This window comes from Bacteroidota bacterium (assembly GCA_018698135.1).
Lineage (GTDB): Bacteria > Bacteroidota > Bacteroidia > CAILMK01 > JAAYUY01 > JABINZ01.
This window is the reverse complement of record JABINZ010000011.1, coordinates 1-44,040: the sequence shown is the minus strand read 5'-3', so window position 1 is coordinate 44,040 and position 44,040 is coordinate 1. Positions and strand designations below refer to the sequence as shown.

At 34.3% G+C, this 44,040-nt stretch carries 35 protein-coding genes, 1 tRNA gene and 1 pseudogene; 12 read left to right on the top strand and 25 right to left on the bottom strand.

Annotation, left to right across the window (positions count from 1 at the left end; translation table 11 throughout):
* The 5 genes from HOG71_01150 to HOG71_01130 all read right to left on the bottom strand — a co-directional run.
* The coding region (locus tag HOG71_01150; GenBank protein MBT5989436.1) for a class I SAM-dependent RNA methyltransferase at positions 1 to 947 on the bottom strand (947 nt) is incomplete at its 3' end.
* A gap of 59 nt (positions 948 to 1,006) precedes the next feature.
* A complete protein-coding gene (locus tag HOG71_01145; protein ID MBT5989435.1) occupies positions 1,007 to 1,972 on the bottom strand; it encodes a hypothetical protein in 966 nt (321 codons plus the stop codon).
* 142 nt (positions 1,973 to 2,114) lie between these two features.
* The gene (locus HOG71_01140) at positions 2,115 to 2,312 is read right to left on the bottom strand and encodes a hypothetical protein (protein ID MBT5989434.1); all 198 of its coding nucleotides are present in this window, start codon (positions 2,310 to 2,312) and stop codon (positions 2,115 to 2,117) included.
* A gap of 17 nt (positions 2,313 to 2,329) precedes the next feature.
* Positions 2,330 to 2,929, bottom strand: coding sequence for a class I SAM-dependent methyltransferase (locus tag HOG71_01135; GenBank protein MBT5989433.1), 600 nt, complete (start codon positions 2,927 to 2,929; stop codon positions 2,330 to 2,332).
* A 12-nt stretch (positions 2,930 to 2,941) separates the two neighbouring features.
* Positions 2,942 to 3,796 carry a 4Fe-4S dicluster domain-containing protein gene (locus HOG71_01130; protein MBT5989432.1) on the bottom strand — a complete coding sequence of 285 codons (855 nt, stop codon included), beginning with the start codon at positions 3,794 to 3,796 and terminating at the stop codon, positions 2,942 to 2,944.
* 204 nt (positions 3,797 to 4,000) lie between these two features.
* Between HOG71_01130 and HOG71_01125 the strand changes: the two genes are divergently transcribed.
* The 3 genes from HOG71_01125 (at position 4,001) to HOG71_01115 (ending at position 7,163) form a co-directional block, all read left to right on the top strand.
* Entirely contained in the window at positions 4,001 to 4,906 is a 906-nt protein-coding gene (locus HOG71_01125; GenBank protein MBT5989431.1) for an EamA family transporter, read from the top strand.
* Positions 4,907 to 5,047: 141 nt separating this feature from the next.
* Positions 5,048 to 6,193 carry a hypothetical protein gene (locus HOG71_01120; protein ID MBT5989430.1) on the top strand — a complete coding sequence of 382 codons (1,146 nt, stop codon included), beginning with the start codon at positions 5,048 to 5,050 and terminating at the stop codon, positions 6,191 to 6,193.
* A gap of 4 nt (positions 6,194 to 6,197) precedes the next feature.
* Positions 6,198 to 7,163, top strand: a complete 966-nt coding sequence (locus HOG71_01115) for a hypothetical protein (protein MBT5989429.1) — start codon at positions 6,198 to 6,200, stop codon at positions 7,161 to 7,163.
* Positions 7,164 to 7,365: 202 nt separating this feature from the next.
* Here HOG71_01115 and HOG71_01110 read toward each other — a convergent pair whose 3' ends face one another.
* Together HOG71_01110 and HOG71_01105 are read right to left on the bottom strand one after the other, a co-directional pair.
* Positions 7,366 to 7,878, bottom strand: coding sequence for a hypothetical protein (locus tag HOG71_01110; GenBank protein ID MBT5989428.1), 513 nt, complete (start codon positions 7,876 to 7,878; stop codon positions 7,366 to 7,368).
* 206 nt (positions 7,879 to 8,084) lie between these two features.
* Positions 8,085 to 9,857, bottom strand: a pseudogene (locus HOG71_01105) (hypothetical protein).
* Positions 9,858 to 10,286: 429 nt separating this feature from the next.
* On the opposite strand from HOG71_01105, the gene HOG71_01100 reads away from it, so the two are divergent.
* Positions 10,287 to 11,003, top strand: a complete 717-nt coding sequence (locus HOG71_01100) for a hypothetical protein (protein ID MBT5989427.1) — start codon at positions 10,287 to 10,289, stop codon at positions 11,001 to 11,003.
* A 92-nt stretch (positions 11,004 to 11,095) separates the two neighbouring features.
* On the opposite strand, the gene HOG71_01095 is transcribed toward HOG71_01100, so the two are convergent.
* From HOG71_01095 to HOG71_01080, 4 genes are all read right to left on the bottom strand, one after another.
* Positions 11,096 to 11,833 carry a hypothetical protein gene (locus HOG71_01095; GenBank protein ID MBT5989426.1) on the bottom strand — a complete coding sequence of 246 codons (738 nt, stop codon included), beginning with the start codon at positions 11,831 to 11,833 and terminating at the stop codon, positions 11,096 to 11,098.
* Between the two features lie 495 nt (positions 11,834 to 12,328).
* Positions 12,329 to 12,979: an isoprenoid biosynthesis glyoxalase ElbB gene (elbB, locus tag HOG71_01090; GenBank protein MBT5989425.1), complete on the bottom strand. Its 651-nt coding sequence runs from the start codon at positions 12,977 to 12,979 to the stop codon at positions 12,329 to 12,331.
* A gap of 10 nt (positions 12,980 to 12,989) precedes the next feature.
* Positions 12,990 to 16,220: a T9SS type A sorting domain-containing protein gene (locus HOG71_01085; protein ID MBT5989424.1), complete on the bottom strand. Its 3,231-nt coding sequence runs from the start codon at positions 16,218 to 16,220 to the stop codon at positions 12,990 to 12,992.
* A gap of 386 nt (positions 16,221 to 16,606) precedes the next feature.
* The gene (locus tag HOG71_01080; GenBank protein MBT5989423.1) at positions 16,607 to 17,611 is read right to left on the bottom strand and encodes a N(4)-(beta-N-acetylglucosaminyl)-L-asparaginase; all 1,005 of its coding nucleotides are present in this window, start codon (positions 17,609 to 17,611) and stop codon (positions 16,607 to 16,609) included.
* A gap of 137 nt (positions 17,612 to 17,748) precedes the next feature.
* On the opposite strand from HOG71_01080, the gene HOG71_01075 reads away from it, so the two are divergent.
* Complete coding sequence (locus HOG71_01075) at positions 17,749 to 20,154, top strand: PKD domain-containing protein (protein ID MBT5989422.1); 2,406 nt, start codon at positions 17,749 to 17,751, stop codon at positions 20,152 to 20,154.
* On the opposite strand, the gene HOG71_01070 is transcribed toward HOG71_01075, so the two are convergent.
* Positions 20,147 to 21,889 (bottom strand): Na/Pi cotransporter family protein, encoded by a 1,743-nt coding sequence (locus HOG71_01070; GenBank protein MBT5989421.1) that lies wholly within the window; start codon positions 21,887 to 21,889, stop codon positions 20,147 to 20,149. The genes HOG71_01075 and HOG71_01070 overlap by 8 nt on opposite strands.
* A gap of 152 nt (positions 21,890 to 22,041) precedes the next feature.
* On the bottom strand, positions 22,042 to 24,303 hold the full coding sequence (locus HOG71_01065) for a phosphate permease (protein ID MBT5989420.1): 2,262 nt from the start codon (positions 24,301 to 24,303) through the stop codon (positions 22,042 to 22,044).
* Between the two features lie 545 nt (positions 24,304 to 24,848).
* Between HOG71_01065 and HOG71_01060 the strand changes: the two genes are divergently transcribed.
* On the top strand, positions 24,849 to 25,847 hold the full coding sequence (locus HOG71_01060; GenBank protein ID MBT5989419.1) for a hypothetical protein: 999 nt from the start codon (positions 24,849 to 24,851) through the stop codon (positions 25,845 to 25,847).
* Positions 25,848 to 26,083: 236 nt separating this feature from the next.
* Positions 26,084 to 27,448 (top strand): sodium:proton exchanger, encoded by a 1,365-nt coding sequence (locus HOG71_01055; protein MBT5989418.1) that lies wholly within the window; start codon positions 26,084 to 26,086, stop codon positions 27,446 to 27,448.
* Between the two features lie 195 nt (positions 27,449 to 27,643).
* Here HOG71_01055 and HOG71_01050 read toward each other — a convergent pair whose 3' ends face one another.
* From HOG71_01050 to HOG71_01030, 5 genes are all read right to left on the bottom strand, one after another.
* The gene (locus HOG71_01050; protein ID MBT5989417.1) at positions 27,644 to 30,376 is read right to left on the bottom strand and encodes a T9SS type B sorting domain-containing protein; all 2,733 of its coding nucleotides are present in this window, start codon (positions 30,374 to 30,376) and stop codon (positions 27,644 to 27,646) included.
* On the bottom strand, positions 30,360 to 30,671 hold the full coding sequence (locus HOG71_01045; GenBank protein MBT5989416.1) for a hypothetical protein: 312 nt from the start codon (positions 30,669 to 30,671) through the stop codon (positions 30,360 to 30,362). The genes HOG71_01050 and HOG71_01045 overlap by 17 nt, the downstream gene beginning before the upstream one ends.
* Before the next feature lie 45 nt (positions 30,672 to 30,716).
* Positions 30,717 to 31,103: a transposase gene (locus tag HOG71_01040; GenBank protein ID MBT5989415.1), complete on the bottom strand. Its 387-nt coding sequence runs from the start codon at positions 31,101 to 31,103 to the stop codon at positions 30,717 to 30,719.
* A gap of 323 nt (positions 31,104 to 31,426) precedes the next feature.
* A complete protein-coding gene (gene panB, locus HOG71_01035; protein ID MBT5989414.1) occupies positions 31,427 to 32,245 on the bottom strand; it encodes a 3-methyl-2-oxobutanoate hydroxymethyltransferase in 819 nt (272 codons plus the stop codon).
* 77 nt (positions 32,246 to 32,322) lie between these two features.
* A complete protein-coding gene (locus HOG71_01030) occupies positions 32,323 to 33,603 on the bottom strand; it encodes a hypothetical protein (GenBank protein ID MBT5989413.1) in 1,281 nt (426 codons plus the stop codon).
* Between the two features lie 186 nt (positions 33,604 to 33,789).
* Here HOG71_01030 and HOG71_01025 point away from each other — a divergent pair, with 186 nt between their 5' ends.
* The gene (locus HOG71_01025) at positions 33,790 to 34,800 is read left to right on the top strand and encodes a DUF4249 family protein (GenBank protein MBT5989412.1); all 1,011 of its coding nucleotides are present in this window, start codon (positions 33,790 to 33,792) and stop codon (positions 34,798 to 34,800) included.
* Positions 34,801 to 34,943: 143 nt separating this feature from the next.
* Positions 34,944 to 36,857, top strand: coding sequence for a molecular chaperone DnaK (dnaK, locus tag HOG71_01020; protein MBT5989411.1), 1,914 nt, complete (start codon positions 34,944 to 34,946; stop codon positions 36,855 to 36,857).
* Between the two features lie 151 nt (positions 36,858 to 37,008).
* Here dnaK and HOG71_01015 read toward each other — a convergent pair whose 3' ends face one another.
* The 3 genes from HOG71_01015 to HOG71_01005 are packed head-to-tail and all read right to left on the bottom strand — an operon-like array spanning position 37,009 to position 39,712.
* Entirely contained in the window at positions 37,009 to 37,680 is a 672-nt protein-coding gene (locus tag HOG71_01015; GenBank protein MBT5989410.1) for a hypothetical protein, read from the bottom strand.
* Positions 37,681 to 37,688: 8 nt separating this feature from the next.
* On the bottom strand, positions 37,689 to 38,600 hold the full coding sequence (locus HOG71_01010; GenBank protein ID MBT5989409.1) for a DUF2279 domain-containing protein: 912 nt from the start codon (positions 38,598 to 38,600) through the stop codon (positions 37,689 to 37,691).
* Positions 38,600 to 39,712 carry a hypothetical protein gene (locus HOG71_01005; GenBank protein MBT5989408.1) on the bottom strand — a complete coding sequence of 371 codons (1,113 nt, stop codon included), beginning with the start codon at positions 39,710 to 39,712 and terminating at the stop codon, positions 38,600 to 38,602. The genes HOG71_01010 and HOG71_01005 overlap by 1 nt, the downstream gene beginning before the upstream one ends.
* Positions 39,713 to 39,795: 83 nt before the next feature.
* Here HOG71_01005 and HOG71_01000 point away from each other — a divergent pair, with 83 nt between their 5' ends.
* The 3 genes from HOG71_01000 (at position 39,796) to HOG71_00990 (ending at position 41,638) form a co-directional block, all read left to right on the top strand.
* Positions 39,796 to 40,155 (top strand): dihydroneopterin aldolase, encoded by a 360-nt coding sequence (locus HOG71_01000; protein MBT5989407.1) that lies wholly within the window; start codon positions 39,796 to 39,798, stop codon positions 40,153 to 40,155.
* Between the two features lie 29 nt (positions 40,156 to 40,184).
* Positions 40,185 to 40,255: transfer RNA gene (locus tag HOG71_00995), tRNA-Cys, on the top strand.
* A 195-nt stretch (positions 40,256 to 40,450) separates the two neighbouring features.
* Positions 40,451 to 41,638, top strand: a complete 1,188-nt coding sequence (locus HOG71_00990) for a site-specific integrase (GenBank protein MBT5989406.1) — start codon at positions 40,451 to 40,453, stop codon at positions 41,636 to 41,638.
* Positions 41,639 to 41,641: 3 nt separating this feature from the next.
* On the opposite strand, the gene HOG71_00985 is transcribed toward HOG71_00990, so the two are convergent.
* From HOG71_00985 to HOG71_00970, 4 genes are all read right to left on the bottom strand, one after another.
* Complete coding sequence (locus HOG71_00985) at positions 41,642 to 41,923, bottom strand: helix-turn-helix domain-containing protein (protein ID MBT5989405.1); 282 nt, start codon at positions 41,921 to 41,923, stop codon at positions 41,642 to 41,644.
* 5 nt (positions 41,924 to 41,928) lie between these two features.
* The gene (locus HOG71_00980) at positions 41,929 to 42,213 is read right to left on the bottom strand and encodes a hypothetical protein (GenBank protein ID MBT5989404.1); all 285 of its coding nucleotides are present in this window, start codon (positions 42,211 to 42,213) and stop codon (positions 41,929 to 41,931) included.
* Positions 42,185 to 42,541, bottom strand: coding sequence for a hypothetical protein (locus HOG71_00975; GenBank protein ID MBT5989403.1), 357 nt, complete (start codon positions 42,539 to 42,541; stop codon positions 42,185 to 42,187). The genes HOG71_00980 and HOG71_00975 overlap by 29 nt, the downstream gene beginning before the upstream one ends.
* 90 nt (positions 42,542 to 42,631) lie before the next feature.
* On the bottom strand, positions 42,632 to 43,408 hold the full coding sequence (locus HOG71_00970; GenBank protein MBT5989402.1) for a hypothetical protein: 777 nt from the start codon (positions 43,406 to 43,408) through the stop codon (positions 42,632 to 42,634).
* Positions 43,409 to 44,040: the final 632 nt, after the last annotated feature.

Below are 44,040 nucleotides of genomic sequence, written 5' to 3'. Positions count from 1 at the left end.
GTATTGATTTCTTCGTTTTCACCAATGCGCTCACCATAGGGTGGATTCATCACAACGATCCCATCATCAAAAGCTGGTTTATATTTATCAAAGGAATGTTTACGCAACTGAATATATTCTGAGAAACCATACTCTCTTATCGAATCTTGGCAAATATCAATGGACTTTGCTGAATTATCAATACCTACGATTTTAACTTTGGGTTTAACAATTTTTTGGTTTCTTTCGGTGCGAATTTGCTGAAATAATTCTTTGTTATAGTCAGGCCAATTTTGGAAGCTATAGCCACGCCTTTTATAACCCGGTGGTGTATTCGTAGCAATCAGGCATGCTTCCATTAGCAAGGTTCCTGTGCCACACATTAAATCAATAAAAGGGACATCTCCTTTCCAATCGGTGAGCATAATCATTCCTGCTGCAAGAACCTCATTCAAAGGTGCCATGTGTCCCTGAATACGGTAGTTCCTTCGGTGTAATGAAACGCCCGAACTATCCAAGTAGAGAGAGAATTCCTTTTGATTAGCAAAAACACTGAAACGAATATCGGGTTCTTCAATATCAACGGATGGTCTTTTGCCTGACTTATTTCTAAACTGATCGACTATGGCATCTTTTGATTTAAGGGAAACAAATTTTGAGTGGTTGAAGTAGTCGGAATTAACTACACTATCGATAGCAAATGTTTGTTCAAGTTTTAAGTGCTGGCTCCAATCGTACTTATAAATCTGCTGATACAATTGATTGTCGTTGGCAGCGATAAATGTATGAATCTGAACTAAAACTCTCAATGCGGTTCGTAATTCATAATTGGCCCGATACAAAACACGTTGATCACCTTCGCACATCACTGCACGGTTTAGCTTTAATATATCTTGTGCTCCAATAGCTTCCAATTCTGCAACCAATAGGTCTTCAAATCCAAAAGATGTTTTTACGAGTATTTTCAAAATCCTGGGTTTAGCACACAAAGGTAGGGAGAAAGAGAATTTTGACTAATAATAATTTGTTAAGGTGATTTCACAAAGCGCTTCTTTCTGATTTTCTCTATTTCAAGATAAATGCAAGGATCATTGTAAGTGATTTTTTTATCACTATTTGATTCTTTAAAATAGGAGGTTAATGATTTTTGCCATACAAAGCCCAGATTATATCTTCCCCTTCGATAGTAATCCTGTTCATTACTGCTAAAGCCAAGTGTTGCTCCATAAGCTTGATTTTCCTGAAATTTTGGAGTAAAGTAGTGCTGATCGCCTGTCCAAATCCATTCCATAAAAACAATTACACCTGAATCGGGCAGTTTAATATTATATTTTGAAATATCAGCTGTAACCCATTTATTAGGTTTTTGTGCTTTTGCAATTACATTGGATGTCAGTAAGTCGTTCTTTGGAAAAAAGCTATCATTCACTGAAAATATTCTAACTCTGAAAGGAGCCTGATATTTTCCCCAATTGGTGATATAATAGGAAACTGATTTAATATATGGATTAGATTCAGTAGTATTTGGAATATATCTGCCAATTATCCAACCCACTGTTCCATAATTACTTATTGGAAAAATCCGTAGCAAATAATCTGTTTTTGTGTTTCCTAGTTTGCTTGTTTTTACCTTTTTTCGAGAGCTAATAGTTATCTCTTCTAATTGTATTGCTTGTGGAATTAGTTCAATGTAATTAAGCTGATTTAGTTTTAAATCGCTGAATTTTATAATCTGCCTTTTATAGGAGAGAGCTTGGATGACTAAACTGTCATCTTTAAGTTGTCGGCATTTATCCTGTGTAAGTACAAGCTTTCCCTGTCCATATTCATTGGAACACAAGCCATCTTCATGATTAATAAACCAAGCCTGAACAAAGGGAATTGATTCTTTGTTATCGGTATTTGCAATTTTAAATTCATAAACAGCATCCTGTGCACTAGAATGATAAAAGGAAAAAAGGAAGCAAACAATGAGTAATTTCTTGTTAATCATCTTGTGTCATTTTTTATATGACGAAATGTAAAATGGTTTTGTTACTGTGACTTATGAAAAAATATTTTTTTGTGAAATTTAGATATAGTCTTTAATCATTTTAAGTTCAGAATTAGTAGAGATTAAATCATGATGAGATGATTTATGATGAGCTATCTTTATCCATTTTTCTCAGCAAAAATGTAAGTATTAAGAAAACTATCAAAGCGTATATAAGCGTAAAATTAGTGCCCATGGGTCTGTTAGGATCACCAATTGCAATGTGAATAATTTCAGTAGTTAATGCACCAAAAAGCATGCTTATAATTGCGCGAACCCATATTTTTCTTAGATATTTCATTAATATTTCAAATTGAATTATTTCTCACATTGTATAAAATAGCCATCTTCTTTTTGGTATGCTACATGTTGAAAGCCTGCCTGTTTTAATTGCTCAATTACATGCTCAACGGAATGCATGCAAAAGACATCACCTTTTGTAAATCCTTGTCTTGTTAATTCTACATCATCATCCATAAACAGATGAAAACAGCCATTTTCTTTTAATAAATTCCTGATTTTTACAAAAGGAATTTCAAGACTGGTCCAGAAATAGGTCACATTCAATACGTATATTTTATCATAGAAATTGGATTCAAATGTATGTTCTAAAAAGTTCCCATACAAAAGCTTGACTTTGTTGTTATCTATTTGTTTTTTAAATCGTTTAATTGATTTAGCATACATTAATGAGGAGAAATCAATCCCTGTGATTATACAGTTGTATTTTGCTAAAATTTTTTGTATTCCCAGTCCATGTCCAAAGCCAATCTCTAAAATTTGATCGTTTTCCTGAATACTTAATTTGCTTACCAGTTTGTCGTATGCATAGCTGTTTGCTCTTTGCATCAATTTGGAAATAATTTTTCCGAGAAAACCTTTTGGTTGGCGATATTGTTTTTCTATTATTCGGAACATCGATCCGTTTATTTACATGGCTTGAACAGGACAAACAGCTGTACAATCATCACAAAGAATACACTCGGCATGTCTTATTTTTTTATGGTTTGAGATATAGCTCATTACGTCAATATCCATTGGGCAAATTTTGTTACATGCACCGCATTCAATGCATTCATTAGCTGTTGGTTTAATATTAATTATGCTTAGTTTTCTGGTAGGAATCATTACTAATGAAACAGGACAAACATATTTGCAGAAAGCTCTCTGATCATTTAAAACAAAGGCCAGAGGAATTCCAATTGCATAATATAGAAGGTTGCCCGTAAACATCCAGATCATTTCCTTTTGGCCGAGATAATCAGCTCTAACATCATAATTCAAAACAAAAACCAAATAGTATGGAATTAACAGCGAAATAAGGAGTGCAATAAAGCGTATGTTTTTATATTGTGGATTGATTTGTTTCTTTTTCTTTTGAACAGGTAACCAATCGAGAATTGCTGCAGTCCAGCATGCCCAGCCGCAAAATCCTCTTCCCCAAATTAATGGTCCAAATATTTTAGCAATTGCATAATGAATGAATCCTTTACTGAAAAAACCGACCATCACTATTAATGCAACACCTTCTAATTGGAAATTTTCATTATTAATGATTGGCATAAAAATTAACATACAAGGTAATATCATCAGGCTGGCTACTTTTCTCCCTATTATTTTCTTTTTACCTTTAAATCTTGAGCGTAAAAAGATACCTGTTGAGATGGAGAATCCAATCCAAGGGAATATGGCCCAAAATCCCCACCAGCCTATGGTCATATATAAAAGGGTTGCAACAGCCAATCCGATTAAGAATGGCAAACAGATATTTAATGAAATCTTCATGATATCTTATTCTTTATATCATTGCTTATTAAAATGTAGTAAATAGAAATGTATTCCATGTTAGAGTATTGTATTTAAAGAAATACGCTACTCTGAAAAATGTTCGAAGATAAAGGAAAGAAGTCAATTCTGAAATTGAGGAGTTTTAGTCATTGTGGATAATTTATTTCTACCTTTGCCTACCTTAAAAAATGAATCATCAATATGAGGCCAGTTCCAGATAAAGGCATCCCTGATTTAAGAGTCAAAGTTCCCATTCGGATACTTTTACTTCTGGGTTTAGCTATCCTGTTTTGGGCTTCTGCTTTTGTGGGTATTCGATCTGCTCTTGAAAGTTATTCTCCTCAAGCCTTGGCTTTGTTACGTTTCCTGATAGCATCCTTTATATTAGGTATTTATGCCTTGATTATTAAAATGCCATTTCCCAAAAAATCTGATATTCCGTTTTTTGCATTAGCCGGTTTTGTTGGCATTACTCTATATCATTTGTGTCTGAATATTGGTGAACAAACAGTGACAGCAGGGACTTCCAGCTTTTTGGTGAGTGCTGTGCCGATCTTTACAGCTCTTTTTTCACTGTTTATTCTCAAGCAAAAACTGAATAAGTGGGGATGGTTTGGAATCTTAATTAGTTTTTCAGGTATTGCCCTCATTTCTTTTTCCGAAAGTGGATTTGGGACTTTAAATACCGGAACACTTTTGGTTTTAATGGCTGCCTGCTCAGGAAGTTTATATGTTATTTTTCAGAAACGATTGCTGGAAAAATACACACCTCTGGAAGTAGCATCATATACTTTTTGGTTTGGAACCTTTTTTATGCTCATTTTCATACCCCAATTAATTCATGATATTCAGATTGCTACGACTATTGCTACACTTGAAGTAGTGTATTTGGGTATTTTTCCTGCTGCTGTTGCCTATGTTATCTGGACCTATGTTTTGCCCAAATTTCCTTCAGCTACGCACATTACCAGTTATTTGTATATTTCTCCGGTACTTACTATGATCATTGCACTCATATGGATACACGAAATTCCAACAATTGCCTCTATCATTGGTGGATTTATTACGTTGGGTGGCGTTATTCTCACAAATACAATGGGACGCTAGAAATTCATATTTCTAATTTATACATTTTTCCCAAATAAAGGGGAGCAAACAATTTCCTGTTTATAACTACAAACTCTTTTTACAGAAGCTTTTAATATTATTGCAATACTAATTTGTAATTCATTTGAATAAACTATGATGATGAAGAAAAGCTTAGCAATTATTGTATGTCTGATTTTGTTTTCAATTGCAGGGTGTGAGTTCATATCCTTTGATGAGCATAATGTCGATGAGTACACAGGTGATTTTACATGGACTCAAATTGTTAAAAATGCCGATTGGGACAATCGATGGGATCATGCATCCCTCGTATTTAATGATAAACTCTGGATTATTGGTGGCTACAATTCAGGTAATCACGGACAAGATCCTTATTATGAAGATGTGTGGAGTTCGGAGGATGGAGAAAATTGGACGTTAGTTTTGGAAGATGCCCCTTGGAAGGGTAGGCGAGGTCATCAACTTATCTCATTTGAGAATGCCATGTATTTGATTGGCGGTTTTTATGTTGACGAAGCTAATGGCTATCGTAATTATGCCAATGATGTTTGGAAAAGTACAGATGGTGAAGTCTGGATAGAAATAAAACCCATTTTTACACCTGAATTGGATTCTTTAATTGATTGGTATCCACGATTTAATCATAGTTGTACTGTTGCGATGCATGGAGGAATCAATTATATTTATTTAATTGGAGGTGCCACCATGATTCCCGGTAAATCAGGTGAATATGCAGTCAAATATTTTAATGATGTTTGGCGATCTACAGATGGAATAAAATGGGAACAAATGCCGGCAAACGATTTTGGAATTCGTTCAGAACATGCACTGACAGTTGATTCAGCTACCGGAACCTTGTATCTTCAAGGAGGTATTCATGGACGGGTTTTCGAAAGTGCCGATCAATCGAAACAACCAATTCCTGACTGGCATTGGCTCTGGACTTCAACAGATGGAGTGAATTGGATTCCAGCTAATGATTTGGATAGTTTTAATCAAAGCTATTTATACAGGGCTCAACATCAAATGATGTTCTATGATAATTTTTTATGGACATTTCCCGGAAAACATACGTATGAAAGTCATTATTCAAAAAATGATAATTATTATACTATCTGGAAACGGGATGATGTCAATAACTGGACAATCGATTCGCATGGAGCTCCTTTCAGCGGTCGATATGGTTATACCTTGGAAAAATTTCAAGGGAATATTTGGATTTTAGGTGGAGTGTATAGCTATGGCGGACCTTCAAATGACATTTGGAAAGGTGAATATAATAAATAAGGATATGATCAAAATAAAATATAGCATAGTCTTACTAGCAATCGCTTTTTCGATACAGGCACAGGATTCTTCTCGTTTCACCATTCCAATCAAAAACTGGAATATGCAGATAGTGGGCTTGGATGTATTTTACCCAACCTATCTGGCTGATCCTTTAGCGGTTCGATTTGAAGTATCATCACAAAGTGTTAAATATGGTGAAATCGATTACCAAGATGGAATAAACAATGGTGAAGGATATAATGGAAAACTTTGTATCACTGGAGGAATGAGGGTTTCTCTTTTTAAATTCTCCCCTAAAAATAATCCAAATATTGGCATAGAAGCAGAATTAGGAATGGTTCTGCCAGTTTATATGCGGGGAGGAAATCATGATTTTATGGCAAATGATGGAATTTACCATTATTCCTTAAGTGTAAAGCCAAAAGAATGGCTGGTTTTTCGGTTTTCAAAACACCACATCTGTACCCATCGTGGAGATGAATTTACGTGGGGAGGTGTCAAGTCACCTATCGATTTTGATCCAAATATCATGACACTTTATGTGAGGGATGATTTCTATTTATCATCGGCTTTTCGTCCTTTGTATTTTTTGAAAAATAAGCAATGGGATATACTTCAAGTTTATGCCGATTACATTTTCTTTTATCCTGGAGTCGATTTTATGGGAAGGAGGCAAAACAAACCTGATGCTCATGCCTACAATGCTTTTCAGATGGGAGCTGAGTTGGAATATTATTTTCCTAAGCAACATTTCGGAGGAGTGTATGCAGCCTATAATGTAAGTGCCTATAAAACAAATTCTTATTCACCGAATTATTCATTTGTAGCGGGTTATATATTTCCACAGGATTTATATAAAAAAAGACTGAGAGTTGGATTTCAGTATTATGATGGTCGCTCTTTATTCAATGAATTTTACAACCACAAAGAAAAGTTCATGGCTTTTAGTGTGGCGATGGATTTATAAATATATTGAATATCTACTATTGTTCAATGATGTGAAAATTGCCACAGATTAACAGAGTTGTTTTCAGGAGGTCAGTGAAATTTCTGTGAATCTGTGGCCTAAATATGATGGTAGGTACAATAAGTATGTGCGGTATAATAAAGGATATACGTTAGAAATAATAATGGATAAGTGATTGGGGCAGTATTTACTAGGAATTTGATTATTTCTTTTCGACTCTTTGCCAAATCAATGTTTCAATCAATGTTTCAAAAATTAAACGTCTATCGATAGTATCCGTTACAGCTGACATTCTTAGTTGGATTTTAAAATGATTTGGGTCGATGATTGAATAGGCATAAGTGAGGTCTATCTGATCAGGAATCATTTTAATTTCTCTACCCTTATATTTCTCTAATATTTCTTGAGGAATTTCTCTTTCCTTTTCCCAACTCATAGTAAACGTGTTGTTTTCACTAACAAGCCATTTGCCTTCAATAGTTCTTCCTCTGCAATCAAGATTTACGGAATGATAAACAAAAGAGCCGTCAGCTTCCAAATCCAATGTCCCTTTTACAGGGCAAGCCGATTGATCCAATAGGGTGTCGTTATAATACCATTCTTGAACTTCCCAGATTCCATGAAATGAGAAATCGGGATATGTTTCTTGATTTATAAAGTTAAAAGATAGAAGTAATGATAATGTAAAAAGGAATAGTAGAAAATAGTTTCTCATGGTAGTGTTTATTAGTAAACGTATTTATGAGGAATTATTGTGTGCTGGTTTTCATAAACTGGTGTTTCGAAGTCAATTAACTCAACGACTCCTTGCAGTTAAGCTTAATTTTTTATGTTGCTGCGCAATTTTGCCGAATGTTTTAGATTGTAGTCTGGATAACGAGCTGCTACTGTTTTGAGTGATCGTTTTTCTACATCAGAACAAAGCAATTGCAAACTAACATTGCAGGTTTCTAAATCGCTTAATATATTTGATTTTGAATCATGAAATTTGTCTTTCATATCACCAAACAAGCTTTGGTAATAATGCAGCCCTTCTTTAAGATTTTGGACAAAATTCATAAAATACTTTTCTTGTTTAATTGTATTTGATCCTTTTGCTTCAACCAATTTGTTTTTCAGGTAATCGATGTAAATTTTTAGTTCTTTCACAAACATATTGGGACGATCTGTTCTTGAAATCATATTTGCTTTACCGTAAATATGATCCACCATATTTTTCAAACTCATTCTTTTTGAAAAATAAGCCAGATTAGGACTTGGACAAACAGAAACTCCATTTCCTCCATTCCCTGTGTCTAATTGATTAACCAATAGCGTAGAGGTGCCTAACCCCACACATATGCAAGATTTGTCAACAATAGCAGAAAATTCTTTTTTGTATTCGATGGAATTGAGACTTTTCTCATCCAGTTCTTTTATTTTTAACTGCTGATAATGTCGGGAAGCCGGGCAAATTCCTTTTTCTGTAAATTCATTATTTAACGCGACATATTTTTTTGGACAAGTGCTGCCTGCTTTTCCTTTATCTATCAAAGACAATTTCTCAACATCTTTAGTATTGCCTTTCAGACTATTAAATGGTACTCCTAAGGGTGAAATATAGCTCAGATACAAGTCATCTTCCTTAGCTTCAATCAATTTATTCACTGTTGATTCATCAATGGATGCTACTTCAGGAACCAACAGAAAAGGTGTTCCCCAGCCCACAGAATCAACCTCATAATGATCCAATAAAAACTGATGTTCTTCAGCTGTTCCAACACCACCTTGTGCTGTAATCTTAATGCTTAACTCGGCCTTTGGTAAAACACGATTTTTATCTGAAAGTGCTTTATGTATAATTTCATGAATGGATTTGCTGAGTTCTTTTTTATTATCTCTAAAATCAGCTAAAATTGGTCCCATCAAAAAACCATCTGTCGCAAAAGCATGTCCGCCACAATTTAATCCCGATTCGATTCTATATTCTGAAACCCACAAGCCCTTTTTTGCAAAGAATTTACCTTGTATTAATGCTGATCTGTAATCACTGACTTTAAGAACTATTTTCTTTTTGATTTCACCTTGTTCATTGGGATAAAAATCTTCAAACTGCTCGATATAACTATACAAACGTGGATTCATTCCTGCGGAGAGGATGACTGAAGAGTTTAAATTGCTTTTAGCAAAACCTCGTAGCGCTGCGTGTGCATCGTTGTATTCAATAGGTAACTTTTCTTTTTTAAAATAGTTATCCTTGTCAATTTTTGTCATGATATTAACATCTATGCTACCCATCGACAGGTTTTCTTTCAGCCAGATTTTCAACTCATTTACATTGAAATACTTAGATGTTATTTTTTTGAACTCTTGTTTAATTGTTGATGAATCAGGCAACATGCTAAAGTAATCTTTGATTTCCTGTTTTTTATCAAATGCTGAGTTTTTTAAATCTTCGAATTTTTTTTCAACAATTTCATTCATTAAATTCAAATAAGAAGTAATGCGTTCTGCCCTATAATCAATAGAATAAATCCCGATTTCCTGATAAGGAATATTAAACTTTCCGCAATAGAGTTTCCTTAATCTTTCAATAAGTGAATCGTCAACCAGAGATAGTACTGAATCGATACCAAGATGACTGACTTTAATAGGTGTATCTAATGTGTATCCAATTCCCATTACGGGTATATGAAATGAATGATTACTGATCATATCATTAATGATTTATTCATTTAACAAATGCAATAAATATTTTTTTATTGCAGAAATATGTAAGAGGAAGTAATCTTTATCTGCAGTCCCTTTACCCTTCAAATCGATGTGTTCGACAAAGATTAAACGTTTTTATGACCTTAGCTATGCTTAGCAGAGTTGAATAAAATTCAATTTTCAGTCCGCAAACGGGTTTTTGATTAAGCAACAAAGTTAAACTTAAATTTACACAAAGAGTTAGAATTTGTAATGATGAGCAATATCCTGCAAAATGGTTCAGCCTAAAAACACTTCTTTGATTTTAGTTTTATACTCAATTACTGATATTATTTCCTAATGATAATTTATTAATTTATGATTCTTATCTATTTTCTATTATATGTAATTGCTTTAATATATTTGCAAGTCAAATCATAAATTCATAAAAACATGAAATACACATTTTTTACGACCACACTACTATCCTTTATTTTTTTAATTTCCTGCAATACCAACAAACCGGAACGAATTGATGAAGGGGTGAGTGATAATTCAATCCGCACAGCACAAGTTAAAGAGGTCATACAAGCGAGTGGTTATACATATTTACACATCATTGCTGAAGGTGAAGAACATTGGGCAGCAGGTCCAAAAACTGAAATTGAAGCAGGAACTACCATTTTATTTGAGAAGTTTATGGTGATGAATAATTTTACGAGTAAAGATTTAAATCGGACTTTCGATCGCATATTGTTCATGGAGAATATAATTGATCCAGAAAAACTAGCAAGCGATAAAGAACAGATTAGTGATGCTCACGGAAATATTCAAGTTGAAGAAACTGATCATGAAATAAATGTTGAAGTTTTGGAAGGTGGAATTACACTGGCTGAATTATTTGAAAATGCTGAAAAATACGAAAACAAGAAAATAACTGTAAGTGGTGAAGTTGTTAAATTCAACGAGGCAATCATGAACAAAAACTGGGTTCATGTTCAGGATGGAAGTGGAGATGATAAAGTATATGATCTTACAGTTACAACTTTAGAAAAAGTAAATGTTGGTGATATCGTAAACTTTAGTGGAAAAATAGTACTTAAGAAAGATTTCGGAATGGGCTATTTCTTTGAAGTACTCATGGAAGACGGCTTATTGGTTTTGCAATAGCACTAGGGAAATAATCATTTTCGGAAAATTGATATAGAAAAGCAATCTGTTTGTTAAACGGATTGCTTTTTTTAGGAATTAGCCTCTCTTATTTATCGAATTTGCTTTAGCAGTCCATTTTGAATGGAATAATATACTAAATCGTATTCATTGGTATAAAAACCTGTTTCATTATCAAACCTGTATACTTTCGCTTCAATACGTTGTGTCTTTTGATCAAATTCAATTTCGAAATCCTGACCTCTATTTTGTTCGATAAATAGTGGGCTATAGTCTTCATAACAATCAAAACATTCTGAAAGCGTATCATTCTCTATTTTGAAAAGTTGAAAACTGATATGTTGCTTTCCACCTCCATACGTACCAAACCCTTTAAAAAGATACAACTTTTGCTCAGGCGGATTAAGCCTGATAATTCGATCAAAACCAATCATTGGCGATTCTTTTTCAGGAATCATCAGCTGCGATTGGAAATTTCCATTTTCAGTATAATAGCTAGTTATATTCGTATATGTATGAAAGGAACCACCATCTAAATTATCATAGGAATAACATCTGACTAAACTATCGCTTGAATAAGTAATATAAATACATCGCTCAAGGCTGTCGAAAGGATAATTGAAAGAAAGAGGATGAGAGATTGCTTCAAGCATCATAGAATTAAAATTACCCATCACCTCATTTCTTTGTTCAGAAAAAACATGATGTGCACGAAGTTGACACAATCTGCTTAATTGGATATCAATTTGGCTGAAATCGGGCTTTGAAAGTTGACAATAGGAATTGAAAGAAAGGAATAACGAAATGATAAAAAGCAGAAATATTCTCATTGTTAGGTTTAAACCAATTGTTTTTGAAAATCAAAAATAAAAAAACAGGCTGTGTATTAAATTTTGTTTTATACACAGCCTGTTGCTTTAATCGGTTGCTGTTTTTAGCGAAATACTTTCATGCAAACCCAATCTCTGTTGTTCTTGTCGAAAAAGTAATTCCGTGAAAAGCAGCTGAGCCTATTTGCATGTCTTTATTGGTAATCACAAAAAGTATTTTAGCGAGATTATCATTGTCATGAAATAAGGAAATACCCATTTTCTTGACTTGTTTTTCCCTGAATCCAATAATTTAAGATTAGTGTCTTGTGATGTATTGCTATTGATACTTTGTAATTTTTCTTCAACCTTTTCTTCAACCAAATTAATGCTATTAGCAGAAATAAGTAAACGACCGGAATTAATGGAGTTAATAAGTTTTTCGTTGTTCCTATTTCATCTTCGGGATAAACAGCAAAATCAACCAGTTTAAGAAAATGAAAATTCAGTTATTTTTCAGACAAGCTCGATGAGTTTTTTGACAACATTTTCAGCTCCAAGACCAATTTGATCAATTGTTGCATCCAACATATAACAAGCTGTGCTAACCACTTTGTATTTCCTATCGTATACAATTTCACCATGGTCGCTAACTTTATGAGTAGCACCCATGGATTTGATGGCTTGGATTGTTGCTTTATCGGAACCAATGGTAAGGTCGATACCATCTCCAATAACTTTAGCCAATAATACTGGTGAAATACAGAGAGCACCAATAGGCTTGTTGCGTTCAAGCATGGCTTTTATTGAATTTTCAACATCATCATTTACCTGACAGTTTATACCATCAAATGCAAATGAAGATAAATTTTTTGCAGCTCCAAAGCCACCTGGGAAAAGAAGTACGTCATAGTTGTCAGCATTAAATTCATTTAGCGGACTTATTTTTCCACGGGCAATGCGTGCAGACTCGACTAATACATTCCTGCTTTCCGGCATTTCTTCACCTGTTATGTGGTTAATAACATGATGTTGAGCTATGTCGGGAGCAAAAATGCTGTATTCTGCTCCTTCTTTTTGAATGGCATAAAGCGACAAAACAGCTTCATGAATTTCAGTTCCATCATACACACCACTACCTGATAAAACAACAGCAAACTTTATCATAATTTTAGATTTAATTTTTAAGTAATTTCAAATTCCTGATTTCTTCATTTGATGATAATCTAAGGATATACAGACCTTTTTCTATATGCGATAAATCAATTTCGTGAATTTTATTTTCCAGTTTCCTGCTTAAAACAATTTTCCCATCACTTGCAATAATTGATATAACAACATCAGATAATGCATGTTTCCCGCTTTCGATAATTAATACGTCATGCACCGGATTTGGATAAATGAGGAAATCTGTTAATTCATATTCTGATAAACCAATATGAATAAAATCGAAATCTGCAGATTGTGCAGAACAACCTTTACTATCAGTTACAACAACATAATAGGTGCCATCTGCCGGTGGATTGTAATCTTGTGTATTTGCTCCATTGATAATTCCTGACAAATCGAACCATTGATTGTTTGTTGCTGAACTTGATGTTAAGGTATTTCCGTTTTGAGTAATAGTTGGAACTGGTGGATTTGGGTTGACCGTTATGTCTTTTGTGAAATTCCCAGAACTGCATCCGCCCTCACTAACTTGTAAAGATATTTGTTTAGCACCTGCAGAATTCCAGCTGATAATATAAGGTCCTTGACCACTGCCAGACTGCTGCACTGCATCTCCAAAGTTCCAAACATAATTAGCTGAACTACTAGCATTTCCAACATAATCAACGGAAATATTCCTATCCAAACAAACTTCACTATTGACTGTAAAGACAGCCGTTGGCTTTTGATTGACTGTTATACTGAGGGAATAAACATTAGATACACATCCATTTTCTTCAATGTAAAGACTAGGAGCTTTGGTTCCAAATCCAGTCCATTTTACAATGTATGGGCCTGAACCCGAGCCTGAAACGATAGTTGCTCCATCAAAATCCCAATTATAAACTGCAGTAGTTCCGGCAATTCCTATAAAAGTAACAGTGGTTTGCTGTTCCTCACAAATGGAGGTTGGCATGGCAAAGGCCGCAGTAGGAGACTCTGTTACAAGCACTTGTTCTATTTTGATGTTTGACTCGCAGCCATTTGCTGAAACTTTAAGTGTGACCATTTTGGTCCCTGCAAGTTGCCAGTGAAGGATGTATGGTCCCTGACCTGAACCTGATAAAACAGTAGCACCATCAAAATTCCATAGGTAAGAAGCTCCTGAAGTTGCATTCCCGGTATAAGTAATCGTATCATTGGTAAATGTGCAGGCGGTATTTTTTATATCAAAAGTTGATGTAGGCAATTGGTTTACCTGCAGACTAACATTTGAAGGTGCCGAATTGCATCCATTTTCGGTAATAATCAGTGATATAGTTTTGGAACCAACAGTATTCCAGTCTACCGTATAAGGTCCTGCTCCTGAGCCTGATAAGATATTTCCTCCATCGAAATCCCAATTATAAACAGCTGATGAGCCAGCTGATCCCGTGAAGGAAATAGTGTCAATATCGCCAAAACACATGGTTGTTTTTGAGGTAAATGCTGCGTTAGGAACTGCTTGTATGTTAAGTTGATTGCTGGTTTGTGTAGAATTACAAAAATGATCAACAACAGTTAATTTTACAGTTTTTGTAGCTGAATTAACCCAGTATAGAATGTACGGGCCTCTGCCAGATCCTGAAACTACAGTAGCACCATTAAAATCCCAGCTGAATGTTGCGGATGTAGAAGCCTGACCTGTAAATGTGATGGTATCATGTTCAAAAGCACATAAGGCGTTTTTAATTGTAAAGGTAGAAGTGGGAATAGCATACACATTTATGTATTTTGTATTAACAGTTGATGAACAGCCATTTTCACTTACTTGTAAAGTAATCTGTTTGCTGCCGGTACTATTCCATCCCACGTTGTATGGCCCTTGTCCACTTCCTGAAGATATGCTTCCTCCGTCAAAATCCCAAGTATAGGTTGCACCTGATCCTGCACTGCCAGTATAAGTTATTGCTTCGTCAATGCCAATACAAGCCGTACTATCCATATTAAAGTTTGCATTGGGCAAGGATTTTTTAGTCAAAGTAACCGGACTTGATATTCCTGTACATTGATTTGAATTCGTAACCGTAAGTGTTAATGTTGCAGAATTTTTAACCACTATGCTTTGTGTAGTTTTACTATTCGACCATGTATAGCTTGCATAACCAGATGGACCCGTTAAAATAACACTATCGCCATCACAGAATGAAGTGTTGCCGCTAATAGTAATATTAGGTGTAATGGTTGGGCATAAGGTTACTTTTCGAATAACGTGATTATCACTGTCAATAATAAGCATACTGGTGTCGGCTGGATTGTAAATCATGCCTTTTGCATTGTAAAAACGAGCAGCGGTTCCGAATCCATTGGTGTAACCTGATTGATTCAAAGTAGCACTTCCTGCATAAGTTGTTAACGTACTGTTGCTGTATCTTGCTACCCGATGCTGGTCTGTAAAATAAAGACTGCCATCATATTCAAGTATATCAGAAGGCGTCCAGTAAGCACTGCTAATAGTTTTGACCCAAGATGAATTAAGAGATATTTTACGAATTTTTGATCCCCAATTATCTGTCACATAAAGTACACTGTCCTTAAGATATAATCCGGCTGGTCCATTGAATTTTGCAGTTGAAGTAGCGTGACCATCGGTACTTCCTGAAGAATTTGGTTGACCCGCCAACAAGGACACTGCTCCACTTGAGGTGATTTTTCTAATCACGTGATTGTTGAAATCAGAAACATAGAGATTCCCAGAAGCATCGACCACTATATCAGTAGGACCATTGAATTCTGCAACAGTAGCAGAACCATTAACATAACCACCACTTGTACCTTGTTTGCCACTAAACTTGCTAACAGTTTGCGCACTGCCAAGTGATGTAAATGCAGTTAATTTTCTAATTACATTATTGCTATAATCAGCAATATAAATTTCATTGTTTGGTCCTACGGCCATTCCTTTTGGGTTGTAAAAGCGAGCATTAACGCCACTGGAATTTACATAACCCGTATTGGTATATGACCCTGCTCTGACATATACCATATTGCTGGAAGTAATCATATAAATTACCTGTCCACCAGTTTCTGAAATCCAAAAGTTTCCCTGTCCGTCCAACGCAATTCCATATGGCTGATTAAATTTGGCTGAAGAAATTGCTGTGCCTGAACTATTATAACCAGGAACATTAGGTGAACCAGCAAATAAACTTACATTTTGAGCTTGTCCTGAAAAAGACAAAGCAAGAACAAACAATATGCTAATTGAAATATTTTTCATATGTCTATAGTTAAATTTTAAAGGTCATGCGGAACTCGCATTATAATCATTCCTATGTGTGAGAAATTTTTTACTCATGCTCGTTTCATCTGTTTATAATTGTTTTTTAGTTGTCATATGCCTGCCCGATGCAGGCGGGGAACTCGCATATAGTCATTTCCTTGTGCCTGTAAACCGAAGTGTTTCGGCACACAGGTGTGTGTGTAGACATATACTCATGCTCGTTTCATCAAACTATTTTTAAGTATTTAATTCTTATTATTTGGATACAGCTCAACCTATTCATCCGTATTTATTTATTAAATGACTAGCTGTTAGAAAACAGTAAAAAACTGTAATTAGCTGTAAATTTACGAAATCCTATTATTTCTTCAATAGCGATTTTACTATTTCAAAAGGGAAGGAGATTTAACAAGTTTGTTTTCGTTATTGGTATAAACGGCATATTCAAATCCTTTTGTAAGGCTGTAGGTGCCATATTCACCATATTTATTGAGTGCAATAAAACCTACCTGAAAATCACGATAGTCTTTTTGTTTTTCCATGATTCTTTCAACGGCCATCTGGCAAGCTTTTTCAGGTGATTTTCCCTGTCGCATTAATTCAACAACTAAATGGGTTCCTGCAATTCTAATTACTGCTTCTCCTTTTCCTGTTGCTACAGCTCCACCCACATCTCCATCAACAAATAGTCCGGCACCAATAATAGGGGAGTCGCCTACTCGTCCGTGTAATTTCCAAGCCAGACCACTGGTTGTGCAAGCTCCGCATAATTTCCCTTCCTCATCAAGAGCCAACATCCCAATGGTGTCATGATTTTCTTTGTCAGGGGTTGGTTCAGGATGATAGTTTTGTGTGCGCATCCATTCTTGCCATCTCAATTTGGCTTCATAAGTCAATAAATTTTCCTTTTTAAAACCTTTATTTAGGGCAAACTCCTGTGCACCAATTCCTGTTAACATAACATGGGGAGTATCTGTCATAACTTTTCGAGCCACCGATATAGGGTGCATGATTTCCTTCAAAAAACCAACAGAGCCACAATTACCTAATTCGTCCATAATGCATGCATCCAAGGTCACATTACCGTCTCGGTCAGGCATGCCACCATATCCAACGCTGCTAACTTCAGGATCTGCTTCTGAAATTTTTACACCTGCCTCTACAGCATCCAGTGCGTATCCTTTATTACTAAGCACCTTCCATGCAGCTTCGTTGGCATCCAACCCATGATTCCATGTAGATATGACGATTGGTTTATTTTGAATTTTCTTTTTACAATTTTGAGCATCTTTGTTGGGATAACCCATGCTTTTTTTAATGCCGGCTGGTAATGCTGCTAACGAGGCTACAATAAAAGAGCCTTTAATAAAGTTTCTTCTCGATGTCATGATTTATTCATTTGTATGCAAATTTATATAATAATAAGAATTGTATGGCATGCTCAGGAATCTAATAGGATGTTGGTAAAATAGCTTTACTAAAATTGCAAAACAAACTAAATTAGCAGTATAATTTATATGATTGCATGAAATACATCCGAATAATATGGTTTGCAAATTTGTTGTTTTTATTTTGTTTTAATTCTGCTTCTTCACAAAATATTGCAGGTGGTGAGATTCTGGGTACAGTAAATAAAACAAATAATAAACTATATACAAACTTGTATTTGTATACCAATTGCTACAGTCAGCATCCTGTTACAACAAAATTATTTATGAAATGCGCAAGCAGCGGGCTTGTATTGGACTCTATTACATTAAATATGTCGGCACCTGTAGATGTTTCTGGCTTATGTCCCAATCAGTGCAACCATTGCAGCGATTTGAATTGTTCATTTCCATATGGATACAGACGATATGGATACAGTGGCTATTTTGATCTGACATCGGTTAACACTTGTCAGGAGGTTGTTGTTTATTTTCAAATGTTCAAGCGCTCCTCTACCATAACAACAGGTTCGGCTTCTTCCGATTTTTATTTGAAGAGCCGATTTAGTTTAAGTAATCCAAATCAGTATAGTATGCAGTTTTTTGAAACAAGCCCTCGCTTTTTGCATTGTCGAAATCAGGATTACTTTGAAAATGTTCTGTTAATAAGTTCCACTGAGCAAGATTCAATTGTTTATGAAATTACATCTCCTAAAGAAAATGCAAGCAAGAACATAAATTACAATGCTTCCTATAGCTACGATAAACCCTTATCATTTTGGGGTTTTCCCAATAAAACATTGAGTTATCCAAGGGGGTTTCATTTAGATCCTGTATCAGGCGATTTTTATTTTCGTCCATTACAAAGTCAGGAAACACCTGTTGCCATCAAAGCAACTATTTATAATGCTGATGGTTTTGTGGCAGAAATGACCAGAGAATGGATATTGAATATTAACAATTGTAACAGTAATTTTTCGCCATCTTTAAGTGGTCCTTTTTATTATCAAGTCTGTAGTTTTTCACCAAAACAGTTTACAGTTAGTGCAGGGGATTTTGACGTAAATGATAGTTTGCTCTTTGATAATAGTACGAATTTCAATTATAAGTTAATTAGTCAGGATTATTCAAATCCGAATAATCCCAAACAGACTATAGAAGTATTATTTGGTCCGAATACGAATCATAGTCCTGAAATAGTAACGTTAACGGTTAAGGACAATAAGTGTCCCATACAAGGATCTCAAAGTAGAGCTTATGTATTTGATGTGATTGATGGTGTTTTTGCCAGAACTGTTGTTAGCGATTCAAGTTGTGGCCGCTACTTATTTGATTTAGATCTTATGATGGGCGACATTAAAACCATTAAATGGATGATTGATTCTGTTGTTGTTTCTCAGGATACTTCATTCTATTATCAGTTCTATAGCGAAGACACTTTTTATTATTCGCTTGAATTAAGTGGTCATAATGGATGTAAATACTTTTTTGCTGATAAAATAATTACGACAATTACAAAACCCATTGTAAATGCGGGTTTGGATGATACAGTTTGTTTTGCGGGAGCTTTATATCCTTTAATTGGGCAACCTTTCCCATCCATGGGGCATTGGCAAGGGAATGGTGTTTTCATGAAAGATAATTATTGGTATTTTAATCCAAGCGATAGCAGTGTTTCAGAAAATACAAGCTATGAGTTAAAATACAGTTACACATCTTCGAATGGATGTGAGAATTCAGATAGCCTGAATTTATATGTTTTAGAAACGCCAAAACCCAATTTAGGAGCAAGTTTGACAGTTTGTGAGAATGCAAATCCTGTTCAACTTGTTGGTTCACCTAAGTCTGGAGTTTGGTCAGGTGCTGGTGTCGTTAACAATATTTTTGATCCGGACATAGGTGTTGGACAATATCTCTTAAGTTATGAAGTCAATACGAATGGAATTTGCCCCAATAGCGACACATTATCAATGCATGTTGCTCCACTTCCTGAAGTTCATTTTTCGGTTTCGCCTATTAACGGAGAAGTACCGCTGTTAGTTGATTTTAAAGACAGCTCAATGATCAGTAGTGGCAATATTGCTACTTACCATTGGAACTTTGGCGATGGAGATACTAGTTTTCAATATGGCTCGGTTCAACATACCTACACTAAAGCTGGATTATTTTCTGTTATTTTGTTTTGTGAAAGTGATCAGGCATGCCAGTCCTTTGCTATCAGATCAAATATTGTTAATTCCTGGCCTGTTTCTATTGAAGAATTTAAGCATAATGAAGTAGAGGTCTTTCCGAATCCTTGCTCCAAATCCTTATATATTTATTCAGAAGAGCAAAGAATCCAAAAAGTTTTGTTGATTGATATGCTCGGAAATATTGTTTATACCAATTCTGATATATCAAATAATAAGACTGAAATACCACCGTTGAACTTTAAAGGGTTGTATATATTACAGGTGGAATTAATTTCCGGAGAAAACTACTTTAAACCTGTTTTGTTTAATTAAACTCTTCCACTTTATTTTTGTCGAAAAGGGTTTCTTGGATGTTGTATATGTAGTCTCCCATCTTCTCCATGGCAGAAATTACATCTTTATATACCATGCCAACTTCAAAACTTAATTCATTCAAATTAATCCTTTCCATAAGATTTTTTATCAAATCATCTCTAAGTTCATTAATTTGGAATTCAAGTTTCCTTGCCTGCTTGAAAGTGTTCTCATTCGACTTCCCATTAATACTTAGATAGGCTAAATCAAATGCATTATCAATTAATTCGAATAGTTCATTAAGCTTATTGCGTTCCTCTTTTTTAAACTCATTTTTACTACCAAATACTTTTTCAATTCGGCCAGCTATTTTAAAACAACTATCCCCAATACTTTCTAATTCATTATTAACTCTGAAATAGGATTTCAGCAGATTGGAGCTTTGCTCACTTATTTTACCTTTTGATATTTGGGCAAAATAAAGAGATAAAGCTTCCATATTACCATCAGCTAAAATTTCATGTTTTTTGATTTTTTTTATGGCTTTTGCAACAATCTTCTTTTCATTCTTTTCAATTAACATAGGAATGAAATGAATCATTTTTTTAATTTGCTTTGCAAAGCGACTTAATTCTTTGCTTGCCTGTAAAATGGAAATTTCAGAAGTAGAAACAAAACCGGATCTAAATACCTGCAAATGAGAGTCATCGTCCTCACTGAGATCAGTTGAAGAGACCATCCATTTTGTCATTTTGACAATAAAAGGTGCAAAGCCTATCAATAAACTCGTATTAATGATATTGAATATGGTGTGAAAAACAGCTAATGCAATGGGCAATATTTCCTTGGTTTTTTCAAATCCAACTGCACTTGAATTATCTAAAATTGAAAAACCTGTTCGAAACTCAACAATATTATCAATCCACCTAAGGAATGGGAAGAAGAATATGATCATCCATATCACACCGATTAGGTTAAAAATTAGATGCGATCGCGCAGCTCGTTTTGCATTTACATTTCCAATGATAGCAGCAATATTAGCCGTGATAGTTGTTCCAATATTTTCACCTAATACCATGGCTGCTGCAATATGAAATGGAATTAATCCATTGTAGCATAAAACAAGGGTTAGTGCCATGGTTGCACTGGATGATTGGATAACAACTGTTAGTATGGTTCCAACAATAATAAAAATAAAAACTGACCAATAGCCAAAATCTATATAATTTGACAAGAATGCCAGTATTTCAGGATTACTCTTGATATCAGGAACAGCTTCTTTTAAGGCTTGCAAACCAAGAAATAAAATGGCAAATCCTACTATAAATTCTCCCCAAGTTTTTCTTCTTTCATTGGATGAAAAGAATAGAGGCAAGGAAAGTCCAATAAGTGGTAATGACAAGGCACTTAAACTGACTTTAAAACCAAGCAATGAAATAATCCAAGCAGTAACAGTAGTACCAATATTGGCCCCCATGATAACTCCTGTCGCTTCAAGCAGCGTTAACAATCCGGCATTTACGAAACTAACCAGCATAACTGTAGTTGCTGATGATGATTGTATTACTGTAGTGACAAGAAAGCCTGTAAATACGCCTTTTATTCTATTGGATGTCATGGCAGAAAGTATGGACTTCATTTTTTTTCCAGCTACTTTTTGCAAGGACTCACTCATCAGTTTCATTCCGTATAGAAAGAACCCCAGTGATCCAATTAGGACCAATACTTTAATGATTATTCCCCAACTAGTCATTATTATTTCTTATTAGCCAATTTAGCCTAGTTTTTTAATTCGTTAAAACTATTAAAATAATGCAAACAAATATCACATTAGGTGCAATAAAAAAGCATTCCTGAAATTTTGCAGAAATGCTTTTTTTTATACAATAATAATGGGGAAATATGCTATTTATGCTCTACAATAAAATCGCGTTGAGATTTTAATAAATTAATGGAATGAAGCAAAAGATTCTTTGATTCTGATAGTAACTCCATATATAGCATGGTGTTTCGTGTACCTGTTTCTTTGTTTTTAATACGCTTAAGTTGTTTCTTCTTGTAGGTATTAATTTGATCTAAAATGAGTTGTTGTTTGTGAATTAACTCATCTACATTATCATATTTATTATCTTTCATGACAAATAATGTGAAATCATATAATTCTTTAATTGACTCATGTAGTTTACCTAGTTCTTCAACCTGAGCAGGAACTAATTCTTTGTGATTATTATCGATATGATCGAAAGCAGGCTTGGCAATAAAAGTCAAGCAATGAGCAATCTCACGCAGATAGTCCAATACTTGAATATAATAATGACCTGTTTCTACATCATTCTCTCTAATTTTTGTAATAGTTTCACTTGAACTATCTTTTAAAGACTTTGTATACTGATTTAGTTCATTAATACTTTTCAGCGCTTTTTTTAGTTTTTTCCTGTCTTCAGTTATTAATCCGTTTATTATTTCGCCATAATTAGTAGAAACAGTTTTCAGTGTATCAATAACAGTTATAGAACATTTTCTGATCACACTAATTTCGTCCATTTCCATTTCCTGTATGTCAGCTAACTGTTTTTCTTTCGATTTCATTTTCCTTTTTTGATAACGATGTGTACGGAAAATGATCAGTCCAGCTATGACTACTAATATAAAAATGCCCGGAAAATTTGTCCAATGAATGATATAGGCCAAAACAAAAGCAACAGTAAATGCACTGAGTGCGGTTAAAAACCATCCACCAATTACAGAAATAACACCTGTAATACGATATACGGCACTTTCTCTACCCCAAGCCCGATCTGCCAGTGATGCCCCCATGGCAACCATAAAGGTTACATAGGTAGTAGAAAGAGGTAGTTTTTGTGATGTGGCAAAGGAAATCAAAGCACTGGACACAACCAATATAACGGAAGCTCGTAATAGATCAAATGCAGGCCTGTCCTCAGGTTTTTCGATGGTGACTGCTATAGGTGTAAAACGATTATCAACTGTTCTTTTTAAACTTCCGGGAACGAATTGACCGAATGATGCTCCAAAATTCTTGAAAGACCTGACAATGGTTCTTGCCAAAATGGATGATCCAAAACGTTCAGAACCTTCTTCTTGACGACTCAGATCAAGGGAGGTTTTAATTACATTCTTTGCCTTTTTTGAGGTGTATAAGGTTATCACCATCACAAAGCCAGCAATAAGCAAGAAAAGCGTATTAGTCGGAACTTTACCTGCTAAATCAGTCATTAAAAATGAACCAGGGGCAATGCTACCTGCATTTTGCCAAAATTCAAAGGCATTATAGCCAGCCATAGGCACACCAATAAAGTTGACCAAATCGTTTCCAGCAAAGGCCATAGCAAGTGCAAATGTGCCAAGAAATACGATGAATTTAAGAATATTGATTTTGGTAATCCAACTTAAAACCTGTAAAATAAGCGTCCATCCAACAAAAGAAATTCCTAAAATTAAGGGTGCATTGTGCTTTACCCAGTCTTTTAATACTTCTCCATTGGGCATATCATAATTTGCGAAAGGAGACCCTTTTAATCCTTTGACTAATATAAAATACGTGATAGTTGCAATGGCTAATCCTCCGTAAATAGATCCAAAACGGCTTATGTTCTTTTCATAGTCGAAAGTAAACCATAATCGAACTAAATATTGAATAAGTGCACCTACAGAGAATGCAACAATAACCGATATGAGTATTCCAAAAATAATTTTCATTGCACTAGCTGAATTTATATAGGTATTAATATCCTGTGATAAATCAGCATTGTTGGTCATTTTAACGATGGAAACAGCAACAGCTGCTCCTAAAATTTCAAAAACAATAGAAACCGTAGTTGAGGTTGGGAATCCAATGGTGTTAAAAAAGTCAAGTAATATCACATCTGTGATCATGACGGCAAGAAAAATAATGATTATTTCGTTGAAATAGAATTGTTCAGGATGAAAAATCCCTTTTCTGGCTACTTCCATCATACCAGTAGAAAAAGTTGCACCGATAAAAACCCCGGCAGCTGCAATCAGCATAATTAGTTTAAACGAACCTGCTTTTGCGCCAACGGCAGAGTTTAAGAAGTTAACAGCGTCATTGCTTACTCCAACAATAAGGTCAGATATGGCCAGTGCAAACAATACAATAACTAAAATTAAATAGATACTATCCATGATTTCATGTTTTATTTCAATGTCAAAACTATCATTATAATATTGTGCGTATTTAAACTGAACGTTAAGTTTATGTTAAATTCCATTTGAAAGCTACATTACGCTTTTTTTTTAAATACGTTTTATTATACCACAGATGTATTTATTGTAATAGCATTCATGTTTAGGCCACGGATTCACAGAAATTTCACGAACCTCCTCAAAATAAATCTGTTAATCTGTAGCAATTTTTTCTTCATAGGTACAATACTGGATATTCAAAAAATAATTAACGTATATCCTTTATTATACCGCAAATATATTTACTGTAATACCATTCATATTTAGGCCACTGATTTGCAGAAATTTCACTAACCTTCTCAAAATAAATCTGTAAATCTGTGGCAATTTTTACATCATAGGTATAACAGCGGATATTCTAATTAGAAAAAGTATTATTCAATTTAGAATTAACAAATCCATAAATCTATTTTAACATTAAGTTAACTTTGAGTAGATAGTTTTGCTCTGTTATTTAAACACAAAGAAAAATAATTAAACAAATCATGAAAAAATTAACCCTAAGTTTATTCGTGCTGTTTTTATCAATTGTTTCTGCAATTGCACAGAAAGAATTTACACCAAGTGGTAATCCATTTATTAAAGTTTTTAGTAATTACCATTATGGATATGATGGAACAACAGGATTTGAGGTGAATAGGGCTTACTTAGGTTATAATTATAACATGAGTGAAAATTGGTCAGGTAAAGTTACTTTAGATGTTGGTAAGCCAAGTGTCGAAATTGGAGATAGCTTATCAGGCAGTACATCTTTAGAATACACTGCATTTTTAAAAATAGCCGCTTTGACTTATACGTCAGGTAAATTTTCTGTTGATTTTGGATTAGTTGGTACCAAGAATTTCAAAGCACAGGAGACCGTTTGGGGGCATCGTTACATCATGAAGTCATTTCAGGATGAGCATAAGTATGCATCCAGTGCTGATTTAGGTGTAATCTTAACCTATGAGTTTACAGATTTTATTTCTGTTGATTTATCTATTTTAAATGGAGAAGGTCATAAAAAAATACAAGTAGATAATAGATTCAGGACAGGACTTGGTATCACTATCGAGCCGGTTGATGGATTTATAATTAGAGAATATGCCGATTATTTACCTGGAGATAATGATCCACAGATCTCATCAGCAACTTTTATAGGTTATAAAAAGGATAAACTTGCTACAGGAGTTGAGTATAACATCCAGTTAAACAATAAAACAAATACTGACCAAGACTTGAATGGAATTTCTGTTTATGCATCATATGATATAAACAAAAAGTATCAAGTTTTTGGTCGATATGATATGCTTTCATCTAATACATTAACAGGAACTACCGATCCGTGGAACACAGCAAAAAATGGCTCGGCTATTACTACAGGATTACAATATACACCCATTGAATATGTGAAGATTGCACTTAATTATCAGGGCTGGATTCCTGAAATGGCAGGGGAGGATATCGCACATTTTGCATTTTTAAACGTTGAAACTGCATTTTAAAATAAACAAATTCATTTAAAGATAACCTGAATATTCATTCCATTGCCCTTAAGCTGGAGCGAACTGGCGACTTGGTGAAAAATGTAGGAGAAAGCATAATTTATCATTTGGAAGCAAAAGTCCTGAAACATAAAGAGACGAAGAAAATGTATAATAATCAATAGCGTATTTCTGCTTTTTCTCTGTTATAGTTTGGACTTCATTACTATCTTTGGAGAAAGTAAATTTTCCTGTAAATGAATCCGTACATATTTATTATTGTCCTCTCAAGTCTTCTCATTTTATCTTATTTTTTCAATGTAATTGCGAAGAAGACCAATATTCCCAGTGTTTTATTGCTCATATTAACAGGCTTGCTTATGCAGTTTGCTATCAGCAACCATAGTTTGTCTGACTTTGATTTCTTCCCAATTCTTGAGCTGGTGGGTATTGTTGGATTGATAATGATTGTTTTAGAAGCTGCTTTGGAGTTAGAGCTGAAACGAGACAAATTAGGACTAATATTCAGATCACTTGCAGTAGCTCTTATTACATTGGTGGGAACAGCCGGATTAATTGGTTGGCTTGTTAGTTTCATTTTTGAAGTTCCAATATTAACAGGACTTATTTACGGAATTCCTATTGCCACCATGAGCAGCGCAATTGTGATTCCCAGTGTCAGTAATTTGGAGGAACACAAAAGGGAATTCATGATTTATGAAAGCACTTTTTCAGATATCATTGGAATTATGTTCTTTTACTTTTTAATTGCTGTTAAGCCAGGCGATAGTTTTGGCGATTTATTTTTGCACGGTATAGGCAACATCGGACTAACGATAGTATTGTCCATTGTATTAAGCCTGTTTTTGGTTTTTATTTCACAAAAAATCAAATCCAAAGTTAGATTGGTGTTATTGCTTTCTATTTTATTCTTGTTGTATACTATTGGTAAAATGTCGCACTTATCAGCATTATTTATCATTTTAATTTTCGGATTAGTTTTAAACAATAACCGATTTATTACGCGCGGTAAATGGGCTAAATATTTTAAAAAGGAAGCCATAAGCGATGTTTTAGCTGATATGCAAATTATTACCATTGAATCTTCCTTTGTTGTGCGAACATTGTTCTTTGTATTATTTGGCTTAACCATTTCCATTACATCTTTTTACAACCTAAAAGTTATTACGATCAGTTTATTGTTTTTGGCCATTTTATTTGGGATTCGTTTTATTACGCTATTCCTCATACAGGGTAAAAAATTATTGCCTCAATTATTTATTGCTCCACGTGGACTGATTACCATCTTATTGTTTTTTGCTATCCCTGAAAAACTGATGATTGAAGAATTTAAGCCTGGTATTTTGCTTTTCGTTATTTTACTTTCCAGTTTTATAATGGCTTATGCCTTAATCAAGGATTCTAGAACCAGAAAGAAAAGAGCTCTGGAATTAGCTTATGAAGACAGTTTAACTGAAGAATCAGAAGAAATTGCAGGTATAAAAATTATTGAAGATGAGAGTCTCGGCCAATTTAAAGAAGACACAAAGGACGGATCTGATGAAACTTCTCATAAAAGCCGTTTCGAAGACTCAGATTGGATTTGGGAGAAGGATGAATAGAGACTTGGGAAGATGGAGAAAGACTATAGTTTGATCATAATCAGACAATCCTTCATCTGTTAACTTTCCAGCCTGCCGGCTGGCAGGTAACTTCAAACTTCCCACTTTGTCTGTAGTCTGATGCCAAGCATTGCATGTTAGATTTGACAACTTTTGGAAAGTTGTCAAATCTGATAAGCAAACAACCTACTAAAATTACCTGATTAAATGCAAACTACCACTCAGCGAAATTTGTTTTCCTTCGTTTCCTGTTGCTTTAATGATGTAGGTATAAACCCCTGCAGCACAAGGATTTTGATGGAAATTTCCATCCCAGCCAATTTTTGGATCAGTGGTTTCAAATACTTTTTCACCCCAGCGGTTAAAGAGTTGCAAGTTAAAATCCTCAATTCTAATTCCCTGTACAAGGAAACTGTCGTTTAATCCATCTCTGTTTGGAGAAAAAGCAGTAGGTATCCACAACACTGCTTCATAGTCGAGGCAAAGCAAATTGCTGATGCTTTGTTGCAGGTTTCCATCCTTTTCAATAGCCATAATCCGGTAGCATTTAGCCCATTGGGTTTTACCATCAAAAAAACGATTATCTTGGTATTCGGTGTTGGAGCTTGTGTTTACCATTGCAAATTGCCCGCTTTCGGTTTGATATTGCAGGTAATATTCTTCAACTCCATTTTGCCATTCTTCAAAAGGTGTCCAATACAAAATGCTGTAGTTGTTGTGGTGGGTTTCGCCTGTAAGCAAAATGTTTTTAAGCTTGAGGCTGTTTTGGGTAGGGCGCTGGCAACTATCCAGTGCTGCTATTTTGTAGGCATATACATTTTGTGTGGGATCAACTTTCAAGTCGGTATAAAAAGTATCCTGTAGCTTAATCAGCCTGATGTAATTCGGATCATTAAAACTCTTAAATAGATTATAGGATAATGCATCTGTCATGCTTTCCCAATTAAGAATTATGCTGTCGTTATCAAGCACATTGGCTGTAAGTGAATTGACCTGCTCATTGCCTGAAAATCCTTTTGTCAAGTGTAAAATAGCTGAATCTTTGGTTACACAGCCCGTTGGGCCTGTGAGTGTTTGTACAATTGTGTAATTTCCTGCATTTTCATAATAATGATTTGGAGAAGCTATATTGGTATCACTTCCATCCCCAAACTCATAGAAATAACTTTGCACTTGCCCAAGGGATGTATCTGTAATTTGAAGTAAATAGGGTGAGCAATAATTTGTTTGGCTCATTTTAAATCCCGGGCGTGGTGCAGCAATAATTTCTACTGCTTGTTGTTTTTCTATGGTATCAGTACAAAAACCATTACAATAAACCAGTTTTACTGTGTATCTCCCACTTTTGGTATAAACATGTGCCGGGTTTTGGATGGTATCAGTAATCCCATCCCCAAAATCCCAGAGCCAGCTTTCTCCTACATCATTATTTACAGTATCTCTAAAACTTGAATCATAGAATTGATAGGCAATCCACTGACAACTAGCATTAGTATCGGAATAAAAGTTTGCGATGGGCTTATTATAATAAACAATCGTATCATAATGTGTTCTAACATATCCATTTGTTTTTTTTGCCTTAAGTAAAATGGGATAAATCCCTGATTTTTCAAAATCATATGTCACAAGTATACCTCTGGCACTATCTGTTTTAGTAAAATACCATACAATTTCCTTAAAAACATTAGTATCGTACCACACTTTGAAATGAGTGTTGTTGCAAGTATTGGAATACTTTGGAATTATCCGCATGTCTTCAAAATATACGTGAGGGAAATAAGCATCAGACCAAGAAAAAGTCTCACTAAATACTTTCTTTTTATAGCAATACTTATTGTTTGTTGAATCTGGATATTTTATTTCTGAAATATTATACTCTCCATTTGAAGAATGAGAATAAAAATAAACCCGACCATTATTGGCAAGTTGTGCATGTAATACTGTGTCTTTTAATCCCGGAATAATTGAATTGTCATAATCCATTTTGTAATCATATCTATCTAATCTATGAAGACCGAATTTCCCATTTGATATATAAATTAATGAATCATTTGGACTGAATACTGAATTAAGAACTAATTCTTTCACTGAAAACCCATTTGAAACACTTCCATAGTATTTCTTAATAATACGTTGGTTTGAAATAAGTCCAGTTTCTGGATTAAAATCATGAATAATCACATAATGCCTGCTAGAGTCATTAGAGCTTATGTTAATAGTTTCAACAAGTGATTTGCAATCATGTGACAACTTCAAAAATCCCCAAATTCCTCTTGTTTCATGAAATTGATAAGGAATATAGTTATCGAATTCCTTCACTCTTGTCCGAGTATTTCTGATTATTGTGTCAATTCCATTTTCGCTTAATTTAATTGCATAAAAATAATCAGGATAATTATATGCAATTACCCAATATGTTTCTTTGTTGAATATTTGACTTGTTAGATAGGAAAAAGAACCTCTTTCAATTTCGTTGTTCAAAATGGTTATTTCTCCTAATCCACTATTACTGTTTTTATTTAGCTCACTATAAAATAAGCCTGGTATCAAGCTTTTATAACTACTTATTGTAAAGAAGTAATAAATGCCATTATTATTGATTTCAGGAATAATTATTGAACGTCTTGCAAGTTGCGAATTGGTAAGGTATGGGTTTTTGTTGAATTCACTAATAGTCCTGTACGGATTAATTCCATAAATTCCATAAGAAATAAAATATTTCAAATCTCCTCTTGAATTACAAATAGAGTTAATAGTACCGTGATTATAAGATATTTTATTAATAATTGGATTATCAAGACTAAAATCTAATACAAAATTATTATTTCGACTATCAATTATCCACTTATTACTTACTTGTGCATTAGCCTTTCCCAAAATTAAAAGACAAAAGCTACAAATCAGTATTATTTTAATAAACGTTTTCATTTATTACTTTATAACAAAGATTTTTTATTACATATATTGGATGTTTAAATATACATACTCCTGTATAATCTGCCAAAGATTTCAATTCTTTTTCAGAAGGATTTCCAATGAATACTTTTTCCATTTTCAACAAGCTTCCAATACTATTATAAATATAAACATCAACCATTTCGCCCTCATTAGTTGTTTCTGAGTCAAAAAGGTAACCACTATTTTCATTTAAATAACGTGCTGAAGGAACTGGTACATCATCAAGGTCTTCTATACAATTGAATTGCCCCCCAACCTGCCGCAAGATTGCATCTTGTGGTCATTATTCAAATGATATCTATTTATAAATTCAGTCAATAATTTCAACATTTATCAAGCCTTTCCCTCCTGAATAATCTATTGCACTACTATATTTATATTCATAAGTTTCATTTACAAAACCTTCAACCACTGGATTATTTTGAATAGCTTCAATAATTTTTTTTGAACTGAACTTCTTTAAGTCTCTTACTATATCCTGCATTTTTACTTGTCTGGTTCCAATGATCATATGCACATGGCTTGTCATTATTACCCAGACATAAACAAGCAATCCCTTTGCTTCTATACAGTATTGAATACTTTCAACTAATATGTTTTTATAGATTGGTCTGATAAATACATCCACCCAATATACAGTAGCAAATGATATAAAGTATATTTGTTCTTGATCATGAAATTTGTAGTTTCTGCTCATTTCACATGGATGTTAATCAAATGTATGAATAATTAGAAGAAAAAGAAAGGAGAATTTGAAATTGCCCACAAGTCACAGACTTGCGGGAGGCATAGGGTTTCAAATACGTTCTATGTATAGTCTGTTGTCAAGCATTTCAGCTTTTTGGGGGTAGCTTTGACAACTTTTTAAAAGTTGTCAAAGCTGATTATCTTGGAACGATGGAGAAAGACCTAGAAAGACTATAGTTTGATCGTTATCAGACAGTCTTGTATCTGTCAACTTTCCAGCCTGCCGGCTGGCAGGTAACTTTCAACTTCAAACTTTCAACTTCAAACTCCCACCTAGTACTGCTCATTCTCATTTGGGAAGTCTTTCATTTTTACATCTGAGATGTATTGTTGTACAGCTGCATTTATTTCACCTTCAAGGTCACAATATCTTCTTAAGAAACGTGGAGAGAAGTCTTTATTTAATCCCAGCATATCATGGAAAACAAGAACTTGACCATCAACATGAGGGCCTGCACCAATTCCAATAGTTGGAATAGTCACTGTATTTGTTACCACCTCAGCTAGTTTGGCAGGAATTTTTTCAAGAACTACTGCAAAACAACCTGCTTCCTCTAAAACTTTAGCATCATGTAATAGCTTGTCAGCTTCGTCCTGATCTTTTGCACGAACGGTATAGGTTCCAAATTTATTAATTGATTGAGGTGTTAATCCTAAATGCCCCATAACAGGAATTCCTGCAGTAATAATTCGAGCAATTGATTCTTTGATTTCTTCACCACCTTCCATTTTAATACAGTGAGCTCCCGATTCTTTCATGATTCGAATGGCTGATTCAAGTGCAGTTTTTGAATTCCCCTGATAATAACCAAATGGAATATCAACTACAACCAAAGCGGCAACATTTGCTCTAACCACTGAGGCGGCATGGTAAATCATTTGATCGAGTGTAATGGGCAATGTGGAGGCATGACCTGCCATTACATTTGAAGCAGAATCTCCAACAAGAATGACATCTACACCCGCTTTATCGATAATTTTAGCCGAAGTATAATCGTAGGCAGTTAGCATAGCGATTTTTTCACCACGATCTTTCATGGTTTTTAATACTTTGGTGGTAATTCTACTATATGGTCTGTTATGTATTGACATGTTTTTAAGTTTAATTGCCTAAAGTTTTAAAGTGCCTAAAGTTTTGAGTGCCTAAAGTAAAAAGTGCCTAAATTGGATTATTTGTTCAGTTTTTCCTGTAAAATTTCTACCTGGCGAGCAAGAAAAGCATTTTTTTCTTCAATTTTTTTAAGTTCATCATAAAGGAAATTTACAATGTCCTCATCTTTATTTGCATCTTTATAATAATCTTTGAAATCCTGAAGTGTTGTATTTTTACTCTTTAGCTTCTGTATTTCATCTTTTAAGCGTTCATTCTCTAATTCTAATCCGGCAGCTTTATTTTTTAGCCTATTATCCATATTCATGGTAATAAACTCATTCATCCGATTGTTATCATCTTTGCAATTTCCCAATAAAGCTAATGTTGTTTCCAATTCGCGCTGGCTTGCAGATAAATCACTACGAAGATTCACTATCATGTCGAGGCACTTTTTGACATCAGGATCCATGTTAGCTGCTTTTCCTTCCGTTTCCTCGACTTCTACTTCAGCGATAATTTGTTCTTCTGTTTCTTCGATAACTTCCTCAGAAATAACTTCTTTTACTTGTTCTTTTTCAATTTTCTGTTCACTCTCAATTTCAGTTTTGCTATCTTCTTTTATTATCGGCTTTACTTCTTTACTAATTGTCTTAGTAAAATCTACTTCCTCCATATTTTGATCGTACTTGCCATAATCGGTATGATTAATCAATAAATACACATGATGAAAAATAGCTTTAGAACCTTTTCCTACATATAAACCAAAATCACGGAAATTATAATTGAAATCGTTAGTGAAGCTATATACAAAAAAATTATTCAGGTAAATATCGATGGTGTTTCCAATAACAAGAATGTTAATTTGATTGGATTCTTGTTTGGGGTATAGCATATTGGATTTTTTCCAGCTGTTCATGCTAGTTGTTCCTGTGATAAACTTGATTGTTCCATCTGCATTAATTTGCTTGACTCTGTATTTCTTCTTTTTATTAATCTCAATAATGAAACCTGTTTCGTGTTTTTTTGAGTAAGCAAAGCAAATACCCGCAGAATGTTCTTTTTGTGTTAGATACTGCAGGTTTACAGAGGCTGTTAGTTCAAATGAAGGAAATGCATTATTCCAATTTGGAAAAATAATTCGATCTTTTGTGAACTCTTTTCGCTCAATGCTGTATTTCTCATTATTCAGGATAATTAATTCTTCTGTATTGTTAGTTGATGGCCAGAGTTTTGCATCTTTAGCTGAATTAAAATCAGAAGTAAAAATCCTTTTGTTGAAATGATCCAGATTTATCGTTTGAGCAAATCCAGTATTAACAAGCAGCATTATCGCTACAATTATATGAAGGAGTTTCATATGTTTCAATTGTCTTTTAATGGTCATTTGCAACTCACATGATTGTCAATCCTGTGTGCTTGCACACTGAAGTGTTTCGGCACACAAGCGTTTGGGAAAGTTTTACTCATGTTCGTTTCATAAAATGTAAGTAAGTTTGCAATCTCAAATGGATGCAAAATTAGATAAAGATTAGAGAATACCTTGATGAAGCTAAAAAGAATTATACTGCTTATTATTCCATTTTTTTTCATTTTATCGTGCGATGATGAATTTAAAATAAATGCGGATTGGAAAGATGTAACGATTGTTTATGGATTATTAAATCCCAATGAAGTAGATTCTGTTCATTATATTCGGATTAACAGAGCCTATTTAAATGAAAATTCAAATGCACTTACATTAGCACAAATTGCCGATTCGACTAATTATGCTGACTCCTTATTTGTCAGATTAGAAAGTTACAGAAATGGCAACTATCAACAAGGTGGAGATATTCCTTTTTATAAAGTAAGCAACGATCATAAGGATACCGGAATATTTACAAATGCTGATCAGTATTTATGGGCCAGCCCGGCACAAACTATTCTTGATCCTAAAAATGATTACAAACTAATAATTACCAATTTAGTTAGTGGTAAGGAAATATCCTCTATTACAGAAATAGTCGATGATGTAACGCCTGTTTTTCCACGTGATGGTTTGAAAGTAACTATTAATCCTGTTAACGATTTGAATATTCAATGGCTCAATGGTGAGAATGCATTTTTTTATGACATTACTATCGAGGTGTATTATAATGAATATGTCAGGTCAAAACCAGAAGAGAAAACGAAGAAAATGATTACCTGGCCAATTGTCAGATCATTAAATCCGAAAAGCACTGAGCAATCTGAAGAAATGAAAATCTCGGTTCCGGGTGAAAACTTTTTTGAATTACTGAAAGACAATATTGAATATGATATGGCTATGGAAAGAGAGTTTCTACGCATGGATTTTATATTTTCAGCAGGGGGCGAAGAAATTTACAATTACATCAATGTAAATAAGCCTGCTATTGGCACGGTGCAAAAAAAACCTGAGTACACGAATATCGAAAATGGTTTAGGCGTATTTTCCTCACGCAACCAAAATGTAATTTCAGTTAAAATTACCCCTTTCACATTGCTGGAAATCCAGGATCATGAAAAAACACTCAACTTGAATTTCGTCAGGTAATAAGAGTCGCAATCTAATTTCTGACTATTTGTCACCAGATTACATTATTTGTTTTTAATTAACTGCCATTACCCATTTGGCATTTGGATTGATATTACCGTGATCAAAGAAAAAATCTGATAATTAAAAAATAGAATCATACAATGGGAAAAATAATCGGTATTGACCTTGGAACAACAAACTCATGTGTAGCCGTTATGGAAGGTAACCAACCTTTGGTTATTCAAAATAGTGAAGGTAAAAGAACAACTCCTTCTGTAGTTGCTTATCTTGAAAATGGAGAAATTAAAGTTGGAGACCCTGCAAAGCGTCAGGCAGTCATTAATCCACAGTATACCATTTCCTCTATCAAGAGGTTTATGGGGAATCAATTTAATGAAGTTCAAAGCGAACGTAAGCATGTTAGTTACGAAGTTGTTAAAGGATCAAACAATACATGTAGAGTAAAAGCACGCGACAAACAATATACGCCACAAGAAATTTCAGCCACTATACTTCAAAAAATGAAGAAAACGGCTGAAGAGTATTTAGGAACAACTGTTACAGAAGCAATTATTACAGTTCCTGCTTATTTTAATGATGCGCAACGCCAAGCTACAAAAGAAGCTGGTGAAATTGCCGGATTAAATGTTCGCAGAATAATTAACGAACCTACAGCAGCAGCATTAGCTTATGGACTCGATAAAAAAAATATAGATCAGAAAATTGCCGTTTATGATTTGGGTGGAGGAACATTTGATATCTCAATTCTGGAACTTGGAGATGGCGTTTTTGAAGTCAAATCAACCAGTGGAAATACCCACCTTGGTGGTGATGATTTCGATCAGGTGATTATCGAATGGATGGTTGAAGAATTCAAAAAAGATGAAAATGTTGATCTGACTAAAGATCCAATGTCATTACAACGTTTGAAAGAAGCAGCTGAAAAAGCGAAAATTGAGCTGTCAAGTTCTTCTGAAACAGAAATCAATCTTCCTTACATTATTGCTATTGACAATATTCCTAAGCACTTTGTAAAGAAATTAACCAAAGCTAAATTCGAACAATTAGTTGATCATTTAGTGCAGGCTACTATTGAGCCATGTAAAGTGGCTTTAAAAGAATCCGGTTATTCAACCAGTGAAATTGATTCCGTTATTTTAGTTGGAGGTTCAACAAGAATTCCAGCCATTGTTCAAGTGGTGAAAGATTTCTTTGGTAAAGATCCGAGTAAAGGAGTTAATCCTGATGAAGTTGTTGCAGTTGGAGCAGCTATACAAGGTGGTGTTTTAACTGGTGAAGTGAAAGATGTTCTTTTATTAGACGTTACTCCACTGTCATTAGGTATTGAAACTTTAGGAAATATTGCAACCAAGCTAATTCCAGCCAACACAACCATTCCTACTAAAAAATCCGAAGTATTTTCTACTGCTGCTGATAACCAACCTTCTGTTGAAATTCATGTTTTGCAGGGGGAAAGATCAATGGCTAAGGACAATAAAACAATCGGTCGTTTTATATTAGATGGTATTCCACCGGCACAACGTGGTGTTCCGCAAGTTGAAGTAATATTCGATATCGATGCAAATGGTATCTTAAATGTTACTGCAAAAGATAAAGGGACTGGGAAAGAGCAAAAAATCAGAATTGAAGCTTCTTCAGGTTTATCTCAGGAAGAGATTGATCGAATGAAAGCAGATGCTGAAAAGAATGCTGAAGAAGACAAGAAAGAGAAAGAAAAAGTAGATAAAATTAATCAAGCTGATTCTTTGATTTTCCAAACCGAAAAGCAATTGACTGAATTTGGTGAGAAATTACCTGCTGAAAAGAAAGAGGTTATTGAAAAAGCCAACGAAAAGTTGAAAGAAGCTCACAAAAGTCAAGATTTGGAAGGGATTGATGCAGCAATGAAAGAATTAAATGATGCATGGCAAGCCGCTTCAGAGGATATTTATAAAGCACAGCAAGATGCTGGTCAACAAACAGGTGCTGAAGGTGGAGGAGAACAACAAGCGCCACCTCAGGATAATCCACAAGATGGTGAAGTCACGGATGTTGATTTTGAAGAGGTGAAATAATTTCAGTGATAAATAAATTATTGAAACCGGTTCTCAAAAGGAGCCGGTTTTTTTTTGTTTGTTGGTCAGAAGTTTGGTGTTACTTCAAGTATAGAATAGAGGATATAATTTGAGGATAGTAAGAATAGAATTTAAGCATTTATAAATAACCTTAATCAATCTTCTTGGTCCCATGTCCCTCTTTCCCTTCTTTATTCTTGCGGGTTTTGGTTTTGGGTGGTTTATCTCTTTTTTCCCAACCTTCAATTTCGGGTTCAAAAAGACCGTATTTCGATCTCTTTCCTTTTCTATCCTTGGGTTCTTTATAACGAATGGCGCGCTGTGCTTTGTTGGTTCTGCGTTTTGCACTTCGCCTGACTTTAAAGGGTGATGATTCAATATCTGCGCTAAAACTTTTGCTTCTGCCTGTACGAAAACTACCCCCTTCAATATTGGCTGAGTATGTTTTTGTTCGCGATGTGCGGAAAGTACCTCCTTCAATATTTGCACTTTTAAATCCTTTTGATCGTTTGCTTCTGAATCCACCACCTTCAATATTGGCTGATGTTCTTTTAGCAGGCTTGTTCCAGCGTTGATTGTATTCTATATTTCTGACCGATTTGGGCTTTTTGTAACGGGTTCTATTCCTTTTGCGTCCACTGCTTTTCTGCCTTTTCGATTTATAATTGACACCGCTACTCCAAATACTCTTGGGGCTGCTGTAGTAATGATTTGGTGCACACATACCGCCCGGACATCCGTTTTGGGCGCACGACATCAACAGTATGCTAAATGAATAGGTGATTAGATAAAAAAGATATTTTCTTGCTTTTATTTTAAGCATAAGCAAAATTAGAAATATATTGGGTGAAAACGCACATTCCCCTGACTATTGATTTCCACAGTTGGTGCAGGAATTTTAATTATCGATAAGCCAACCAAGAGTGCTTTCACAAATTTATTTTTTGTTGGAATTTTCAATGTATTCACATCCAATGAAAAATAAAACTGTCGATAAGGTACATAATGCAAATATTCATCGGGTGTTTTGGCATAGCTAACGCCAAGCATATTGTCGGCTCCATATCCAAGCGACAAACACAGCCAGTCAGGAATCCAACTTTCTTTCTTCATAAAACTTTGAGGTGAAAAAGATAGCCAGTAGGTGCTGCCATTGTAATCTTTAATAATATTTTGAACAAGATTTTCACCCAATAAATCAGAACGCATGCTGGCAAATTCAGTTGGATGGAAGGAAAATTTGTAGACTATTTTTTGTTCATCCCAAAGCATGAACTGAGAAAAAACCAATCCGGCACCTAGGGTGTTGGCAATTAAATCACCTGACGAAGCTCCCCAATTTGCCGAAAAACCATCCAATATTTCAATCGGTAATTGAAAAACAAGTCCAAACAGGCTGCCATAAATAATGGATTTTCGATTTTCTACTCCAGCCCACTTAAGCCCCTGAATTCCAATCAGACTCTCATAGTAAGCTGCCAATGAATGACCAAACTTATCCATTTGCATCCATTCATCATTATCATTGAAAAAGTGAAAATTTGACTTTGGATAATCTTTATACCAAAGTGAATTAAGCCCTATCATGCTGGTGGCATAAACACTGCCGGAGCTGCCAAGCAATAGGCCCAATCGCATTTTATTGAAAGCTGGTGAGCTGGAAATACTATCTTGCGCAATAATAGGACTGGAAAGTGAAAAGCAGATCAGCATGCAGAATAATGATGATTTTACATATGTCATCACAAACTTCTTTTAATGGCAGATAATTGATTCCATTGACTGTTTAAAATAGCCTCCATATATTTTTCGGTGAGTTTCTCATCGATAGGTATGTCGTTAATCTCCAGCAAATGAAAGCGATACTTCATGCTCACTAAATTCCTTTCAATACTATAGCCATTCACAAATAGTTCGAGGGTGTCGAGTATTTCCTTTTCCATGGGAAAGAAGGCTAGGTTGAAAGAATAGGGTTGTATTTTTGCCAATTTTCGTTTAACTTTTCCTTTCTCTATTGTTAAAATTTCAGTCACTTCACAACTGGTAATAATGCTACGGGTATATTTAAAATAGCCGTATAAATCCTCTCCACCCAAATGCAGAATGGAACGTTTATGTGAATCGAAATACTTTTCAAGAGTTTTTAATATCTCGTTACTAATCGGATCATAGTCGCTTTTACGAATAACGTATTTGATTTTTTTCATTTGCCTGACTTCCACCGCATTCAAATTCTTTTTATTTGGATTGAAAGCTTTTATTTTCAGGCTGTTGCCACGTTGGTAATCGCGTTCAGGATCACTGCTATTGGATTTTATAATAGGTGTATCATCAAAAAAAATCAAATCGAAATTAAACTGTTTGTTCATCAATACTTCAAAAAACGAATGGCTGTAAGAAGCATCGATACCGGGAATTACACGAGCAATTTTTAATAAATCAACAATTTCTGAAAAGCTCATAAACCCCAAACTAATTTCTTCTTTATTTTTTGTTTCAGCTGTAACCGTAAATCCCCTGATATCGAAAGAAGATTCTTTATTATTGGAGTTCCATAGTTCGTAAATAAAAATGTTTTCAGCATCTTTAAAGCTTACACCCGAGTTTTCTTCCATACTCTGTAAACTCAGAAAGCCAATTTCATTTATTTTCAGGGGAGAATCATATAGTTTGATGTTCCCTTTTTCTAAATTATAGTAGGACCATTTTAAGAAGGAGGTGACAAAATTATAGCCGATACTGTCGTGTTGCAGGTTTTTGTTCAACAGCAGGATTGCATTTTTATTGGAATAGGCAAATAGGGAAGTGGAAAAGATACAGCTCCACAATACAAACAATAACAGCTTTTTTGGCATGAAATAGTGATTTATTGAAAACAAAATTATCTAAAAAATTAGAATAATTGTAACATTTGTATCTAGAATAGAATAGAGACAATATGTTTTTGATTGGCCTAAGTGGAATAAAAGTTCATGCCCCAGTTGGTGTTTATGATTGGGAAAAGGAGCAAGGTAGAGATTTTGAGGTGGATGTCGAGATTCAGCTTGATTTTAATCCCGATGAGATAAGTGATGATATTAATCAAACGCTTAATTATGAGGATGTTATCGTTCTGGTGAAGGAAGTGATGAGTTCTGGTAGCGATTTAATTGAAACAAAAATAATCGAATTGGGGAATGCCATTTTAAAAGAATTTGAGGTGATTATTGAGTTGAAAATCAGGCTAAATAAACTGAATCCGATGAACAATGGTGAAGTAGATAAATCTTTTGTCGAAAGAATTTTTATTCGCAACTAATATTGTTATAAATTTGCACTCCTGAAAAGGGTCTCGTGGCCGAGTGGTTAGGCATTGGTCTGCAAAACCAGGTACAGCGGTTCGAATCCGCTCGAGACCTCTAACCCTGTTTAAAAGTTGGAACAAAAAGTTCCAACTTTTTTCATTTCCAGCCAGTTACGATCGATTCCCAAGCATATATTGAAATGCCATATTTCAGTGTTTAAACTAAAAAATAGTTACAAAAATAAACACAAAAACGATCTCACTTTGAAAATGTTATTTTTTTATATTCTAAAATGCCTACCTTAGTCATATGAAAAAGATTTCTCTCAAGTTTGTTTTGCGCAGGGATTACATCCCGATGGATCACAAGTTTGCGATCTACCTCAAAATTATCATGCATGGAGAATCTCGCATGTACTCGACAAAAATATATATACAGGAGAGAGACTGGAACAAAGCAACTGCTAGCTTGCGTAAAAGTGCCCGAGACTATTACTACCTTTCATCGGAGTTAGAAGTCATTATGCATCGTGCACAGGATATTATTCATAATCTTAAAATATATGGTAAAGAAATCAATCATCTTGTATTTAAACGATTATTTACTGGTGCTGATGTCCCGACACTTACATTAAGGGGAATGGCTAATTTGATATTGAATAGGGAAAACTTTGCCGATGAAACCGTTAAATACTATGAAAAGCACTTGAATAAGATTGATGGTTTTAAGGCAGGTTTGAAATTAGCTGAAGTAGATATGACAATTGCTGATGAGTACGAAAAGTATTGTATTAGTAAATTGGGGAATAATGCCAACACTGCCAGTAAGTCTATTGAGTTTTTAAAACGTATCATGAACAAAGCAGTAGAACATGGTATCCTTGATAATAATCCTATAAAGGCTAAGAAAGTTAAGCGGTTGGACGGAAAAATGGAGTATCTGAATGTGCAAGAGGTTATCCTATTAGATAAGCTGTTTCATAGTGGTGACTTATCCGATAACTATATGAAATCATTGCGGCCCTTTTTATTTGCTTGTTATACAGGGGGATTGCGTTTCTCTGATGTAAAGAGATTAACTTTTAAAAATATTACGAAGCAGAGCTTTATTGACGATGAAACAGGTGAGATGACTGAAAAGGAAGTAATTTCTACAAGCATTCATAAATCTAGAGATCTACAGCAAGTAGATGTTCCCTTATTGGCAAAAGCAAAAGCTCTACTACCCCAAAAAGAGCTTGATGAACAGCAACTTTTCCCCTTGTTTACTGAGCCGGCTGTAAACAGGAATTTGAAAAAGATAATGGAAATCGTGGGTATTAATAAATCGATCAGTTTTCACTGTTCAAGGCACACTTTTGCGACTACGGCTATAAGTTTTGGGATGCCTATAGTCGTTGTACAGAAATTAATGGGCCATAAGGATATTAAGCATACCATGATTTATGCAAAAGTTGCTGATGGTTTGAAGTTTAGTGAAATGAAGAAAATGGAGTAGGGGCTACTTTGTTAATTCATTCAGGTATCTCTTCAGTTCTTCTTCCGTAATCTTATTGTCGATCGTTGCTCTGATCGCTCCTGAATAAATTTTCTTCTTCACTGTTGAATGACTGCATTGCAATATTTTAGCTACTTCATTAACTGAATAGATTTTCTTCTCTTTAAAGAGTGATTGTGTCGCTTCCTGGTATTCCGCAAGGGCTTCTTTCATGATCTCCTTCAAGAAGTCTTTGGTGGCTTCCTTTGTACCTTCTGTGGTTGATATGAAGATGCGGATTTCCATTGCTGTTAGTCTTCCTTAGCTATGTCTTTTCTTTGCTTTTCCTCCTGAAAATATTGATAACCTTTGTACAGAATTATTCCAACAGTAATTATCCCTGCAGCAATTAAAACTGGTCTTACCCATGATATGGGTTTGTCAGGCTTTCTTCCTGGATTAAGGTTGTTAGATTTTGTGTTTATTTCATCAATTTGATTAAATAAATTTGTTGTTTCACTTTGGTGTCCTGAACCAAATAGCTCCTCCATAGTCAGAAAGCGCATGTTATCTGATTGTAAATTCACGTAACTCATAGTGTTTTTGTTTAATTTCAATTAGTCCCAGACAATAGGTAAATAAAATAGGTTTATTCAGTTCAGAATCAAACATCTGATGTGTGTGAAACTGTAAGTTAAAACCCTCTTTATTCAATCGAATCAATGAAATAGTTTCTGAATTTCGTTCTTGCAATGCTTTAAGAATCTTGAAATTCTTTTTAAGTATATTACTTACATCTTTTGTCTGCTCGTTAAACTCCCTGGCTATTCGGTTATTCACCTCTATTTTGCATTTTGGATGATAAAGTTGATTGCGTCTTGTTGCTTCAAACGGATTCTTACATTCTTTACAGATCTTTTCCATTATAATTGATATTTCTATGCAATATAATGCGACATTTTACTACAAATTAATAATTCTCAATCTAGAATTGTAGTAAAACTCAAAGAATGTCTAATTGTCTTTCTTATCTGTATGTCTAAATAGAAGAATATTGAAATTTTGTGTAAAATATTTTACAGCTTGATCCTGATTTATTATACTGTATGTTGTTCCAGAATCTTTAATTAATCCTAATGAATAAAAAAGAAATCCTCCAATAAATTGTATATGCTGTTTATTATATTGTTTCCTGTCAGGAAGCTGGTCTTGAAGAAATCGATAAAGATTTTTTGCCAATTCTTCTTTCATTTCTGTGAAATCTGAATATTGACTTTTTACTGGCCAATAATCTTGCTTGTTTTTATTGTATCTTTCTTCTCTTTTTGCGAGTCTTTCAAATTTGGTTTGATTTAATGCTAACGAATTAATAATTTCCTCAATTGTAAGTTTCCCTTTAATGGATTGTTTTGGTTTATTTAGGTTCTTATAAATGATATCGATTTGTAGGATTTCTTCCATCATGTCTTCACTACTATTGACCAATTTCAATAAGTGGTTAGCTCCGGCTAATTTCTGAGGAATGTAGTTCTTTCTTTCAAGAAGTGGAGCCAAAAAAAACTCATGTTCAAATTGAATTTCAGACATAATAACTGACAGGTAGAAAATGTTAATATCAAATTCAAGAAAATAGTCTTTTAGCTTTCTTCTCCATGAATTCACTTCAGACCAATATGTTGATGTAGATGCGGTGGTCCCCATAATATTCACATAGTACCCATAGTGATATAGTGGAAGAAACTTGTTGAGATAGATAACATCTTCTTGTTTCAGTGAAATTGAGTGTTTCATTATTTAGTTTTTGTAAAGTTTAATCTATTAAATTTAAAAATCTATTGCATTTATATGTTGTCGACTTTCAATCCTCTGTAAATTCACATTAGTCCGCATTTATTCGAATTTATGGGTATTTATTCGAATTTATTAGTGTTTATCCGAATAGATAAGTATTTGTTCGAATGAAATATTGAATATGTGTAATAATAGAATTGTAATGTATAATACTAATAATGCTGGAAATTGTATTTCAATTCCCTCAAAGGTTATCACTTTGTATTTTTATGGACGAAAGTAAATATAGAAACAGCATCTTCTGGTTTTCTATCATATTTTAATTACTGTACTCAAAGTTTGAAGCTAATTCAAAGGTTATTAGACACTATCTTAGGGCTTGCTGAGAAAGTCGGACTACACAACTTTTAAAATTTGAGAAGATTGAAATTTATAGAATCTATTCATTGCAAAATGAATTTGACCCTATATCTGTCTTTACAAAGCCAAAATCAGGCAATCTCCTGCTAAACAGACTAATAAAACAGAAAAGTTTAGACCAAATAATCCCTCTATCTCTTATGCATATTAAATTCATTATAAAGAATATTGCAGAAACCCAGCTTTCAGAAGTGTCTTTCAATTTAGCCCGT

Coding starts and splice junctions, on each gene's coding strand:
- HOG71_01145 (MBT5989435.1), bottom strand. CDS start 1,972: ATGATTAACAAGAAATTACTCATTGTTTGCTTCCTTTTTTCCTTTTAT.
- HOG71_01140 (MBT5989434.1), bottom strand. CDS start 2,312: ATGAAATATCTAAGAAAAATATGGGTTCGCGCAATTATAAGCATGCTT.
- HOG71_01135 (MBT5989433.1), bottom strand. CDS start 2,929: ATGTTCCGAATAATAGAAAAACAATATCGCCAACCAAAAGGTTTTCTC.
- HOG71_01130 (MBT5989432.1), bottom strand. CDS start 3,796: ATGAAGATTTCATTAAATATCTGTTTGCCATTCTTAATCGGATTGGCT.
- HOG71_01125 (MBT5989431.1), top strand. CDS start 4,001: ATGAGGCCAGTTCCAGATAAAGGCATCCCTGATTTAAGAGTCAAAGTT.
- HOG71_01120 (MBT5989430.1), top strand. CDS start 5,048: ATGAAGAAAAGCTTAGCAATTATTGTATGTCTGATTTTGTTTTCAATT.
- HOG71_01115 (MBT5989429.1), top strand. CDS start 6,198: ATGATCAAAATAAAATATAGCATAGTCTTACTAGCAATCGCTTTTTCG.
- HOG71_01110 (MBT5989428.1), bottom strand. CDS start 7,878: ATGAGAAACTATTTTCTACTATTCCTTTTTACATTATCATTACTTCTA.
- HOG71_01100 (MBT5989427.1), top strand. CDS start 10,287: ATGAAATACACATTTTTTACGACCACACTACTATCCTTTATTTTTTTA.
- HOG71_01095 (MBT5989426.1), bottom strand. CDS start 11,833: ATGAGAATATTTCTGCTTTTTATCATTTCGTTATTCCTTTCTTTCAAT.
- elbB (MBT5989425.1), bottom strand. CDS start 12,979: ATGATAAAGTTTGCTGTTGTTTTATCAGGTAGTGGTGTGTATGATGGA.
- HOG71_01085 (MBT5989424.1), bottom strand. CDS start 16,220: ATGAAAAATATTTCAATTAGCATATTGTTTGTTCTTGCTTTGTCTTTT.
- HOG71_01080 (MBT5989423.1), bottom strand. CDS start 17,611: ATGACATCGAGAAGAAACTTTATTAAAGGCTCTTTTATTGTAGCCTCG.
- HOG71_01075 (MBT5989422.1), top strand. CDS start 17,749: ATGAAATACATCCGAATAATATGGTTTGCAAATTTGTTGTTTTTATTT.
- HOG71_01070 (MBT5989421.1), bottom strand. CDS start 21,889: ATGACTAGTTGGGGAATAATCATTAAAGTATTGGTCCTAATTGGATCA.
- HOG71_01065 (MBT5989420.1), bottom strand. CDS start 24,303: ATGGATAGTATCTATTTAATTTTAGTTATTGTATTGTTTGCACTGGCC.
- HOG71_01060 (MBT5989419.1), top strand. CDS start 24,849: ATGAAAAAATTAACCCTAAGTTTATTCGTGCTGTTTTTATCAATTGTT.
- HOG71_01055 (MBT5989418.1), top strand. CDS start 26,084: ATGAATCCGTACATATTTATTATTGTCCTCTCAAGTCTTCTCATTTTA.
- HOG71_01050 (MBT5989417.1), bottom strand. CDS start 30,376: ATGAAAACGTTTATTAAAATAATACTGATTTGTAGCTTTTGTCTTTTA.
- HOG71_01040 (MBT5989415.1), bottom strand. CDS start 31,103: ATGAGCAGAAACTACAAATTTCATGATCAAGAACAAATATACTTTATA.
- panB (MBT5989414.1), bottom strand. CDS start 32,245: ATGTCAATACATAACAGACCATATAGTAGAATTACCACCAAAGTATTA.
- HOG71_01030 (MBT5989413.1), bottom strand. CDS start 33,603: ATGAAACTCCTTCATATAATTGTAGCGATAATGCTGCTTGTTAATACT.
- HOG71_01025 (MBT5989412.1), top strand. CDS start 33,790: ATGAAGCTAAAAAGAATTATACTGCTTATTATTCCATTTTTTTTCATT.
- dnaK (MBT5989411.1), top strand. CDS start 34,944: ATGGGAAAAATAATCGGTATTGACCTTGGAACAACAAACTCATGTGTA.
- HOG71_01015 (MBT5989410.1), bottom strand. CDS start 37,680: ATGCTTAAAATAAAAGCAAGAAAATATCTTTTTTATCTAATCACCTAT.
- HOG71_01010 (MBT5989409.1), bottom strand. CDS start 38,600: ATGACATATGTAAAATCATCATTATTCTGCATGCTGATCTGCTTTTCA.
- HOG71_01005 (MBT5989408.1), bottom strand. CDS start 39,712: ATGCCAAAAAAGCTGTTATTGTTTGTATTGTGGAGCTGTATCTTTTCC.
- HOG71_01000 (MBT5989407.1), top strand. CDS start 39,796: ATGTTTTTGATTGGCCTAAGTGGAATAAAAGTTCATGCCCCAGTTGGT.
- HOG71_00990 (MBT5989406.1), top strand. CDS start 40,451: ATGAAAAAGATTTCTCTCAAGTTTGTTTTGCGCAGGGATTACATCCCG.
- HOG71_00985 (MBT5989405.1), bottom strand. CDS start 41,923: ATGGAAATCCGCATCTTCATATCAACCACAGAAGGTACAAAGGAAGCC.
- HOG71_00980 (MBT5989404.1), bottom strand. CDS start 42,213: ATGAGTTACGTGAATTTACAATCAGATAACATGCGCTTTCTGACTATG.
- HOG71_00975 (MBT5989403.1), bottom strand. CDS start 42,541: ATGGAAAAGATCTGTAAAGAATGTAAGAATCCGTTTGAAGCAACAAGA.
- HOG71_00970 (MBT5989402.1), bottom strand. CDS start 43,408: ATGAAACACTCAATTTCACTGAAACAAGAAGATGTTATCTATCTCAAC.